General features: G+C 55.6%; 57 protein-coding genes and 2 tRNA genes (1 of these 59 running past the window's edge). 29 read left to right on the top strand and 30 right to left on the bottom strand.

The features are described from left to right. Nucleotides 1-113, top strand: partial view of a hypothetical protein gene (locus VGK23_02145; protein HEY3419336.1) — the 3' end only. Its footprint begins 340 nt before the window's first position; 113 of the gene's 453 nt are visible here — the last part of the coding sequence; its start codon lies beyond the left edge, outside the window; it ends in the stop codon at nucleotides 111-113. On the opposite strand, the gene VGK23_02140 is transcribed toward VGK23_02145, so the two are convergent. From VGK23_02140 to VGK23_02130, 3 genes are read right to left on the bottom strand one after another with little or no spacing between them, the layout of a single operon-like run. Beyond that, nucleotides 108-1325, bottom strand: a complete 1218-nt coding sequence (locus tag VGK23_02140; protein ID HEY3419335.1) for a transglutaminase-like domain-containing protein — start codon at nucleotides 1323-1325, stop codon at nucleotides 108-110. The genes VGK23_02145 and VGK23_02140 overlap by 6 nt on opposite strands. A 26-nt stretch (nucleotides 1326-1351) precedes the next feature. Continuing rightward, entirely contained in the window at nucleotides 1352-2062 is a 711-nt protein-coding gene (locus VGK23_02135; protein ID HEY3419334.1) for a hypothetical protein, read from the bottom strand. A 58-nt stretch (nucleotides 2063-2120) separates the two neighbouring features. Beyond that, nucleotides 2121-4019, bottom strand: a complete 1899-nt coding sequence (locus tag VGK23_02130) for a phosphoadenosine phosphosulfate reductase family protein (protein HEY3419333.1) — start codon at nucleotides 4017-4019, stop codon at nucleotides 2121-2123. A 136-nt stretch (nucleotides 4020-4155) separates the two neighbouring features. Here VGK23_02130 and VGK23_02125 point away from each other — a divergent pair, with 136 nt between their 5' ends. Then, on the top strand, nucleotides 4156-4797 hold the full coding sequence (locus tag VGK23_02125) for a hypothetical protein (protein ID HEY3419332.1): 642 nt from the start codon (nucleotides 4156-4158) through the stop codon (nucleotides 4795-4797). A 32-nt stretch (nucleotides 4798-4829) separates the two neighbouring features. Here the strand turns inward: VGK23_02125 and VGK23_02120 are convergent, their stop codons facing one another. Together VGK23_02120 and VGK23_02115 are read right to left on the bottom strand one after the other, a co-directional pair. Beyond that, nucleotides 4830-6263, bottom strand: a complete 1434-nt coding sequence (locus VGK23_02120; GenBank protein HEY3419331.1) for an FAD-binding oxidoreductase — start codon at nucleotides 6261-6263, stop codon at nucleotides 4830-4832. A 49-nt stretch (nucleotides 6264-6312) separates the two neighbouring features. Continuing rightward, nucleotides 6313-7056, bottom strand: a complete 744-nt coding sequence (locus VGK23_02115; GenBank protein ID HEY3419330.1) for a ribonuclease Z — start codon at nucleotides 7054-7056, stop codon at nucleotides 6313-6315. A 130-nt stretch (nucleotides 7057-7186) separates the two neighbouring features. On the opposite strand from VGK23_02115, the gene VGK23_02110 reads away from it, so the two are divergent. The 3 genes from VGK23_02110 (at nucleotide 7187) to VGK23_02100 (ending at nucleotide 9957) form a co-directional block, all read left to right on the top strand. Then, nucleotides 7187-8026, top strand: a complete 840-nt coding sequence (locus tag VGK23_02110; protein ID HEY3419329.1) for a GNAT family N-acetyltransferase — start codon at nucleotides 7187-7189, stop codon at nucleotides 8024-8026. Nucleotides 8027-8378: 352 nt separating this feature from the next. After that, nucleotides 8379-9062: a RimK-like ATPgrasp N-terminal domain-containing protein gene (locus tag VGK23_02105; protein ID HEY3419328.1), complete on the top strand. Its 684-nt coding sequence runs from the start codon at nucleotides 8379-8381 to the stop codon at nucleotides 9060-9062. Next, the gene (locus VGK23_02100) at nucleotides 9055-9957 is read left to right on the top strand and encodes a RimK family alpha-L-glutamate ligase (GenBank protein ID HEY3419327.1); all 903 of its coding nucleotides are present in this window, start codon (nucleotides 9055-9057) and stop codon (nucleotides 9955-9957) included. Before VGK23_02105 ends, VGK23_02100 begins: the two co-directional genes overlap by 8 nt. 6 nt (nucleotides 9958-9963) lie before the next feature. Here the strand turns inward: VGK23_02100 and VGK23_02095 are convergent, their stop codons facing one another. Then, nucleotides 9964-10497, bottom strand: coding sequence for a GNAT family protein (locus tag VGK23_02095; protein ID HEY3419326.1), 534 nt, complete (start codon nucleotides 10495-10497; stop codon nucleotides 9964-9966). Then, nucleotides 10497-11033: a GNAT family protein gene (locus VGK23_02090; protein HEY3419325.1), complete on the bottom strand. Its 537-nt coding sequence runs from the start codon at nucleotides 11031-11033 to the stop codon at nucleotides 10497-10499. The genes VGK23_02095 and VGK23_02090 overlap by 1 nt, the downstream gene beginning before the upstream one ends. Nucleotides 11034-11156: 123 nt before the next feature. On the opposite strand from VGK23_02090, the gene VGK23_02085 reads away from it, so the two are divergent. Continuing rightward, nucleotides 11157-11798 (top strand): adenylate kinase, encoded by a 642-nt coding sequence (locus VGK23_02085; GenBank protein HEY3419324.1) that lies wholly within the window; start codon nucleotides 11157-11159, stop codon nucleotides 11796-11798. Between the two features lie 52 nt (nucleotides 11799-11850). After that, nucleotides 11851-11923 (top strand) — tRNA-Gln (locus VGK23_02080). Between the two features lie 53 nt (nucleotides 11924-11976). Here the strand turns inward: VGK23_02080 and VGK23_02075 are convergent. Continuing rightward, nucleotides 11977-12555: a PhoU domain-containing protein gene (locus tag VGK23_02075; protein HEY3419323.1), complete on the bottom strand. Its 579-nt coding sequence runs from the start codon at nucleotides 12553-12555 to the stop codon at nucleotides 11977-11979. 1 nt (nucleotide 12556) lies between these two features. Then, nucleotides 12557-13198, bottom strand: a complete 642-nt coding sequence (locus VGK23_02070) for a TrkA C-terminal domain-containing protein (GenBank protein ID HEY3419322.1) — start codon at nucleotides 13196-13198, stop codon at nucleotides 12557-12559. Between the two features lie 269 nt (nucleotides 13199-13467). Between VGK23_02070 and VGK23_02065 the strand changes: the two genes are divergently transcribed. The 3 genes from VGK23_02065 to VGK23_02055 all read left to right on the top strand — a co-directional run bounded on the left by VGK23_02065 (nucleotide 13468) and on the right by VGK23_02055 (nucleotide 16732). Continuing rightward, nucleotides 13468-14712, top strand: coding sequence for a magnesium transporter (locus VGK23_02065; protein HEY3419321.1), 1245 nt, complete (start codon nucleotides 13468-13470; stop codon nucleotides 14710-14712). Between the two features lie 45 nt (nucleotides 14713-14757). Continuing rightward, on the top strand, nucleotides 14758-15924 hold the full coding sequence (locus VGK23_02060) for a formate--phosphoribosylaminoimidazolecarboxamide ligase family protein (GenBank protein ID HEY3419320.1): 1167 nt from the start codon (nucleotides 14758-14760) through the stop codon (nucleotides 15922-15924). Nucleotides 15925-15994: 70 nt separating this feature from the next. After that, nucleotides 15995-16732, top strand: coding sequence for a biotin/lipoate A/B protein ligase family protein (locus VGK23_02055; GenBank protein HEY3419319.1), 738 nt, complete (start codon nucleotides 15995-15997; stop codon nucleotides 16730-16732). Here VGK23_02055 and VGK23_02050 read toward each other — a convergent pair whose 3' ends face one another. From VGK23_02050 to prf1, 3 genes are read right to left on the bottom strand one after another with little or no spacing between them, the layout of a single operon-like run. After that, nucleotides 16733-17224, bottom strand: a complete 492-nt coding sequence (locus VGK23_02050) for a GNAT family N-acetyltransferase (protein HEY3419318.1) — start codon at nucleotides 17222-17224, stop codon at nucleotides 16733-16735. Next, complete coding sequence (gene argS / locus VGK23_02045) at nucleotides 17225-18940, bottom strand: arginine--tRNA ligase (GenBank protein HEY3419317.1); 1716 nt, start codon at nucleotides 18938-18940, stop codon at nucleotides 17225-17227. A gap of 5 nt (nucleotides 18941-18945) precedes the next feature. Then, nucleotides 18946-20190 carry a peptide chain release factor aRF-1 gene (gene prf1 / locus VGK23_02040; GenBank protein ID HEY3419316.1) on the bottom strand — a complete coding sequence of 415 codons (1245 nt, stop codon included), beginning with the start codon at nucleotides 20188-20190 and terminating at the stop codon, nucleotides 18946-18948. Between the two features lie 65 nt (nucleotides 20191-20255). Between prf1 and pyrH the strand changes: the two genes are divergently transcribed. After that, complete coding sequence (pyrH, locus tag VGK23_02035; GenBank protein HEY3419315.1) at nucleotides 20256-20939, top strand: UMP kinase; 684 nt, start codon at nucleotides 20256-20258, stop codon at nucleotides 20937-20939. 41 nt (nucleotides 20940-20980) lie between these two features. Beyond that, entirely contained in the window at nucleotides 20981-21688 is a 708-nt protein-coding gene (locus VGK23_02030; GenBank protein ID HEY3419314.1) for a zinc ribbon domain-containing protein, read from the top strand. A gap of 4 nt (nucleotides 21689-21692) precedes the next feature. On the opposite strand, the gene VGK23_02025 is transcribed toward VGK23_02030, so the two are convergent. Further along, nucleotides 21693-22502, bottom strand: coding sequence for a D-aminoacyl-tRNA deacylase (locus VGK23_02025; protein HEY3419313.1), 810 nt, complete (start codon nucleotides 22500-22502; stop codon nucleotides 21693-21695). 133 nt (nucleotides 22503-22635) lie between these two features. On the opposite strand from VGK23_02025, the gene VGK23_02020 reads away from it, so the two are divergent. After that, nucleotides 22636-23901, top strand: a complete 1266-nt coding sequence (locus tag VGK23_02020) for a tetratricopeptide repeat protein (GenBank protein ID HEY3419312.1) — start codon at nucleotides 22636-22638, stop codon at nucleotides 23899-23901. On the opposite strand, the gene VGK23_02015 is transcribed toward VGK23_02020, so the two are convergent. From VGK23_02015 to VGK23_02000, 4 genes are all read right to left on the bottom strand, one after another. Continuing rightward, nucleotides 23894-25414 carry a phenylalanine--tRNA ligase subunit alpha gene (locus VGK23_02015; GenBank protein HEY3419311.1) on the bottom strand — a complete coding sequence of 507 codons (1521 nt, stop codon included), beginning with the start codon at nucleotides 25412-25414 and terminating at the stop codon, nucleotides 23894-23896. The genes VGK23_02020 and VGK23_02015 overlap by 8 nt on opposite strands. Nucleotides 25415-25453: 39 nt before the next feature. Then, entirely contained in the window at nucleotides 25454-25834 is a 381-nt protein-coding gene (gene tsaA / locus VGK23_02010) for a tRNA (N6-threonylcarbamoyladenosine(37)-N6)-methyltransferase TrmO (GenBank protein HEY3419310.1), read from the bottom strand. Next, nucleotides 25828-26949 carry a tryptophan--tRNA ligase gene (locus VGK23_02005; protein ID HEY3419309.1) on the bottom strand — a complete coding sequence of 374 codons (1122 nt, stop codon included), beginning with the start codon at nucleotides 26947-26949 and terminating at the stop codon, nucleotides 25828-25830. The genes tsaA and VGK23_02005 overlap by 7 nt, the downstream gene beginning before the upstream one ends. A gap of 140 nt (nucleotides 26950-27089) precedes the next feature. Then, nucleotides 27090-28208: a TerC family protein gene (locus tag VGK23_02000; GenBank protein HEY3419308.1), complete on the bottom strand. Its 1119-nt coding sequence runs from the start codon at nucleotides 28206-28208 to the stop codon at nucleotides 27090-27092. Nucleotides 28209-28448: 240 nt separating this feature from the next. Here VGK23_02000 and VGK23_01995 point away from each other — a divergent pair, with 240 nt between their 5' ends. The 4 genes from VGK23_01995 (at nucleotide 28449) to VGK23_01980 (ending at nucleotide 30701) form a co-directional block, all read left to right on the top strand. Then, nucleotides 28449-29237: a ThiF family adenylyltransferase gene (locus tag VGK23_01995; protein ID HEY3419307.1), complete on the top strand. Its 789-nt coding sequence runs from the start codon at nucleotides 28449-28451 to the stop codon at nucleotides 29235-29237. An 89-nt stretch (nucleotides 29238-29326) separates the two neighbouring features. Next, a complete protein-coding gene (locus tag VGK23_01990) occupies nucleotides 29327-29569 on the top strand; it encodes a hypothetical protein (GenBank protein ID HEY3419306.1) in 243 nt (80 codons plus the stop codon). Further along, nucleotides 29569-30072, top strand: coding sequence for a ubiquitin-conjugating enzyme E2 (locus tag VGK23_01985; protein ID HEY3419305.1), 504 nt, complete (start codon nucleotides 29569-29571; stop codon nucleotides 30070-30072). Before VGK23_01990 ends, VGK23_01985 begins: the two co-directional genes overlap by 1 nt. Next, nucleotides 30069-30701, top strand: coding sequence for a hypothetical protein (locus tag VGK23_01980; GenBank protein HEY3419304.1), 633 nt, complete (start codon nucleotides 30069-30071; stop codon nucleotides 30699-30701). Before VGK23_01985 ends, VGK23_01980 begins: the two co-directional genes overlap by 4 nt. A gap of 15 nt (nucleotides 30702-30716) precedes the next feature. Here VGK23_01980 and hxlB read toward each other — a convergent pair whose 3' ends face one another. Together hxlB and VGK23_01970 are read right to left on the bottom strand one after the other, a co-directional pair. Beyond that, nucleotides 30717-31256 carry a 6-phospho-3-hexuloisomerase gene (hxlB, locus tag VGK23_01975; GenBank protein ID HEY3419303.1) on the bottom strand — a complete coding sequence of 180 codons (540 nt, stop codon included), beginning with the start codon at nucleotides 31254-31256 and terminating at the stop codon, nucleotides 30717-30719. Continuing rightward, on the bottom strand, nucleotides 31253-32290 hold the full coding sequence (locus tag VGK23_01970; GenBank protein ID HEY3419302.1) for a TIM barrel protein: 1038 nt from the start codon (nucleotides 32288-32290) through the stop codon (nucleotides 31253-31255). Before VGK23_01970 ends, hxlB begins: the two co-directional genes overlap by 4 nt. Nucleotides 32291-32708: 418 nt before the next feature. On the opposite strand from VGK23_01970, the gene VGK23_01965 reads away from it, so the two are divergent. The 7 genes from VGK23_01965 to VGK23_01935 all read left to right on the top strand — a co-directional run bounded on the left by VGK23_01965 (nucleotide 32709) and on the right by VGK23_01935 (nucleotide 39431). Further along, the gene (locus VGK23_01965; GenBank protein HEY3419301.1) at nucleotides 32709-36755 is read left to right on the top strand and encodes a DUF4011 domain-containing protein; all 4047 of its coding nucleotides are present in this window, start codon (nucleotides 32709-32711) and stop codon (nucleotides 36753-36755) included. A 130-nt stretch (nucleotides 36756-36885) separates the two neighbouring features. Further along, nucleotides 36886-37248, top strand: coding sequence for a 50S ribosomal protein L18e (locus tag VGK23_01960; GenBank protein ID HEY3419300.1), 363 nt, complete (start codon nucleotides 36886-36888; stop codon nucleotides 37246-37248). A gap of 5 nt (nucleotides 37249-37253) precedes the next feature. Beyond that, nucleotides 37254-37670, top strand: a complete 417-nt coding sequence (locus tag VGK23_01955) for a 50S ribosomal protein L13 (protein ID HEY3419299.1) — start codon at nucleotides 37254-37256, stop codon at nucleotides 37668-37670. Nucleotides 37671-37674: 4 nt separating this feature from the next. After that, nucleotides 37675-38076 carry a 30S ribosomal protein S9 gene (locus VGK23_01950; protein ID HEY3419298.1) on the top strand — a complete coding sequence of 134 codons (402 nt, stop codon included), beginning with the start codon at nucleotides 37675-37677 and terminating at the stop codon, nucleotides 38074-38076. 5 nt (nucleotides 38077-38081) lie between these two features. Then, nucleotides 38082-38273, top strand: a complete 192-nt coding sequence (locus tag VGK23_01945) for a DNA-directed RNA polymerase subunit N (protein HEY3419297.1) — start codon at nucleotides 38082-38084, stop codon at nucleotides 38271-38273. Between the two features lie 28 nt (nucleotides 38274-38301). Next, nucleotides 38302-38377: transfer RNA gene (locus tag VGK23_01940), tRNA-Pro, on the top strand. A 283-nt stretch (nucleotides 38378-38660) separates the two neighbouring features. After that, complete coding sequence (locus VGK23_01935) at nucleotides 38661-39431, top strand: PIG-L family deacetylase (GenBank protein HEY3419296.1); 771 nt, start codon at nucleotides 38661-38663, stop codon at nucleotides 39429-39431. A gap of 643 nt (nucleotides 39432-40074) precedes the next feature. Here VGK23_01935 and VGK23_01930 read toward each other — a convergent pair. After that, entirely contained in the window at nucleotides 40075-41028 is a 954-nt protein-coding gene (locus tag VGK23_01930; GenBank protein HEY3419295.1) for an AsnC family transcriptional regulator, read from the bottom strand. Nucleotides 41029-41110: 82 nt separating this feature from the next. After that, a complete protein-coding gene (locus VGK23_01925; protein ID HEY3419294.1) occupies nucleotides 41111-42013 on the bottom strand; it encodes an NAD(P)-dependent oxidoreductase in 903 nt (300 codons plus the stop codon). A 73-nt stretch (nucleotides 42014-42086) separates the two neighbouring features. On the opposite strand from VGK23_01925, the gene VGK23_01920 reads away from it, so the two are divergent. Together VGK23_01920 and VGK23_01915 are read left to right on the top strand one after the other, a co-directional pair. Continuing rightward, a complete protein-coding gene (locus VGK23_01920) occupies nucleotides 42087-43073 on the top strand; it encodes an aldo/keto reductase (protein ID HEY3419293.1) in 987 nt (328 codons plus the stop codon). A gap of 104 nt (nucleotides 43074-43177) precedes the next feature. Next, nucleotides 43178-43534: a PH domain-containing protein gene (locus VGK23_01915; protein ID HEY3419292.1), complete on the top strand. Its 357-nt coding sequence runs from the start codon at nucleotides 43178-43180 to the stop codon at nucleotides 43532-43534. A 67-nt stretch (nucleotides 43535-43601) separates the two neighbouring features. On the opposite strand, the gene VGK23_01910 is transcribed toward VGK23_01915, so the two are convergent. The 3 genes from VGK23_01910 to kdpB are packed head-to-tail and all read right to left on the bottom strand — an operon-like array spanning nucleotide 43602 to nucleotide 50221. Further along, entirely contained in the window at nucleotides 43602-45587 is a 1986-nt protein-coding gene (locus VGK23_01910) for a DUF4118 domain-containing protein (GenBank protein ID HEY3419291.1), read from the bottom strand. Nucleotides 45588-45590: 3 nt separating this feature from the next. Next, nucleotides 45591-48044, bottom strand: coding sequence for a potassium-transporting ATPase subunit KdpA (gene kdpA / locus VGK23_01905; protein ID HEY3419290.1), 2454 nt, complete (start codon nucleotides 48042-48044; stop codon nucleotides 45591-45593). Then, complete coding sequence (gene kdpB, locus VGK23_01900) at nucleotides 48041-50221, bottom strand: potassium-transporting ATPase subunit KdpB (protein HEY3419289.1); 2181 nt, start codon at nucleotides 50219-50221, stop codon at nucleotides 48041-48043. Before kdpB ends, kdpA begins: the two co-directional genes overlap by 4 nt. A 471-nt stretch (nucleotides 50222-50692) precedes the next feature. Between kdpB and VGK23_01895 the strand changes: the two genes are divergently transcribed. Beyond that, on the top strand, nucleotides 50693-51859 hold the full coding sequence (locus VGK23_01895) for a hypothetical protein (GenBank protein HEY3419288.1): 1167 nt from the start codon (nucleotides 50693-50695) through the stop codon (nucleotides 51857-51859). Between the two features lie 75 nt (nucleotides 51860-51934). After that, entirely contained in the window at nucleotides 51935-52864 is a 930-nt protein-coding gene (locus VGK23_01890; protein HEY3419287.1) for an AsnC family transcriptional regulator, read from the top strand. A 106-nt stretch (nucleotides 52865-52970) separates the two neighbouring features. Here VGK23_01890 and VGK23_01885 read toward each other — a convergent pair whose 3' ends face one another. After that, on the bottom strand, nucleotides 52971-53108 hold the full coding sequence (locus VGK23_01885) for a hypothetical protein (protein ID HEY3419286.1): 138 nt from the start codon (nucleotides 53106-53108) through the stop codon (nucleotides 52971-52973). 193 nt (nucleotides 53109-53301) lie between these two features. On the opposite strand from VGK23_01885, the gene VGK23_01880 reads away from it, so the two are divergent. Beyond that, nucleotides 53302-53670, top strand: coding sequence for a hypothetical protein (locus tag VGK23_01880; GenBank protein ID HEY3419285.1), 369 nt, complete (start codon nucleotides 53302-53304; stop codon nucleotides 53668-53670). Here VGK23_01880 and VGK23_01875 read toward each other — a convergent pair. From VGK23_01875 to VGK23_01855, 5 genes are all read right to left on the bottom strand, one after another. Further along, complete coding sequence (locus tag VGK23_01875; protein ID HEY3419284.1) at nucleotides 53664-54086, bottom strand: response regulator; 423 nt, start codon at nucleotides 54084-54086, stop codon at nucleotides 53664-53666. The genes VGK23_01880 and VGK23_01875 overlap by 7 nt on opposite strands. 6 nt (nucleotides 54087-54092) lie before the next feature. After that, nucleotides 54093-55577: an ATP-binding protein gene (locus VGK23_01870; GenBank protein ID HEY3419283.1), complete on the bottom strand. Its 1485-nt coding sequence runs from the start codon at nucleotides 55575-55577 to the stop codon at nucleotides 54093-54095. Nucleotides 55578-55593: 16 nt separating this feature from the next. Beyond that, a complete protein-coding gene (locus VGK23_01865; GenBank protein HEY3419282.1) occupies nucleotides 55594-56037 on the bottom strand; it encodes a response regulator in 444 nt (147 codons plus the stop codon). After that, entirely contained in the window at nucleotides 56034-56906 is an 873-nt protein-coding gene (locus VGK23_01860) for an ATP-binding protein (GenBank protein HEY3419281.1), read from the bottom strand. The genes VGK23_01865 and VGK23_01860 overlap by 4 nt, the downstream gene beginning before the upstream one ends. A 95-nt stretch (nucleotides 56907-57001) precedes the next feature. After that, the coding region (locus tag VGK23_01855; GenBank protein HEY3419280.1) for a PAS domain S-box protein at nucleotides 57002-57431 on the bottom strand (430 nt) is incomplete at its 5' end.

The raw sequence follows: 57431 nt of genomic DNA, 5'->3' as shown, positions 1-57431 counted from the left end.
AGGATGCCCTGGTGAAAGAGGGTTACGACCTGGATCCCGCCAAGATCGCCTCGGTCATGTTGAACGAGGGAATCATATACGAGCCGAGGCCGGGGCGCTTCCGTCCGTTATGATCTGACCGTCGCCAGCATCGACCAGCCACCGCCGTCGACCAGCTGATTGACGGTGACCCTGTTCGGTGATTCGCTGTAGCTTAGCACCGCATAGCTATCTTGGAACGAGGGGCCGGAACTGGATGGATAGGTCAATGGGTCATAGACGCTGTAGAACGTGTAATAGTAGTTCCTTAGGTCCACGGCGTTTCCGTTGTCGGTGTAGTCGCATACGAATGATGACTTCCATACGAGGAAGTTCTTGTTGACCAGATCGATGTTGACGTAGACACCTCCCCCGCTGGCATAAGGAACATAGGTCTGCACCCATGCATGCCCCTCCATCTGGTTGGTTGCTGGGTTGTACAGAGCCCCTAACTGGAGCCATCCGGGGACGCCCGCAGCCCGTATGAGGCCCAGGAATAGGTTGGATTGGTCATCGCAATCCCCTACCTTCGTCTGGAGCGTCTCCAATGAGGTCTTCGGTTCGCCGGCGACCGGAGAGCCGGGATAAGCAATGTTGTTCGTGACCCAGGTATATGTCGATTTGAGAATGGTATAGACGTTGGTCCCGTTGCCGTTTATCTGTTTCGACAACGCCACAATGCTGGGATCGGTGGCCTGTATCTTCCATTCGTCTCCCAGGTAGGCCACCTTGAGGGAAGATGGGATCTGGGAAGCGGTCCCTGAATCGGTCGATGCCAGGGACCATTGTCTGGTTGTTTCCCTGACATGGTACAGGACAGTGATGGTCTCTTGTTGCTGACCCACCAACTGACCACCTTCCCACAAGAGTCCGCTGGCCGATCCGCGCTGTATCACGGATGTCGGGGTCGGATTGGTAGAGAACGATTCAACCAATTGCAGGTTGACCCCTTCCTGCGATATGTTCTGCGGGCGGATGGATCCCACTGTGTAATTGATGAGCGACCCTCCGTTCGCCCCGACCGTAAAGGTCCTCTTGAAAGAGATGTCCGCGTACTCAGGGAACGATTCCTGGAACGGCGATATGAACGATCTCTTAAGGAAATCCTGAGTGGAGGGCATGATCAAAATGACCGCTATGACGATCACGATGACCAGGACCACACCTGCCTTAAGTGCCCCGCGGTTCCTCCTCCTTGGAGGAGGCAATTGACTGGGTCCCGGTTGCGGCGGCGGTGGAGGTCCATAGGTCTGATCGTACTGTTGGGCATACGTCTGCTGGTTCGGATTGGGCCCTGTTTGCTCCACAGCGAGTTCAATGAACCCTGCCGATATTAACGTTTTGAGGCGTGCCTCATTCTTGATAAGGCCTCAGAGACCACGTCCGGGATCATGGTCTTGGAGACATGCCGATAGTACATTGCTAGGAAACCCAGCGCAATGGCGAAGCTGATGAAACCGAGCGGTTTCTCGGCCAAATAGTAGGGGACCATCAGCAGGTTGACCGCCACATGCACCATTATCGCCTGCATCAGGAATGGCCAGGGGTTGCCGCGGGCCGACCCGATGGCGATGGTGGTGGCCGTCGCCCCATGCAAGAGGACCAGCTGGATCGCGAGAAGGACCAGGAACACATAGTCCAACGGACCGCCCTGTCCGTTGAGCGCGGTCAGAGCGAAGAAGGCGGCCCCGAAACCGGTGGTGCTGCCGATGCCCAGGCCCAACGTGACCCCGTAGAACGTGGTGTCCAGTTTCTGCAGGAAGCGCCTCAGGTTCAAGATGACAAACTTGGCCATCTCCTCCAGGAGCGCGAACAGGATGCCGAAGATGATCAGGGAATAGGCGTCACCGGTCACGAATAGGTAATTGATGCTCGCCAGGACCACTCCGATCATGATGCCCACCGCGAACATGAAGAAGACCTTGCGGTCATCGAAGAATGGCCTTTCCACGGCGGGATAGGTGTAGTTCTTCAACGTGTAGAACATCAGCAATATGGCTGGCGCAAAGCCAATGGCGCCGGCGATGAACATGTCGTAATTCATTTACGCTCCGGGGAAGACGCTCAACGATATAATAGCATGTCCGGGAGGTCTCGGATCATCAGACCCTATCCTTTCCCGCCACTAGCTTGTCGTAATAGTGTGCCACCACGCAGGCATCCGTGCACCTGCCGCACTGGTTGCACCGCTCCTCTATGATGATCGGAGAATCCTCGATCCTGATGGCTCGCTGCGGGCAGTTCTTCACGCAGATGTTACATCTGGTGCACATCTGGGCCTTGAGGATCGCCTTCACCCCTGACTCGAAGAGCTTCTGCGCAGCGCTCTCGTTCGCCGCGGTGGCGAGCACCTGCCCGCCGCCGAAGACCTTCACCGTACCTTCCCGGTTCTTTACCAGGGCGATCTCGAACTCCTCCGACAACTTCACCTTCCCTACCGTTTTCAACGTTTCCCCGACCCGGGAGAAGTCACGCTTCTTGGGGAGGATGAGCACCCCCTCGATCGAGTATCCTCCGGTGACGCATGGGCTCACTCCCTTGGTCATCTTGAGCTCCAGCCGGTCGGAGCGGGCCTGTGGCACCTTCAGATTGACCTCGTCGGCCAGCTGCCTCATCTTTGGCGGCAGCACCTTCCAACGCCAGAGCCCGTACCTGACGAAGTCCGGTCCCACCCCGACCCGCCTGGACCATTTGTCCAGATAGGCCTGCCAGTCGCTGTGCAGTTTCGGATGGAGCTCAGAGGTCCTCTTCCATTCGCTCTCCAGGCATGAAGCGCACAGATAGCAGCCGATGCGTTCGAAGTCCTGCTCATAGAGCGGGTTGAAGTCAAGGCCTCTCAGCCATATGTACCCCCAGACGTCCGCCGCCCTCCAATCCTTGATCGGATTGAGGATGGTCTGGTTCGGAACGAAGGGGTTGGATTCGACGAAGTTCATGCGCGACCGGGAGAACGACTCCAGACCGCGGTTCCCTTCGATGGTGATCGTTCCCTTGGGATAGTTCTCCTCGATGGCCGTCGTCACTGGCCCCAGCTTGCAGACCTTGCAGCACCATCGGAAGTCCTTGGCAGGCGGTCCGAAGGTGTCCACCTGCTCCCAGAACGCGTTCCCTGCCGAGGCCTCTATCAGCTGTTCGTTATGCTTGGCCACGAAATTGTGCACGTAATCGACGGTCTCCGGGAATTCCAGGCCGGTGTCGATGAAGATGAGGGTGATCTTGAGCTTGGCCTTTTTGGAGATCCCGTAAGCGGCCAGGGAATCCTTCCCTCCGCTGAACGAAAGGGTGACCGGCAATCCCCTGTTGCCAACGAATGATTTGATGTCGCTGACACCCTTGGATTCCAATCCTTCCAGGAACCTGCGGTTCGCCGCCACGAAGTCCTGTCTTGAGGCTCGCTTCCCGAACGGCTGTTTCTCCACCTTGCCGACGTCCCGTATCAGAATGGCCTTCTCGGCCGTCTTCGCCTCGCCCGAGCCGACCTTTGCCACGGCGCTGCACAGGGTGTTGCCAGAAACGACGATCAGCGGGTCGCCCTCGGAGAACTCACCCTTGATATCCACTATCTCCTGGCCAGACACCTTCTTTCCCTTCAGGTGCCCGGTCAGCTTGGCCACGGTGACGATCCCTTTCTTTGCCACTGGGAGCAATTGCTGCGCACCGTCCATCTTGAGGTCGAAAGCAAACTCCTTTATGCGGACATCGAAACGCATCGTTCCGATTATCCTTCCGTCGACCACTATCTCATCGGACCGGTCCTCTCCAGCCACCTTGTTTAGGAAGATGAGCTTGCTGTCCGTAGGAACGCTGGACCCGAAGTGTTTTCGCAAAATCAATGCGACACCCTCGGCCGCCTTCCCCATGGCTGGCCTCATATCGCCGGGCAATGATACCTCGAACTCCCGGCCCGTGGCGCCGCAGGTATCGCATCCGGTCCCCAGGAGCAACGTGCCGCACTTGTCGCACCAACGGAACAATGCCTTGCCATGAAGAAAATGTGACATTTGGAAACGGCTGCTATTCCGCGCACCCGTACAAAAAGATATCCGTTTTTGTCCCATCGGACTCACCCATCGGGCCAAGACGAAGTTTGCGCCCAAGTTTTAACTAGTCGTCCAGAATTCGTAGGTCCGCGAACCTATGTTTCCCGAGTACAATACGGTCTATATCCCCCAAGGATATGGCAAGATACGTTTCAGCCGCGTAGAGATCACACACATATTGATCGGAGTGGCGGCGCTGACGCTGGCGTTTACAGTGTACCTCTACGCCGGGCTGGCATCATCACTGAGCTTGCCGGTAATAGTGGGAGTATCGGCATTGGTGGTTTTGGCAGGTTTCCTATTTCACGAGCTTGGTCACAAATTCGTGGCCCAACGCTACGGTGCCTGGGCGGAGTTCAGGATGTATCCGCTCGGACTGTTGCTGGCGGTGGTCATGTCGTTCATGGGCGTCCTGTTCGCGGCGCCAGGTGCCGTGTATATCTCCGGCAGGGTGACAAAGAAACAGAATGGCTTGATCAGTCTGGCCGGTCCGATCGTCAATCTGGCCATCGGAGGGATTTTCCTGGCCGCCTGGCTCGTATATCCGTTCGGGAGCACCGGCCTGATCCTGAATTTGGTTGCGATAATGAGCCTCTTCCTGGGAGGGTTCAATCTGATTCCGATCCCACCACTGGATGGTTATAAGATCGCCGTCTGGTCCATTCCAGTCTATGTGACGATGGTGGCGTTGACGGGAGTCTCATTGCTGCTGGTCATGGGATTCATTACTATCGGGTAATTGGACGGACATACGACAGAATGAACAAATGATCAGTCCAGGTCCTTGCACGGATACCGGAGGCGGGTGATGATCCCGCCCTCCCATTGGACCAGTTTGCCCGGGTTGAGGATGTTGTCCGGGTCCAACGCCTTCTTGATGGCCAACATGGTGGAGATTGCGGTCGGCCTCTCCTTCTTCAGGAACGGCGCTTTGGTTATTCCGATTCCGTGCTCCCCGGTTACCGTTCCTCCGAGCGCGATGACCACGTCATAGATCTCGGTGACGGCTTTCTCGGCATGCCTCCACGAATCCTCTGAGCAGGGGTCTACCAGGAGCTTAGTGTGCAGGTTGCCGTCGGCCGCGTGTCCATATGTGCCGACAATGATCCCGTTCTCCGACGATATCCTCTGGAACGCGACCACCGCCTCCGGTATCCGGGATATCGGGACCGCCATGTCGTCCGCCAGTGAGACAGACACTGAATTCTCACCGTATCGGCTAAGCGCGGACATGACCGATTTTCGGGCGTTGGTCCACTTGGCCATCTGCTTCGGATCGCTGGATTGCTGAACGCTGGCGGCGCCTATGTCATGGCATACGTTTTGTACCGCTTCCAGATCCTTCGCGACCACCAGCGGGTCGCCGTCCACCTCGATCATGCACAATGCCTCGCAGTCTGGCAGACCTGCGTTGATCGCTTTGTTGACCGCCCGGATACAGGTCCGGTCCATCAACTCGGTGGCGGAAGGGAGCAACGGCGTCGCGATGAGCTTGGACACGCACTTCCCCGCGGCCTCCAGCGTTTCGAAGGCGGCCACCACCATGGCCGACGACCTCGGTTTCGGTGATACTTTGAGAGTGATCTCGGTGATTATGCCCAGGGTACCCTCGCTGCCCACGAAGAGCCTCTCCAGCTGATAACCGGAAGAGTTCTTCAGCGTCCTGGTGCCAACCTCCATCTCATCGCCGTTGGCCAGAATCACCTTCAATCCTAGCACGTAGTCCCTGGTAGCCCCGTACTTGATCGCCCTCATTCCGGACGCGTTTGTTGCCACCATCCCCCCGATGGTGCATGCCTCCCCGCTGCCTGGAGCCGTAGGGAAGAAGAACTTTTTTGGCGCCAGCGCCTCGTTCAGTTTATCATATACGACGCCTGCTTCGACAACGCAGTAGAGGTCCTCGACCCTGATCTCCTTGATCCGGTTCATTCTGGTCGTTTGGAGGACGATGCCGCCAAAGAGCGGAACGGCGCCCCCGCACAGACCGGTCCCTCCGCCCCGGGCGGTGATTGGGACCTTGTGCTTTGCGGCCACCTTGACTATGGCAGACACCTCTTCGGCCGATCCGGGACGGACCACGACCTCTGGGTCGGCATGATGGATGGACGAGTCGAAACCATAGGTGTAGATGTCCGCGATCCGGGTGGACAGATTATCCGGGCCGATGATGGCGGCCAATTGGTCGAGGATTTCCTTGCTGAGCACGCCCACCAATTGATTATTTGTCTGAAATAGTTGCTGATTATCGGAATGGTCAGACCGTCAATTCCCTGTCGTCCTCACCCACGAAGATGTCCTTGAACTTGGCCTTGAGAGGTTCCACAGCTTCGTAACGTTCCGCTATTGTCTGGTACTGGGCGGCGTCGAAATGGACCAGGGCCAAACGCTTGGCATTAGCGTTCTTGGCCATGTCAACGGCGTCCTCCGGATTCAGGTGAGGCCATACGAAACTGTACTGACCGGGCTTATAGGAGCATTCAGTGATCATCAGGTCAGCCTCCCGGCATAGCTCAATGGCGTTCTCGCAGACGCCGGTGTCCGTGCAGAATGCCAGTACTTTTCCATCCACTTCGAATCGGTAGCCGAAGCAGGGAGTACTGTGGACCAGGTATCGGCATTCGAAACGGATCGGCATCTCATGCCTGCCCTCGGCCACATCCTCCACCTCCACCTTGCATTGAAGGAGATCGAATGGTACGGTGAAAGGAGGGGCTATGATCCGGTTGAGCACCTCTTTGCACCCAGGCTGTCCGAATATCTTGATCCCTTGTTTGAACTTGTATTTGTTAAGCGTGTGAAATCCGGAGATGTGGTCCAGGTGCGGGTGGCTCAAAAAGACATAGATCGGCTTCTCGTCCTGGATGAGTTTATCGATCTTATGGAACCCGTTTCCGGCATCGAGGATGATGTGGCATTCCTCGGTGTCGATGAGCAGGCATGTGGTGAGCCCGGTCGGTGAATCGTACCAGCCGTTGGTGCCAAGGAAACTGACCTTCATCGGAATCGGACCGATATTGCAGGGTCGGATACAATAACCCTTCCGACTGGACATACGATCCTACATTTCGATGGTGCTTTGAATGCCCTTTAAACGATAACGCTATCTGCCGGTAGAATGCTCCCATTTTGTGAGCGTGGAGATCGTCCGATTCACCCAGGAGGACCTGGCCTTCGGAAAGGGACTGACCGATTCGGAAGGATGGAACAGGAACGAGGCGGATTGGAAACGGCTCCTCCGGCTCGAGCCGGACGGTTTCTTCAAGGCCAGGCTGGATGGCCTGGAGGTCGGCATCATTGGCTTCATAAGATACGACCGGCTGGCCTGGATCAACTCGCTTATCGTTCGGAAAGAGTCGAGGGCGAGGCAGATCGGGAAGGAACTGCTGTCCCACTGCCTCGAAGCGGCGGAACGCTCCGGTGCCACCAGCATCAAGCTGGACAGCGTTCCAGGCGTCGAACCGTTCTACGAAAGGTTCGGATTCAGGACAGAGTTCCTCTCGCTCAGGTTCATGGGTAACGTGCACAACATCGAACCTCCGTCGATCGAGGTGTTCACTCCGGGCCTGGAGGAAGTGGTAAAGCTCGATATCGATGAGGTGGGTATTGATCGGGCCCGGATACTGAAGGTGCTATTCGAAGAACCGACGGCGCATGTCTACGCCTGCGGAGAAAGGAACAATATCACCGGATACATCATGTGCAGGCAGGCGCAGGGGAGGGTGGACCTGGGTCCGTGCGTGGTGAAGGATGGAGAACCGGTGCTGGTCGAGCAGTTGCTCCGGGCAACTGTATCGAACATAAGTGCCGAGACGTTCAGATTGTGCGTCCCGGGCAATAATGTGAAGGTGGCTAAGCTTATCAGGGCCTTGGGTTTTGAACAGCATGAAGGAGCGACCCGCATGTCTAGGGGAGAACCGTTCGAAGAGCCGACCTCAATCGTTTCCATGATGTCTCCAGAAAAGGGATAGGCTGGAATGAAGCATCGGATGTTCTGACAAGGATCACCTGGAGATCCACGGAGTTAACATGTGATGCCGTTGTTTTGCGACCCAGCGAGAATTAGGAAAAAGGTTTTAAGCATCTCTCGGACATGAGGGTACCGCAAGAGTGTTTCGAATGGAAGACTCAGGCGAAGAATCGGAAGATGGCGATAGTAGTGATAATCGCGTTCCTGCCTCTCGGCAAAGGGGCGAGGAACAGTGTGGGACCGAGACGCAGTGGTCTGATTTCTGTTTAAATCCAAATATTACATGGATTTTGTGTTGTCATGGACCTGTGTCAGTGGCAACCTCGATGAGCGATATTCTGGTGATGCACTAGATGACCGCGCACGAGAGGAAGGATCGTGTCCTCAAGGAGGATTCGATATTCAAGGTGTCCATGGACGATTCCATGCACGTCGTCAGCGAGAACCATTTCTACAAATCCGAGGCCTACTATACCGCTGTGAGCAGCGAGATGAGCGGCATCAACACCGTTCCCTCGAGCGGCCAGGTGATCGAAGCGTACGTGGTCCCGATCTGCCTGGAGAAGGCAAAGCTCTCCGGGATCGAGGTCAGTGACTGGGAGATATCGTATCAGTATGCCAGCACCCCCTGCGTGATCTATGGTCTAAACTACTTCTCGACCCCGTCGGAGTTCTTCGTCGTCAAGGACGAGGAGACGGCCAAGGACGTCATCAAGCATGTCACGAACAAGGGCAAGTATCCATTCTGCTACCAGAAGCTGCCCCAGGGTGCGAACATGGTGGCCGTGACCTCGGTTTTCGGGAAGACCGTCGAAAACGACGATCCAGAGGTGGCCAGGATGGTATCGGATGTTTATAGGCTGTTCCGGATCCCGCTTTTCAGCGCGATCCTGATCGAGCATGATGGCAAGTATTCACTCTCTTCCATGGGGCCGGTGAGGTATTCCAAGCTCACCAGGCGGGAGAAGCATCTCCTTGGAGAGTACCTGCAGAGCAGGTGGGCCCCGTTCACGGAAGGCGAAAAATTAAATGTCTAATCTAGGTGTTTTTGTTAACAGGCAGACCCTGAGCAATGCAGAGCAGCTGAGCGCACTTTTGAAATGCCGCGACGCGGCCGAGGACATGGGGCACAGCGTGGACTTCATCTTCCCCGAGGAGATCAAGCGCCTGCTGAAGACCGATGGGCTCTTCATCCGCACCAACACCGACCCGATGAACGTGGCGTTCGTGGCCTCGAAGATGGCGAGCCTGCACAACATCCCGGTGGTGGATGACCCTGCCTCCATCCAGATCTGTGCGGACAAGGTCAACATGTACTACCATCTTCTCAAGAACAACGTGAAGATCCCGAAGACCGCCTTCCTGAAGAAGAAGGACATCACGATCGACCATGCCAAAGCGATGTTCGACAGCTGGGGAACGCCGTTGATACTGAAGGAGCCGTCCACTTGCTTCTCCGCCCGTGTAGAGAAGGCCCGGGATCCGGGAGATTTCATGAAGACGGCCAACCGCTTCATGAAGATGTCCGACTGGATCGTGGTACAGAAGTTCGTCTCGAGCAAGTACGACTGGAGGATCGGCGTCCTGGGCGGGGAGCTGCTCTATGCCTGCAAGTACATGATCCCGCCGGAGACGTTCAAGATCCAGGCGGAGGTGAACGGCCATCTGGTGTACTGCACTACGGAAAGTGTGCCTATGGATAAGATCCCGCCCGCGGTACTGGAGGCCGGCCTCAAGGCCGCCAGGGCGATCGGCAACGGACTCTATGGCGTGGACATAAAGGAATGCGAGGACGGGGCGTACGTCATCGAGGTCAATGACAACCCTTCACTGGAATCAGGGGAGGACGGCTGCTATCCGAAGATCTACAGCCGCATCATCGAGTTCCTGCTGGAGAAAGGAGCGCCTGGCATCAAGGATGCTAACAACTGAGAGCGATCAGGGCTTATTCCGCAGCTCGAGCCATTCAGGCTGCAGGACGGACATCAGCACCTCGTCGACATAGGCGCCGTTCTTGTACCGATAGGCACGCATCACCCCTTCGCGACGGAAACCGCATTTCTCATAGGCACGTTGGGCCCGGACGTTGCTCTGATCGCAAATCAGGCATACCCGCATAAGGTTCAACTCATCGAAGCTGAGCCGGAGAAGGGTCCTGACCGCGTCGGTGCCATAGCCTTTGTCCCAGTGCTCCTTTGAGCCAATCATGATGCCGAGCGTCGCCTTCCGGTCCTTCCAGGATATCTTTTCCAGACCGCAGTTGCCGATCACCTCACCTTCCTTGCTCAGGATGGTGAACACCATGGCCTCCCGGTCACGCAGTCCCTCGAACCACGCCTCCTCCTGTTCCATGCCCAGCGGCGGGTCGACCATCAGGTATTGGGTCACCTCCGGGTCGTTGACCCAGCCAAGGAACTTCGGCAAGTTCTCCCGGTCGACCGCCAGGAGCCTTACCTTATCTCCCTCGAGCATCAGTCCACACCTCCGATGCCCCGGACCTTGGAAAGGATAACGGAATCGACATAGGCCCCGTGGCGGAAATGGTCATGCCGGAGCCTGCCTTCCGTTTCGAAACCGGAGGCGAGGTAGAGCCGGATCAACCTGTCGTTGTAAGCCGGAACCCTTACCTCCAACCGATGCAGGTTCATGTTCCTGAAAGCGACGCTGGCGACCAATCCTAGGGACTCGAGAAAGAAACCATCGGTGAAAAGGTCCGGCTCTCCGATCACCAGGAAGACCTTTGCCGATGCGTTCTTAAGGTCTATGCGGGTCAGTTCGGCCAGGCCAGCCGGGACATCGAGGTCCAGGTCCTGCACGATGAAAGGGCGGACGGTCCGCTTTCCGATCTTGTCCTGGGTCAGCTCCATCTCCTCTTCCAGGGAGACGGAAGGCCGAGGTTCCCTGATTCCGAGATCGTCAGTCACTTTGGGATCGTTGAACCATTTGAACAGGATCCAGGCATCGTCGGACTGGAGCGGCCGGATACCGACGTGTTTCCCCTTGATCATGTGTGAGTGACCATCAAGAAATCATAAATAGCTATGGGAAACTGGGATAGCGGCATCCCAACATCTGGCAGGCAGTGTCAAGCTTTCGCATGATTTATTTATTTGAAGTCCGTTCCTACGCCCATGGACCTCAAGATCGTTCTCCTTGGACCGCCGGGCTCTGGAAAGGGCACCCAGACCGAGAGGCTGTGCGCCGAGCTCAAGTTCACAAAGATCTCCACCGGCGACCTGCTGAGGGAAGCGGTCAAGCTCGGAACCCCGTTGGGGGTCAAAGCGAAGTCCTTCATGGAATCCGGCGGATTGGTGCCGGACCAGCTGGTCGGGGACCTGATCAAGGAGAAGCTCACCGGACTGCAGGGAGGCGTCATCCTGGACGGATTCCCGAGGACCGTCGAGCAGGCCAAGATGCTGGACCAGATCATAACCGTGGACATGGCCATAGACCTTGAGGTGGATGAGGAGCTGCTCGTCAAGAGGCTCACCGAAAGGCGCGTCTGCAAGTCATGCAACTCGGTCTTCCACCTGGAGTTCAACCCGCCAAAGGTCGCGGGCAAGTGCGACAAGTGCGGTTCTGAACTTATCCAGAGGAACGACGACTCGGAAAAGGTCGTCAGGGAGAGGCTCCGCGTATACAAAGAAAAGACCCTGCCCCTCACCAGATACTACTATGACAAACAGATCTTGGTGCGTATCGACGGACAAGGAGAGATCGGCGACGTTTACGCGCGCATCCTGAAGGCCTTGAGGTCCCATAAGACGAAATAGTCTGAACGGGAGCAAAAGGTTAAAGACCAAGAACTTTTTACCCACATTTCATAGCCCCGTAGTGTAGCGGTCAATCATGCCGCCCTCTGGAGGCAGCGACGGCAGTTCGAATCTGCCCGGGGCTACTTCATCTCCATCAAGAATAGTCGTTCATTCTGTTGTTCTCATGATCTTCTGATCAAATCGGTTCTATGTGGGCCTCTCCTGCCGCTATCTCCCTGAAGCAGGATTCCCCGTCCTGAGGGCCCCGCACGAAGAGGAGGTCCCCCGCGGACACCCGGGTGGACTTGTCCGGGCCGTAGATGTACTTGCGCCCTCTCTTGATCGCCACCACCCACATGCCGCACTGGTTGGCCAGCTTGGTGTCTCCCAAGGTGGAGCCGGCCAGGTCGGAGTTCTCCAATACGATGGCGCTGCTGATGATGGACTCGCTCTCCTGCAAGGAAAGCGCTATGACCGGATGAGGCTCCACATCGTGCAATACCACGTCGGCGATCTGCCGGGCGGCATCGGATATCTCCTCCACCGACTGTGCCAGCCTGATCACCGCATAGGCCTTGTCCGGATCGGAGTCCTTGACCGCCCTTTCGATGGCCTTCTTTTGGATCTCCATTGCCAGTTCATCGAGCGCCTCCTCCATCTCGAAGACCTCTTCGGCGATGTCGCGGTTGTTGTAGAGCAGGGAAGAGTATGCCAGGTCTATCATCAGCTCAGAGGTGTCCTTGAGCTCCAACAGCATTTCGTCGATCTCGTCCATTTCACTCATCCTCCTCGACCGGATAGACCGGCCATTTCGCTTCACCGGAAACGTGCTTGCGCAGCACCTCCGAACCACTTTCGGTTCCCCTCACTATGATGACATCGCCTGCCTTGAGAACGGTATCTTCTTCGGGATCGTATATCCAGCGTTTCCCGCGCTTGATCGCTATGACCCTCATCCCGGTCTCTGATTCGATGCTCAGGTCAGCGATGCTCCGGGAGACCATGTCCGAGCTATCCGATATGGTGAGCCTGCGGATCTTCTCTTCCGCCTCTCTAAGTACAAAGGAAAGGAACGGTTTCTTGGTCGGATCTACTCCGGACAGCGTGACTATGTCCCCCGCAGCATTCGATATAGATTCGGAGGCGGCGGCCACCTGTAACAACCCCGCGATCTTCACCGCGTCGTTGTATGTCCTCGCCGATAGCATCGCCTTGATCCGGATCTCATAGTTTAGGGTGTGCATCCTTTCCTCGAGATGCGCGACCTCTTCGGCGATCTCTTCCGAATCGAACATGATGGCGGCATATGCCAGATCTACCATCACCTCGGAGATGTCCTTCATCTCGGTGAGGAGCTCACGGACGGTGGTATGGGATATCTCTGTCCGGTCAGGTGTGTGCTCATGATGTTCGGTCATAAGGTGCACACCTCATGTACTCCGTGAATGGTATTTCTTCTATCGTTCACGAGGAGGATGCCGCTGAAACAGCCCAAACACATTGAATTTGATCCCGACCCTTCCGCCCCAGGTCATGGCTAGAGAATCTCTACCTGCCCTGAAAAGCGGACTACCATCAATCCTATTCAGCGATATTTATCTATTGCCCATGCCGAAGTGAGAAAACCATATCACTGGACTCCACCCTTCGAACATCAAATATAGGATGAGTATGCTCATGCAGGGAGATGAATGGGGTGGCATCGGGGGGAAGAATACGCAGTTTCTTCGGACGCAACCGAAGTGTGTTCACCCTCGGATTCATCGGGCTGGTCATCTCATCCATCGGAGACCTGGCGGCTGGAGCGACATTGGGTTTCATGACCGAAACCTTGGCACTGCTCCCCGGTCTGATGATCCTGATCCCACCCGCAATCGGCATGAGGGGTAACATCTTTGGCGCCTTGGGCAGCAGGTTGGGTACCGCCATGCATGTCGGCACGTTCGAACTGTCGATGAAGAGGGGAAGCATGCTGCGCCAGAACCTGAGCGCTTCCCTTCTCCTGACGGTTGTCATGTCCTTGGTGATGGGAGTGATGGCCAAGTCGATCTCTGTTGCTCTAGGAGTAACCAGCATCTCGATCGAGGGATTCGTTTTCATCTCGGTCCTCGGAGGCGCACTGGCCGGCGTGGTCATTGTGCTCATCAACATTCTTGTCGCGTCGATAGGCTATAGACGAGGATGGGACATCGACAATATCTCGGCTCCGATCATCACCGCGGCCGGGGACATAGTCACATTGCCCATGCTGTTCATCGCGGCGCTGATCGTGACCGGAGATTTCGGCTCCTTTCTCTCTTCAAACACGCTGACCTTTTCTCTGATATTCCTGGTGCTGACCGTTTACTTGTCATATCGGGCCTTTATGATGAAGAAGAGCGAGACGAAACGGATCATAATGCAGAGCGTGCCGGTTCTCCTCATATGCATCGTCTTGGACATCGCTGCTGGTCTTACCATCGACAATCAGATAACGGGATTGGTGACATTGCCGGCGTTGCTCATACTCATCCCGCCGTTCTTGGAGGATGCCAACGCGCTGGGAGGGATACTCACCTCCAGGCTCTCCTCGATGCTGCACATGGGTACGATCGAGCCGACGAGGACACCAGGCCGGACTTCCTGGGAGAACTTCGCCATCATCTACATTTTCTCCATATGGGTCTTCACACTGGTAGGAGTGACCTCTCATTTCGTTGCCGAGATCCTCGGGATGGGCTCGCCCGGTCTGCTGGAGATGGTCCTGTTGTCGCTCGCGGCGGGCCTCATAACGGTAACAGTGCTGAACTTCATCTCCTATTATGTGGCCATCTACACCTACCGGTTTGCTCTTGACCCGGACGACCACAGCATCCCCCTGACATCCTCCGCCATCGATGCGGTCGGGGCGATCTCCCTGATGGTGATGATCATCCTGTTGAACCTAGCCTGAGCAGCGACAAGTTTTAATTCCATTCAGCATACCCGTTTGACGGAAGTGACCGATTTGATAGACCGGCAGCAAGTCCTCGGCAAACTGGAATCCTACGACCTCAAGAACGCCAAGATCGGCGTCCTGGCATCCCACTCTGCATTGGACGTGTGCGATGGAGCGGTGGAGGAAGGGTTCCGCACGCTGGCGGTATGTGAGGAAGGAAGGGACCAGACCTATACCAAGTACTTCAAGGCCTACCGTAACCGGGATGGGACCGTCCGCCGGGGCATGGTGGATGAAGTCATCATGGTGAAGAAATTCAAGGATACCATATCGAAGGCGGTCATGGACCAGCTTGTCGCCAATAACGCCCTGTTCGTGCCGAACCGGTCATTCACCTCATACTGCAGCCTGGACGCGGTGGAGAACGATTTCGCGGTGCCCATGGTCGGTTCCAGGAACCTATTACGGAGCGAGGACCGGGGCGGCCCCCAGGATTACTATTGGCTCTTGAACGAGGCGGGCATGCCTTCGCCGAAGAAGGTGTCCAAACCGGAGGACATCAACGCCCTCACGATCGTCAAGCTGCATCACGCCAAGAAGAAGCTGGAGCGAGGATTCTTCACCGCCTCGTCGTATGACGAATACCGTTCCAAGGCGGACAAACTGATCGCCCAGGGGGTCATCGAGGAAGAGAACCTTGCCGGGGCGCGCATGGAGGAGTACATAATCGGTCCGGTCTTCAACCTGGATTTCTTCTACTCCCCGCTGGAGGAGGAGGGCTCAAAGATCGAACTGATAGGCGTCGATTGGCGTTTCGAGAGCTCACTGGACGGCCATGTCCGGCTGCCGGCGGCCCAGCAGCTGGCGCTCAATGACAAACAGAGCATACCGGAATACACCGTCTGCGGCCACAACTCCGCCACCCTGAGGGAATCGCTCCTGGAGAACGCGTTCGACCTGGCGGAGAAATACGTCAAGGCCTGCAAGGAGCACTTCAAGCCCGGGATCATCGGTCCGTTCTGCCTCCAGACCTGCGTCGACAAGGACCTCAAATTCTATATCTATGACGTTGCCCCAAGGATCGGCGGAGGGACCAACGTGCACATGGCGGTCGGTCATGCCTACGGCAACTCGATGTGGCGCACCAACATGTCCACCGGAAGGAGGCTGGCCATGGAAGTAAGGCACGCGATCGAACAGGAACGGGTGGATGAGATAGTCACCTGAGCCCGAACCAAGGAACGAACATTAAGGCGCTGGGCAAATCTTTTATCTATCATCCTACGGTCTGTCGAGCGTGGAATGGCGCGCCGTCGACCTGGGAACAATGAGTCCCGCCCTCACCGCAGCAACGGACGAGGCGATCCTTACATTCCGTTCCGGCGGGCATGTCGGGAACACCCTCAGCTTCTATTCGCGTGACCGCCCCACCGTTTCACTGGGATATTTTGAGAAGGCGGCAGAGTGCATAGACCTCGATCTATGCCGGGAGTTGGGCATCGAGGTCGTCAGACGCCTGTCCGGAGGGAGCGCGATCTTCACCGATCCCGGCCAGATAATATACACAGCGACCGTCGGGGCAGATTTGATACCGGAAAATCCGAAGGAGTCCTATCCGCTTATCTGCGGAGGCGTGGTCAACGCCCTCCAAAGCCTGGGCATCGAGGCCGAACATAAACCGCTCAACGACGTCGTGGTGAAAGGCCGGAAGATCTCAGGCAGCGCCCAGACCAGAAAGGCAGGCGTAGTGCTCCAGCACGGTACGGTCATAGTGGATTCGGACCTGGACCTGATGATGCGCGTCATCCGTCAGAGACCGGGCAAGCCGCGCAGCGTCGATGGGATGACCTCGGTCACGAAGGAGCTAGGCCGTAAGGTCGACATCGGTGAGGTGAAGGTGGCGCTCGTCACCGGGTTCGAAAAGGCGTTCGGTGCAAAGATCGCACCTGGAGCGCTGTCATGCGACGAACGGGAACTTGCCAAGAGGCTCTCTGAAGAGAAATACGGGAAAGAGGTTTTCACCTTCCAGCGGTGATCATTCGAACGATTCGAGGTCCAGGAACGCAAGCTTCCTGCCATCGATGAAGAAGCCTACCTTCTTGTGCAGCAATATTGCGCTCTGGCTATCCTGTAGGATGACGCTTTGGACGGCCTTGGCCCCCTTCTTCTTGCCATCCCCGGAGACCTTCCGCAGGAGCTTGTAGCCGATGCCCTTCCGCCTCTGCATGGGATGTACCATCAAGCTCTCGATCCAGACCACCTTCTCCACGTTGAAGACGTGCTGTACCATCTGGGCGAAGACGAAGCCGACGATCTGCTTGTCCTCGATGGCGACGTAGCTCAGGCCGGCGTCCTTGTAATAGTCGAAGGAACCCTTGGCGGACGCACCGAGCTGGTCTATGAGCTCCTGCGGGAGGGTGTCCCAGTTCTTCTTAAGAGCTGATTCAAGGTACTCTCTGACGCAGAACAACTCCAGCGCCCTCACGTGCCCTCTGTCCTCTTCTTTCAGTGCCCTGATCTCCACCATTTACATCTCCTCCGGCGCTACGAGGCCCAGGTTGACGAGCGTGTTCTTTAGCACCCACATCGAGCATTCCACCAGGCACAGCCTGGCATCCTGGAGCTCTCCGGACTTGAGCACCGGAACAGCGCCATAGAACTGATTGAACGCCGCCGCGACCTCATGTCCATACGCGGGTAGCAGATGGACTCGCCTTTTCTCCCCTGCCTCCCTGACAACCGAGGGGTATAACGATAATACACGGATAAGCTTTCTCTCATATGGGTCGATGAGCTTTCTCGGGTCCGCCTCCCGGTCGTAGGACTCCACCTTGCGCAGGATGCTGCACGCCCTCGCGTGGGCATACTGAACGAACGGGGCGCTGTTCCCCTCGAAGTTGAGCGCCTCCTCCCACTTGAAGACCAGTTGCTTCTCCGCCTGCACCCTCAGGATGTTGTAGCGTATCGCGCCGGTCCCGATGTCCTTGGCGATCTGCCTCATCTTCTCCTCGGAGAGGTCCCGGCGTCTTACCTTCACTTCCTCGTACGCCCGGTCGACCGCTTCGTCTATGAGGTCGTCCAGATAGACGACCACCCCTTTCCTGGTGGACATGCGTCCCTCGGGCAGCGACACGAACGAGTAGAACACGCATTCCGGAACGCAGGTCCTCCCCAATATCTTGAGCGCCGCCGCCAGCTGCTGCTGGCCCAGCTTCTGGTCCTCGCCCAGCACGTTGATGAGCACGTCCGCCCTGGTGAACTTGTTCAGGTGATAGGCGATGTCCCTGGTGGTGTACAGCGTGGTCCCGTCCGCCCGGGTGAAGAAGAACTTGGTGCTCTTGCCGTGGATGCCGAACGTCTCCAGGTCAAGATAGTAGGCACCGTTCTCCTCCCTGCAGAAGGAGGTCTTCTTGAGCAGCTCGACCACCTCCTTGGCGCTGCCGTCCAGGATGAACTGTGATTCCCAGGCATAGTTGTCGATCTCCACGCCGACCAGTGACAGCGAGGAGCGGATCCCGTTGAGCATCCTCTCGGTGGTGTCGCGCACCTGCTTGATGACCAGCTGATCGCCCAGCTCGAACCGCCTGAGCATCCCGGAGATCTGCTCCTGCACGTCCGCCTCGGCCTCCATCCTCTGGTTGGCCTTCTGGTAATAACCAACCAGACGGTGGTCGTCCTTGTTCCTTTCGGATTCCGGGACCTCGGCATCGGGCACGTTGTGCACGCCCCATGTCAAAAGGACCACCTGTTTGCCCACGTCGTTCACCAGATACTCGGTGGTCACATCATAACCGCAGGTCCTCAGGCAGCGGGCCAGTGTGTCACCGATGAGCGGGTTGCGGGCACGTCCCACGTGCAACGGCCCGGTCGGGTTGACCGATGTGTGCTCGAGCAGGACCCTGGCATCCTTGGACGAGCCCATTCCATAATGGGTCTTCGTCGAGATGATCCCCCTGACCGTTGTCAGGGCCAGGAACTCCTCGTTGATCTTGAAGTTGAGATATCCCCGGTCAGCCCACGCCTTTGAGATGGTGGGCATCGGGGGCAGTTTCGATACGATCTCGTTCGCGATATCCACGGGATTCCTGCGCATGGCCTTGGCCATCGGGAAGCAGGGGATGGCCAGATCGGCCTTCTCCGGGTCCGGCACCTCCACTTCGAACTGGACCTTTGCACCGATCGCGTCGAGGACCGAATCGACCGCCCACGTTACCTCTTCTCTGAACTGACCCATCGCATCCATCGAGATCACCCGGTCGAGTAACGCAGCAGGGCGGCGATCCCGCCGAACGCCTTCAGCAGCATTTCCCCTTCCTCAGAGTCGGCGGAGATAAGCTCCACCTTGGTTCCCATCGCCTCCGCCTGTTCGAACAGGTCATCCACAATGTCCACGTTCTTGGCCACGTTGGCGTTGGCATTGCATTTGGGGCACGGAACGATGCTGGGGACCTCGGAGACCGTGATCTCTGACGTGGTGCCGCAGGACGGGCACTCGAGCGTCAGCCGGCGCTTCCTGATGCCTTCCGAAAGGAGAAGCACCTCGACCGCGCCGATCTTGATCGCCGCACGCACCTGGTCCTCACCATACGTCGCCAGCGAACCTTCGTTCTTCCGGATCTCCTCGAGAAGCCGGAGTATCAGCCGCTTCTCGCGCATCAGGTCCATGTCCTGCAGGCGGTCCTTGGCCTTGTCCACCAGTTCCTTGAGCCCGTACTCGTCGGTATAGCCAATGTCGAATGTATCGACCACCCTCTTCTGCAGCTCGTGGTGCAGATAGCCTTCGGTGGCGAAGTAATCCTTCGTGGGGCCGGGGCCTCCGATGAGGATGCCTTGGAGGCCTTCCAGGTTGTAGAACGACTCGGTGGCGATGTCCGCCACCTTCTTGTAGAACTCGTTGGCGGAGATCTCGATCAGACGCTCGAACCTTTGCGCCGACTGACCTCCCATTCGGTGCTTGGACGGGACCAGCGAAGCAAAGTTACGGATGACCGTGATCTTCTTGCCTCGCAGCAGCCCCAATGTCGCCTCGCTCCGGTCGATGACGATCAAACCGTAGACCTTCTTCTCCAGAAGCATGTCGGAGAGAGGCTCGAGATAGAAGTCGGAGTCGCATCGGTAAAGGAACGTGGTAATGGGCTCTGGCGGCTCCAGGACATACTGCACCATCCTGGTCTGGTCGCCGCTGGCGGCGATCTCGCCGACGAAGAAGATGACCCCGTTCGCCGGCGGGGCCTTGAAGTACTTGAGCCTCGCCAGAATGGATTGGATGGCTCCCTGGACGTTCTTCCTGGTCCCCTGGGACTTGATGTTCGATGACTGTGAGAACTCCTCTCGCAGGTATGCGGCTACGTCGGATATCTGCTTGTTCGGCGGAACGTAAACAGAGATCAGCTCGGTGCCCCTTCCCTTGAGGGTCCTTATCTCTTCCAACGCCCTTTTGAAGTCATACTTCTGGCGATCGGAGAGCTGCTCCCCTTGAATATCGACTTGCATTTCTATGACAACCTATGGTTTTTTCTAGCAGTAACAATTACCCACATAAAGCTGTTGGTGCCCACATGGATACTGTCGTTGTTTCGTTGGGCGGCTCTGTTCTGATCCCCGATGAGGAGGATGCCGATCACCTGTCCAACCTTTCCAGCTTATTGAAGGATATGTCATCCGAGTACCGTTTGTTCCTGGTCTGCGGTGGGGGAAAGGTGGCCCGCTATTACATCACCACCGGCCGTGACATCGGAGCCAGCGAGAAAGAGCTGGACGAGCTCGGCATCATGACCACCCGGATAAACGCCAAACTGGTCTCGCTGTCGCTGGGGGAACAGGCGATCGATACCGTACCGGTAACGATCAAAGATGCGGAGAAGGCTTCGGAGAAGGGCAAGATAGTGGTAATGGGCGGAACGGTCCCGGGCCACACGACCGATGCCGTGAGCGCGATGCTGGCAGAGAGGGTCGGAGCGGCAAGGATCGTCAACGGCACATCGGTCGACGCGGCGTTCACCGCCGACCCGAAAAAGGTCAAGGATGCGAAACGTCTGCACACCATCACCCACGCGGAACTGAACCAGCTGGTCAGCCATGGGATGCATCGTGCCGGACCCTCGCACGTCTTCGATCCGCTGGGCGCTTCCATCGCCGCCCGGAAGAACATACCGATCTACATCATCAACGGCCGGAACATGGACGAGATGAGGGCGGCCGTCCAGGGCAAGAAGATCAAGGGAACGCTCGTCAGTGATTAGTGGCATAACATTATTGGCCTGGATGCATATGCATCCCTGATATGAAGCTAGGTGGGGGCTCCGATTCCAAGGGGAGGAAGCTTGAGAAGAGGATCGAGAAGGCCAAGCGTCCGCACTCGACCTACCAGGACGCCCTGTTGGTGGGCGTCGCCTTCTGCATTTTCGCCGGTGCGCTGTTCGCCCTCTCGGCAGCGGTCAGCTGGGCCGACATCAAGATGTCCGGCTCAACCGTCGATCACCGATACTTCGTGGACCTGGTCCAGCTCTCGGGCAACTTCGGTCTGCTATGGATCCTGCCGTTCGGCGGCATCGCTCTGGCGGTATCCTCGGTAGCCCAGCTCTCCCGCATCATCGTGGAAGGCAGATGGAAACGGGAGGTCGCGGCGGTCACGCTGGCGCTGGCGCTCACAACCTCGGTGATCTCCATCATATCGGTCTTCTGGCTCCAGGACCTGATCATAAGGCCGGCCGGGAACGACGGGACGTATGGACCGGGAGTGTTCCTCTGCGTCTTCGGGGCGGTGCTGGCCATCGCCGGTTCACTGACGCTCTTCGCCGACGTCATGAGGGATGAGGAAAAGGCCGAACTCCCGGAACGGTGGGCCAAAAGCAGGGAGTCGAAAGAAGAGAAAGAGTACGTCCTGCCCCCGGAAAGATCGAAGGGCAAGGGGATGAAATGCCCCAAGTGCGGCGCCCAGGTCAAATCCAATTGGGATGAGTGCCCGATCTGCGGGGCAGAACTGGACTGATGCGTCAGAGGTCTTCCAGGTCGGCGCTTTCGACCACCTTCAGACCGCAGGACTCGGCGATCTCCTTGATGTGGTTGGCCTTCGCCTTGGGCATGGATTTCTTGTGGATGTAGGCCAAAGTCGCCGAACTGGCATTGGCAGCGGCCACGACCGTTTCTTTGAACTTCTCTTCGGTCATGCCCTCCATGGCGTAGTTCGGGAACAGATGGCCGAACGATATCTTCTTCGACAACGCGATCTCGGTGAACCTGGGGGCGTAATGACCGCCGCCGATCCCGATCGCGATCGGATGTTCCTGCACGTCAACCTCCAACAGCGTCTTGGCAATGACCTGGGCGGCGCGTTGGTTCTCCCAATTGGTCTTGTCGCTGCCGATCTCGATGAAAAGGGTCGGCTTCTTCAGCATGGGACCGTGATGAGTGGTCTCGAAAGAGACCTGGAAAGGCAGGTCAACAGCGTTGACCTTTAGGCCGCGCAGAAGCGATGTCATAAGGCGCGGGGCGGAGCGGACCAAAGTGCCCTTCTTGCCACCGAACTCGGCATTGCCGTAGTTGCCTATCGGATGAACCGTGAGCGTGGGTATCTTGGACTCAGAACGGTGCTTGGACAGGAAAACGACCTCGTCGACCTTGACGCCCAGCCTGTCGGTGAAGTGCTGGTCTATGTCGTCCGCGAAGAGATGTTTGTCCCTGATGGTGATCATCGCGGTATCGCCTATGCACTTGACGAGGCTTCCCTCATACTCTCCCCTGACCTCGAAATCACCTTTCTCGAGCAGCCTGTCCCTTATGTTTACGCTTGCAACGTCTTCCAAGCTGCACACAAAAAGCCTCATGAGGAGACCTCAAACGTTCCACTGAGAATAATCTTTCTTCTTAGCGAGAGGTTAGTCTGATTGTAATAATCAGCAACATAGTCTGAAATAGCATTTTTGGAATCCGATTAACATGCCGAGCCCTGTCACCATCGGCGAGAGGATAATCCTCCATCTTGCTCAGTACTCAAAATTCAAGGACGACTTCGATGCGCCCGTAGACGTAAGCCAGGACGGCATCGCCGAAGCCCTGCGCATCTCGAGGGCGCACGCCGCCATCGAACTGAAGAAACTGAAGGAATCGGCCCTCGTGGACGAAAGGATAGCCCACATCCGCCGGGGCAGCACCAAGAGGAAGGTATACTATCTCAACAAGCCCGGCGAGGACAAGGCGAACAGCCTGAGAGCCTATGCAGACAGGGAGGGCATACAGATCAAGCCCCTTCTGGACCTGAAAAAGTGCCAAGGCCCCGAACTATGGGAGTCCCTGGACCCCAGCTTCCGTCCATTGCTTGCCCAGGCCTGCGTGTTCAGAGCGCCTTTCAAACGATCGGCCCTGCCCACGATCACCATATCCTTATTGCCAGAGGATAAGAGCGGCATGGTGGACATCCCGGAAGCGCTTCGGAACTCGATACCCGGATTGGCTTCGAGACCGGAGCTTAGGCAATACCACAGCTTTGCCGCCGACTATTGGCTGAAGGAAGGTAACAACCGGGAAAGGCTTTATCACTTGGTCCATTCCGGCCGGGTCAAGGAAGCGGAAATGATGGTGGCCTCGAAGGGACCGGAATTGCTGGCCAACCCGGATAAGGACCTGTACGATCTGCTTTCCGCCATAACGGCTCCGGCGGAACGGTACGCCTCCCGGGTCTATTTCGCCCAGGGTGAGGCGGCGCGTGGGTCGTTGCAGTTCGACAAGGCGCTGGCCTCGGCGGATAGACTCATGAGCATGACGAACGAGGCCGACAGAAGGGTGGGCATGTGCCTCAAGGCCCGGACGCTCATGGACCGAGGTGACCTGGAGGAGAGCATAGCCTCATACCTGTCGGCAAGGTCGATCGCTCCTCTGACGGACACGCAACTGGAATGCGATTACGCCGAGGCGCTGACCAGGCTGAGGAGGTTCGAGGAGGCCCGGCAGTGTCTGGAGAAGATGATGGCCAGCGGCCTCAAGGGAATGGACCCGGAGAGCCTGGAACTGGTATATTACCAACTGGGAAGCGTTCTGTTCCGATCGGGAAACGGCCACGAGGCGATCCGCTACCTGAGCAAGGCGTTGGGATTGGCCAGACCGGGGGACAAGAGCCGCATCTACCGGTGCATGTCCGAGGCATACCTGTCCATCGGGATGGAAGAGAAGTCCGTCGAGTATGGCAAGAAGGCCAGGCTCAAATGATCGGGCTCTGCCTCAGCGTGTCCATGTCAGTAGCGTACAGTTCCCTGATATCCTTCAGACCATAGCGCAGCATCGCCAAACGCTCGAATCCCAAACCCCAGGCCAGAACGGGGTGGTGTATGCCGAGAGGGGCGGTGACCTCAGGGCGGAAGACCCCGGCCCCGCCGAGCTCCATCCAGGTCCCGTTATAGTAGATGTCGACCTCGAGCGACGGCTCTGTGTACGGGAACGGCCCCGGTCGGACACGGACGGTATCGAATCCCATCCGGTGATAGAAATCCTTCAGCACGGCCACCAGCATGTCGAAGCTGGCATCCTCCTCCATGATGATGCCTTCGATCTGCACGAACTCGGGCAGATGGGTCATGTCGATCGATTCGTTGCGGAATATGCGGCTGATCGAGAACAGCTTGGCCGGCGGTTCCGGATGCTTTGCCAGGTACCGGACCGAGTTGACGGTGGTGTGCGTCCTCAGCAGTGCCCTCTCCGCCTCGTTCCGGGACCACTTGTAGCGCCATCCGAGAGAACCGGTGTCCCCGCCGTTCTCATGCATCTGCTTGACCTTCTCGACCACCATCTCCTCGTCCAGGTCCAGCCTGGCCGGGTTCTTCAGGTAGAAAGTGTCCTGCAGGTCGCGGGCCGGGTGGTCCTGCGGCGTGAACAGCGCGTCCATGTTCCAGAAGGCCGGCTGAACGTACTCATCATCGATCTCGGTGAAGCCCATCTCGATGAAGATCCGGCGCACCTCGTCGGCAATGCGCGTCAGCGGGTGCTTCTTGGCCGGGTAGACGGCCGAGGCGAACGTGCGTATGTCGTACTTCCGGAACTGGACCTCCCTCCATTTGCCAGACTGGATCATCTCCGGGGTGAGCTGGGCGACCTCCTGGGTGAGCTCGATCCCCAGCGAAATGACCTCCCTGCCCGCTTCTGCCATGATCAGCTCCCGGGAGATGATCAGCTTTTCAGAGATGATGTCCTGGCGGGACTTGAGCTGGGCGATGATGTTCTTGTCCGCCTCATCTTCGAAGAGGTCCCGTTCCACTAGTATCTTCAGGAAGGTCTCGTCAGCCATATCGCCGTTGACGTGCTTCCTTCCCTGCTCCGTCAATGTGATGGTCGGCTGGCCCGACGACTTGTCGATGTTGGCCAGGCCCTTTCGTTTCAGCCATCCCACCGCCAGTGAGGAAACCTCAGGCGTTATGTTGGCCTCCAGCTCCTTCAAGGAGGCGGACCCGTTCACCGTGGCTAGATAGTTCAGCGCGCGGCGTTCCGGCAGTCCGACGGCGTTGATGTCCTTCGCCTTCAGCGAATAGCATTTCCTGGCGCTCTCCTTGACCGTCACCAGACCCTTGGCCTGGAGCCAGGACGAGGCGTTCATGACCTCTACCAGCTGCTCGAACTGACCGGCCTCGAAGATCCTTTCCGGCGACGCATTGCCGTTCAGCTGGTTCAGCGTGAGCAGCACCCGCTTCTCCTGGTAGCTCAGGCCTTCGAGGATCTCCTTGGCGTTCATATGCGAGAGGAAAAAACTCCTCTCTATTTGACAGTTTGTCTATCGCGGACCTCGATCGGCCGGCTTGATGTCGATGACGGGCGTCCCGTTGAACGCGTCCAGGCCTTTGACGGTGAGGATGTTGCCCATGATCGCGATCAATTGCACCCTGGTCACGCCGATCGGGTTCGGGCGGTCCGGGCTGCGCGAGGCGAACACCCCGACCAGAGGATCACTAGGATTGCCTTTGGGGTGGAGCTTCATCCGTGCTGGCCTGCTCCGGTCGAACCAGAAGATCACGTCGATCTCCTTCGACTCCTCAATGCGGTAAAGCCCTTCGACCAGATCCTCTTCTATGACTATCTCTGAAACGACATCGGTGAAGTCCATGCTGGACTCGATGTCGTTGCGCACGTATCCGATAGGTTCGATGTTCAACATGGTGCCTTCATCATGAATTCTTCGATCTTGTCCCTGGCCTCCTCGCGCTTCTGCTGGTGCACCTCGAGGAACTTGACTATCTTGTCGGCCAGCATCATCTTGCACTCCCCGCACAGGATCTCGCCCTTACGGCATTTCTCCGACAGGTCGTCCATGGCCCTGTCGTCCTTTTCGAACAGATAGTACTGGTATTTGAAAACGGAGCATACCTCTGGCTTGCCGCCGGTCTTGCGCTGCTCCTCGACCGATACCGCACCACCGGTGAACGCCGAGCCGACCTTCTTCCTGATCGCCTTGGCGCTGTCCGTGGTGTAGATCGTCGAGTTCGGCTGGGAAGAGGACATCTTGTCGCTGCCGGTAAGCCCGGGGAACATCTTGTTGTGGATGAGCGCTGGCTTGTTGTATCCGAGGAGGGGCGCCACATCGCGGGCGACGCGGAAGTGCGGGTCCTGGTCTATGCCACAGGGGATCAGGCAGGGCGTGCTCTTACCATACAGCTCGTTCTCGATGAAGCAGGGCGCCGCCTGCATGCTGGTGTAGTAGATGGAGCCGATGTTGGTGCTGTTATCGAAGCCGAAGACCGCCTTGGCGGTGGAGAACGTGACCCGCTTGGCCACCTTCAATGCCAGCGGGTATAGGGTCTTGATGACCTCGGTGTCCACCATGATCTTGGTCTTGGTGACGTCGAATCCGAGGGCGATGACGTCGAGCGCGTTCTCGTAGGCCATCTTCCTGGTGTCCTCCAGATGGAGGGTCTCGTTGAACAGGTACTTTTCGTCGTCGGTCATCTGGAAGTACAGGTTGGAGCCGAACGTGTCCTGCAGGTACTTGGTGAACAGCCAGGGCATGAGATGGCCCAGGTGGGTGTGGCCGGACGGGCCCCTGCCGGTGTAGAGGAAGAACTTGTTCCCCTTGTCGTACTCGTTCAGGATCCATTCCAGGTCCCGCTGCGAGTAGACGATGCCGCGCTTCAGCATCGGATGCAGTTCGCCATACTTGGAGAGGCGTGCCAGCATCTCGTCGTCTATGCGCTTCGTGCCGAAGCGGACGACCAGCTCGTCGTAGTCGATGTCGCCTGTCACTTCCCAGGGCGTGACCTTGAAATCCTTTTCCATTTGCACACCAGCGGGGCGGAGAACGGGGACGGAGGTAAAAAGGATTGCGAACAGTCAAGAATAAAAAAAGACAAGACTTTATGCTATTGGCGGTCGAGACTGCCATTAAAATTGAGGGAGGATTGCCCATAAAATCGTGATCATTCGTCCTTGTGGTACTTCTCCTCGGTATCCCTGAGCTCCTTCAGGGACGGGCAGGTTGCACCGTTTACTTCCGCTCCCTCCGCTGCGCAGGATCCCTCGCCCTCTTCTGCCTCGGATCTCTCAAGTTGCTTCAAGGCGGCGCAGGGCTCGCACGTCTCCTCTGCAGCCGCCTTGCTTTTCGCGGTGCGTTTGTTCTTCATGATCGAGGCGATGATCGCGACAACGAGGATCGCGACTATGACGGCCAGCGATCCCAGCACCGGGATGTGCACGTAGTCGGCCAGGAGCATCTTCGCCCCGACGAAGGACAGGATGCCGGCGAGCGCGTACTTCAGGTAGCAGAAGAGGCTCATGATGTGCGACAACGAGAAGTACAATGACCTCAGGCCGAGGATGGCGAACGCGTTGGAGCTGAACACGATGAACGTGGTGGTGGTGATCCCCAGGATGGCCGGTATCGAATCCACCGCGAACACGATATCGGTGGTCTCGACCACGATGAGAGCGATGAACAGCGGGGTGGCCCACATGATCTTCCTGGTCCCCTTGGAGTTGGGCCTCCTGACAAAGAACTTGTCCCCTTCGTAGTTCTTGGTCACGTGCATGAACCTGCGGAAGAACTTCACCATGGGGTTGTGCTCTGGCTCGACCGACTCCTTCTCCTTCTTGACCACCATCTTGATCCCGGTGTAGATCAGGAAGGCCCCGAAGATGTAGAGGACGAACGAGAACGACTCGACCAGGGTGACACCGACCACTATGAACGCTAGTCTGAACACCAATGCGCCCAGTATGCCCCAGAACAGGACCTTGTGCTGGTCCTTCGAGGGTACGCAGAACGAGCTAAGGATCAGGATGATGACGAACAGGTTGTCGACGCTGAGCATCAGCTCCATCAGGTAACCAGTGGTGAATTCGAGGCCGCTGGTCGACCCCATCGATATGTATATCCAGATGTTGAACACGACCGCCGCAGAGATGAAGAAGGCGGCCTGCAGGAGGGCTTCCTTCGGCTTGATGACGTGGGCCTTGCGGTTGAAGACCCCCAGGTCCAGTGCCAAAAGTCCGAAGATGCTGACTAGAAATATGATCCATTCCGTGCTGATGTCGGTCAAACGGCTCGCCCATCCTATGGATATTCACGGCTTGGTGACTTGATATCCAATAGCTAAATGAGGCAAAATGTCTATGCGTATTTAGGTTATTCGAACTGGTTCAACCATTTGTCGAACACTGATAAATGCTACCAGATTTCACCCGACCGTCACCGGTCCTCGGAGCATTGAACGCTCAACATCCTTTTCCGTAATCATGCCTTACCATTTTATCTAGCCATTCGTTCAATCGACGTGACAATGCAGGACCTGAGACCGGGGATGTTCGACCAGGACCGCCTGGAGCGCTCCCGAAGGATCACCTGGCTGGACATGGACCGGATAGCGGCCATGAGGTGTCTGGTCGTGGGGGCCGGGGCATTGGGCAACGAGGCGGTCAAGGACCTGGTGCTCTCTGGGTTCAAACACATCGAACTGGTCGACATGGACCATGTGGTCAGGTCCAACCTCAACCGCTGTGTCTTCTTCCGGGAAGGGGATGCGGAAAGGAAACTGATGAAAGCAGAGATCGTCGCGACCAGGGCAGCTGAGCTGGACCCCTCCGCCACCATCGTCCCGTCGATCGCCCGGGTGGAGACCTATGATGTGGACCGGTTCCGGTCCTTCGACCTGGTGTTCGGATGTTTGGACAACATCGCCGCTAGACTGCATGTCAACTCCCATTCATACCTGGCCCGTGTGCCTTACATCGACGGCGGAACGAACGGTTTCCGGGGAAAGGTTCAGGTGGTGCTCCCGCCGCTGACTCCGTGCCTCCAGTGTGCCATGAACCGCTCCCATTACCGGGTGATGGAAAAGAGGTTCAGCTGCACCGGGTCGGATGTCAGTTACTTCGAGCCGAAGATGCCCGCCGAGATCACCACGACAAGCGTGGTGGCGGCCATCCAAGTCAGAGAAGCCTTGAAATTGACGAGCGGCAGACCGGAGAAATGCATCAAGAACGTGGTTTTCTATGACGGACTGAATGGTACGGACGAACAGCTTGAGATCGACATAGACCCGGCCTGTCCGATGCATCAAGATCCGTGATTGGTCCCAACGGACGTCGTTCTCAGATATGATTACTCTAGTGCCAAGCTATTTTATATCTGAAAACGTCCGAGATTCCGGTGCAAATCATGGGTGTCAGGGTCATAATCAAGAATGCTGAGACCGGTTCGAACGTAGCGATGGACCTGGAGCCGACCAATTCGGTGCAGGAGATCATCGACAGCATCGCCATGTACTGGGAAAAGGATGCTGGCGCTTACGTCATCCGAAAGGGAAAGAAGCTGCTCAAGGGAGAACAAATGATCGGAGACCTGGGTTTCGTAGAGAATGACGAAATAGAACTGATCCCTGATCCCGAGGGCGGTATCTGATGCCCTTGCCCAAGGACATCCTGATCTCCCGACTCCGCAATGAACTTACCCAATGCTCGAAATACCTGAAAACGACAATGGACACGACCGATGGGAAACTGGAACACTATCCCGTCGAGTTAGACATCGAACTTCACAACACGCCTGGTCCAGTTCGTGAGAACGGCAAGATCATCAACCGGTACAATCACAGGTTCCGTATCATAATCTCATCCAATTATCCCTTTGAGAAACCGGCCGTCATCTGGAAGACTCCTATCTTTCACCCCAACATCATGGCCCCGGAGGACGGGGGCCACGTATGCACAAAGCTGCTTAGCGAATGGAGCTTCAATTCCACCATGCTTACCTTCGTCAAGGGCATCGAGTCATTGCTCATTGCTCCCAACGGCGAAAGCCCCTTCGGTACCTCGAGCTGCACGGAGGCAGCGGCCTTCTTCAACAATGGGACCAGGACCCTGCCGATCGTCACGACCACCCTTCCCAAGGTGGTGAGGAGGTGACCAAGCCTAAGATCATCGGCAGCAACGAGAGGACGGTCATGGATAAGGCGCCCCCGGAGAAGGAACGGATGGCGCCGCACAAGTGGCTGTCGAACGCGTCGCTCGAACGGTACAAAGAGGCGGAACCGGGAGGGTTCGACCTCTACATCTCAAAGCTGGCCGAGGAAAAGATGAGGAATCATGCTATCAGCCGGCTGTCCCCCCGCATGGAGGTGATGGGGTTTCTTCTTGGAACCATATACCGTTATGGAGAAAAGGAGTATGTCCTCGTCAGGGATGTGGTGACGACCGACCTCGATGCCTCGATGGTATCGGTCAAGTTCGACCGGCAGGGATTCGAGAAGCTGTTCGACTCGCTGGACGACAGCGGTTTCGACTACATCATCGTTGGCTGGTACCACTCGCATCCGGGACACGGCTGCTTCCTTTCGCAGACCGACATAGACACGCAGGTCTCGATGTTCAATCGGCCGTTCCACAGCGCCCTGGTCATCGATCCAGTGAACATGGAGATAGAGAACTTCAAGGTGGAGAACGGAAGGTCATTGCATCGGCCGTTCGCCATCTACTGGGATGAGTTCCAGAATCCTTATTACGGGGAGAGCGTGCGGAAGCGGCTCCTCAAATGATAGACCGGTCGTGGATCACACCCAGATGGCGTGCCTCTTCCTCATTGACGATTCGGTCTGGGAAAGGCGTTGCATCAGCACCGGGACCAATGAATCGAGAAGTATGGATGTGGAGACCTCAAAGATCGTTCCCAGGGGCGCCAGCCTCTTTCTCTGCTCATCCTTGTTCTGGGTTATCTCCAGCACCACGTCTGAAATGGAACCGAGCTTGGAATGGGAGGAGGATGTCACCGATACGATCCTGGAGCCGATGCGCCCGACGATATTGGCCGTCTGCACCGCCGACATGGTCTCGCCGGTGTTCGAGATCAGGATGACCAGGTCGTCCTGCTCCACGATCGGAGTGGTCATGTCACCGACGAAATGGACGTCCATGCCCAGCTGCACCAGGCGGACCGCGAAGGACTTGCCCACGAGACCGGACCTGCCGACCCCGTAGATGAATATCTTCTTCGACGAAAGGATCATGTCGATGACCTCGGCCACCTTCGTGTGGTCGACCTTGTCCAGCGCCTCCTGGACCTCTTTAAGTATGTAGGCTGAGGCTTCCTTCAATCGTAATCATCTTCCAGGTCGTCTTCGTCGGTCTCGACCCGGGGGGAGCGACCCTTGGCGTCCTTGACATGCTTGGGGGCCTTCTCAGCCTTCTCCGGCTTTTCCCCCTTCTCGGACTTCTCCGGTTTCTTGACCTTGGTCTCCTTTGAGACCTTCTTCGTCAGAATACGCTCGTAGATGACCTTCATGTACATGGCGTCGTGCTCGAGCAGCGGAGAGCTGGAGATGATGGTACATTCCGGGTTCTCCTCCACCAGGAATTCGGCGAGCGGTTCGAACCGGAGATCGCCCTTCTTGATCGGGGTGACCCGCTTCTCGTTGCCCGCCTCATGCTCCACGCCAGAGAAATGAGTGTAATAGTGTCCCTTCACTTGGGACCTGACCTTATCGAACAGTTCGCTGAAGTCCTGAGGCTCTCTGAGGGTGCCGTTCTGCCTGGCATGGACGTGGGCGAAGTTGATGACCGGGACGATCCCGTCGACGCTGTCGCACAGGTCCATGAGCTCCTCCACGGAACCGAACACTTCCTGCCTTCCGGAGGTCTCGAAACCGAGGATCGGCTTTATCTCGTTCTTCTCCCACCACTCCATGATCGTGGTCACGTTGCCGGTGATGGTCTCCACGGCCTCCTTCTTTGACATGTTGCCGTACAGGCCCAGGTGGGATATGACCATGTTCCCTTTCATCTGGTTGGTGAGCATTCCCGCCCAGCGTATGCTGTCGATGCTCTTCTGGGTGAGCTCGTTGTCGCTCGTTAGGTCCATGTAATAGGGAGTGTGCATGGACAATTGGACGTCTAGCTCCGCCCCCATATGCCCGAGGGTGATGAGCTCCTGGAAATTCTGGACCAGACCGGAGGCCAGCGTGATTAGTGTATCGTCAGCCTTGATCTTCTCATCCAGGTCGGCGATTATGGTGTCCTTCTTGCCCTTGTGCCGGACGATCTCGACCACGACATCGCTGGCAATTTCCAGCGGGGTCATGCCGACCTCTTCGTCGTCGGGATTCCTTTCCACAACGTTTACTCTGACCATCTGGACTTCCATGGCATTGAGACCGAGGTTGTGCACATCCTCGATGCCATCTTTGAGAGTCCTACCTTTACATGAAAGCGGAATTCCAGCTGGACCAAACCGTATCAAATTCTCCCCCCGATAAGCATCACCGTATGACGAACTTCATATTTAATCACTATTCATTCTGGTGGGTATACGCGTGCCTAGTTTTTCGATTAGGTTGGATGCTTATATGGCTTTGTGTCTGACAATTATACTCTGGAGCATCATCTGTTAATAATAGGTGTTTTATCAAGGTCAAATCTCTGCCCGGCATTATCAATCCGGCAGCCATATATATCCGTGGTATAGGATAGCACGGAGATATTTCTAAGGCCTCTATGTCAGACCGAATCCCTTATGACAGTTCCGCACCATCATACCTGAAGGTGTAGATGTGACCGAGAATGGCAATTCATTGGTGGCCAAAAAAATGGACCACTGGAGGTCGCGGCTCATCGATCTGAGCCTTCGGAACCGCCTGTTGAACTTCAAGCTCACAAAATCCTCGACCGTTCAGTTCATAGAACCATCGATGGAGGCACTCTTTGATTTCATTGCCAAGAAGAACAAGCCCATGGCGGTCATCTGCCCCGAGATCAGGGACGACATGGACGCTTCGGAGGAGGGCGCGAGGGAGTGCTTGCTGAGGGACCGGCTGCATGTGCTCCCAGGACAGGTTCTGCCTTCGACGCTTAACCCGAACACCGAGAAAGTTCTCTACACCACTCGCCTCAAGGCGAGGACCTTCATGCAGGAACAGGGGGTCAATGTGTTATACGTCACCTTCGGCATCCTCCGTTGGAAGGAAAAGGAAGGGGATGACCGGCTGATCTCCTCCCCGCTCGTGCTCGTTCCAGTGCAGCTGGGCAAGAAACCGTTCAAACCTTATATGCTGGTCCGTTTCGGGGACGAGGCGGTGCTGAATCCTTCCTTGGTCCTGAAGATGAGCACGGACCAGGGCATCGACCTACCCGCCATTCCGGACGATGTGGACGATTTCGATATCGAAGCCTATCTTAAGCTGGTCGAGCAGTCGGTTGCCAAAAAGGCCGGCTGGAGCGTAGCCAGGGAATCTTACCTGGGCATATTCTCGTTCACCAAACTGGCCATGTACGAGGACCTGAAGACCAACGAGGACGTGGCCACAGCCCACCCGATAGTACGGGCCTTGGCCGGCGATCCCAGCCTTCTGCCGCCGACACCCAAGGACCTGCCCACCGCCGAAAGCCTGGACGAGCTGGTGAAGCCCATCGATTCCCATTTGGTGCTGGACGCCGATTCCAGCCAGGGAGAGGCCATCGAGGCCATCCGCCGGGGTGCGAACCTGGTCCTCCAGGGGCCGCCTGGGACCGGGAAGAGCCAGACCATCGCCAACGTGATCGCGGAATGCATGTGGGCGGGCAAGACGGTCCTGTTCGTCAGCGAAAAGATGGCCGCGCTGGAAGTTGTCAAGAAGCGTCTGGATATATGCCGTCTGGGCGACTTTTGCCTAGAACTGCACAGCAACACGCCCAACAAGGGCGATGTGATCATCTCGCTAGGACGGCCATTGGACGGCAACGAGAGGGTCAAGGAACCGGACCTGACCGACCTTGAGAGGGTGGCATCGACCAGGGACCGGCTGAACGCATACGTGCATTTCCTGCACATGAAGATGGGAGCAATGGGGCTCACGCCTTTCAATGCCTATGGGCGCCTGGCGGAGCTCTATGAAGTGCCTGATCTGCCCTTCAAGATGAACGACCCCTTTGATCTGGAACGGAAACAGGTGGACGCAATGGAGTCGAGCCTGGAACGACTGGCCGGAAGGAAGGACGTTCTCTCCGTTCGAGCCACACACCCCTGGCACGACGTCGAACCGCTGTCCATGGACATGGGCAAACAGCAGGAGTTCCTGCATTCGCTGGAAACGCTGGTCAGCGCCATCGATGACACTTTGCCGAAAATGACCAGACTGGCCGAAAGGGCCCATATCGGCGTCCCGAGGTCACTGAACGAATGCAGGCGCACTATAAACATGGCCAGCATGATCGTCTCCACTCCATTCCCATTGAAGAACTGGATGGAGCCCCGGCTAATCGATGACCTGATCAACAAGGCGGAGAGCGAAAGGACCGCCTTCCGCTCCATGGAATCCTCCAGAAAACATCTCCTGGGCAAGTATGATAACGAGTTCCTTGAACATGACGAGGCGCATTTCAGCCGGAAGTTCGAAGAGGTGTACGATAGCCCGTTGAGATCGATGAGCTCCGACTACCGCACAGATATGAAGGTCCTCTCCATGCATCTCCTTAGCCAGCACAAGCTGGAATACGAGGAGGCGCTGAACGACATCAAGGAGCTCAAGACATTCCAGGATTCGCGAAGAATGCTCAATTCATCGGTCGCCGATGACTACAAGACCTTCGGCAAGTACTTTGACGGGCCGGGTACGGATTGGGAAGCGCTCATTTCCTCACTGCGATGGACGAAGGAGCTGATGCAGAGGGCGGGAGCCGACCTTAATGAGGGGCTTGTAGAGCTGGTGTGTGCGAATCCCGAAGGGATAGAGGAGATCAGCAAGAGCCTGGACAAGTCCATATCATCATTGGACGCCCTCATATCCGCCTGCCAGGTGCCTGGCCAATACCTTCGTGGCAATCAGCTCGGGATCGGTGACGGTCCGCTGGAATCGGCGCCGATGACCGATGTACGGAACTTCGTCTCGGCACATCTGGACGCCCGGGACCGGCTCAGGGAGTGGGTGGAGCTCAGGGATGCCGAGGAACAGGTGAGCGCCAATGGACTGGGCTCAATGCTGGACCTTGTTGTGAGGGATTCAGCGGACGCGGCCAAGCTGGTGCCGATGTTCCGCAAACGGTTCTTCACCCTGTGGATCGACTCCTGCCGCAGACGCGTCCCCCTGTTGGCCGGTTTCAACAGCGCCGAGCATGCTGCGCTCATCGAGGAATTCCGCAAGCTGGATCAGACTCAGTTGCTGCTTGCGCGGAAGAGATTGGCGTTCGAGCTGAGGCAGCGCGTGGAAAAGATGAAGACCGCAGACCCGGCGAGCCCGGTACGGATGCAGGAGTCCATGCTGCGGAAGGAGATGGCCAAGAAATCGAAGCAGATGGCCGTTCGGAAGCTGCTGTCGGACATACCCGATCTCCTGCCACTGCTCAAACCCTGCGTTATGATGTCGCCGCTCTCCGCCTGCCAGTTCGTCGACCCCAGGAAGGTGCACTTCGATGTGGTGATCTTCGATGAGGCGTCGCAGATCTGTCCTGAGGATGCCGTCGGCAGCGTGATGCGCGGGAAACAGCTGGTGGTCGTCGGGGATAGCAAGCAGTTGCCCCCGACCCGATTCTTCGAGAAGATAGAGGGCGACGACGACACCGAGGTCCAGGACCTGGAAAGCATACTGGACGAGTGTGCGACCATCGGCCTGCCCCAGAAGATGCTGCTCTGGCACTACCGATCCCGGAACGAATCGCTGATCGCCTTCTCCAACGCCTACTATTATGATAACCGTCTTTACACATTCCCGTCGGCAGACCTCCCGGGCCCCACCAGCGGCATCGAGTTCGTGCATGTGCCGGAAGGCGTCTACGATAGGGGCGGCAAGCGGGAGAACAAGATGGAGGCGAAGAAGGTCGCCGACCTGGTCTTCGAACAGTTCAAGGCCCATCCGGAGATGTCCCTGGGGGTCGTGGCGTTCAGTGAGGAGCAGCAGCTGGCCATCCTCGAGGTCGTCGAGTACATGAAGAAGCTGAGACCGGAGTTCCAGCAGTACTTCGACGAAGGCCAGGAGGAATCATTCTTCGTCAAGAACCTGGAGAACGTCCAAGGTGACGAGAGGGACGTCATGTTCTTCAGCGTCGGATACGGAAAAGACCAGGACGGTAAGCTGGTCATGAACTTCGGACCGTTGAACATGGAGGGAGGGCATCGGCGGCTGAATGTTGCCATCACCCGGGCCCGGCGGCACGTCAAGCTGATATCGTCGATGCAGCCCGAGGAGATCGATCCCAGCTCTTCATCCAAGGGCGTCCTGCTCCTGCGCCGATACATGGAATTCGCCCGGAGCCGGGGGGAAAGGGGTGCGCTGGGCTGTGACACCCGTCATGAAGATGAAGGAGAGAGGCCTCTGGAGGACTCGATCTTCAACGCGCTGACCAAGATGGGGCTTACCCTGCACCGCAGCGTGGGATGCTCCGGCTACCGGCTGGACATGGCCGTGATGGACCCAGAGAAGAACCAAAAGCATATACTGGGGATCGAATGTGACGGCCTCAACTACGCCTCCGGACGGACGGCCCGGGACCGGGAACGTTTGCGGGGCGAGGTCCTGCAGGGCCTGGGCTGGAACATGCACCGGGTCTGGTCGAGGGACTGGGTGGAGGACAGGAACCGAGAACTGCGCAAGATAGAGGCGCTGGTCGAACGCTATCGCTCCCGGTAACGGCCGTTGGATGGCGGATTCTGCGACTGGCAGGACCGATGATGGACCCTGCCTCCCTGAGTCCCTCTGGCAAAACTATTTAAAAGCCTTCTTATTATGTGCCCCTTACCAATGTCGGGAGAGTCAGAAATTGACATTTAACAAAAAGACTGATCCGAACCTATTGGTGCTCATCGACTCGCTTAAGACCGAGACGAGGACCAATGGTGCGGAGATCTGGCGAGACATTGCTCTAAGACTGGAGAAGTCCAAACAGAATTGGGCCGAGGTCAATCTGAGCAAGCTTGAACGAAACGCCGCCGAGAACGACGTCATCGTCGTACCGGGTAAGGTGTTGGGATCTGGCAGCCTGAGCAAGAAGCTCACCGTTGCAGCGTACGATTTCTCCGAGTCCGCGAAGAAGAAGATCGCGGAGGCCGGCGGGAAGCACTTGACCATCCCCGAGATGGTAAAGGACCACCCGGACGGCGCCGGAATAAGGATAATGAGGTGAACTAGATGATCGTTATCGATGCAACTGGACACGTCGCCGGAAGACTCGCCACCGCAGTGGCCAAGAAGCTTCTCCAGGGCGAGACCGTTATTGTCGTCAATGCCGAGAAGGCGATCGTCAGCGGAGACCGCTGGACGGTCCTTGAGCATTACGAGGTCAAGAGGTACAAGGGAGACGTCCGCAGCGGACCGTTCTTCCCCCGCCGCGCAGACCTCATCCTGAAGCGCACCGTAAGGGGCATGCTTCCGTACGATCACACCTGTGGAAGGGATGCCTACCACCGGTTGAAGTGCTATGTGGGCGTACCGAAGGAGTTTGCAGACATCAAGGCCGAGAAGGTCGAGGCCGCAATGCGCCTAACCTCTAACAGGTTCGTTACGATCAGCGAGATCGCCGGTCATATGGGTTCGAAGGTGAAGTGATACTATGGCTGAGGTTATTAACACCAGTGGAAAGAGGAAGACGGCGGTCGCACGGGCGGTTATTGCCGAGGGATCGGGAAAGATCCGCGTCAACAGTGTCCCGATCGAGGCGTACGTTCCGGAACTGGCCAAGCTCAAGATCATGGAACCGGTCACCCTGGCTCCAGAAATGTTCTCGAAGGTCGACATCACTGTCAGCGTACAAGGCGGCGGCGTTATGGGACAGGCGGAGGCCACAAGGACCGCAATCGCTAAAGCTTTGATCGAGTTCTTTAAGGATGAGACGCTCGAGAAGGCGTTCAAGCAGTACGACCGTTCGCTGCTCATCAGCGACATCAGGCGTAAACTGCCGAAGAAGCCGCTCGGACGTGGCGCCAGGAAGAAGAGACAGAAATCGTACAGGTGAGCGGAATGATCATACCAGTAAGATGCTTCACATGCGGGAAAGTCATCGCGAGTTCCTACCAGACCTACATCAAGAGGGTCCAGCTAGGAGAGGATCCCAAGGAGGTCCTGGACGATCTCGGATTAAAGCGCTACTGCTGCCGCCGTATGATAATCGCCCATTCGGACCTGGTCGAAGAGATCATTCCGCTTGGCTAAACCCCTTTCATCAACCCCTTTATCCACTGGGTCTGTGGGGTAGCTTGGAATCCTTCTAGCTTGGGGTGCTAGTGACTCCGGTTCAAATCCGGACAGACCCACCACTTATTTCCTTCTGAATTCTGAGTTGACCTTCCATTCCGGGAATGCTCATTCTTGAGCCCACCAGATATCAAAAGGCCAGCTATATCGGAATCCGACTAAAGGGTTCCCTTTTTTTCAGATCGAGGTTTAAAATTGGGTATTTCTGATCGAGCATTTCGGCTGTTTTGCCGATCGATTGTTAACAAGTGTTGAAGAATCCGGATTATCTACATATTCGATAGAGAGCCAGAGGGAAGTCTGGAATGAGGTCCGATTCCTCGGGAGATGATTAAATCTATGACCATGGCAAGACACGCTACAATGTTCCGTCCGGCATCAGAGCACTTGACCGGTCTCATTAAGAGCGCTGGGTCAAGCGAACCTTTGATCAGGGACCCGGACGTGAACTCAAACTCTCGGGTACTGGTCATAGCACCGCATCATTTTGACGAGATAATTGGATGCGGAGGAACGATGTGCAAGATGGCGAAAAAGGGCGCCCACATCAAGGTGTTGTTCCTGACGGATTCCTCCTATTGTGATATTGTCGGCCCTGGATGTGGTCTTGTCCCCATGGAGCCTATGGAGGTCAAGGAATCGCTCGCCTCGTTGAGATGCTACGAATCGGAGCGGCTCGACCTGCCGTGCATGGGGATACGCCCCGATATCGAAAGCAGGCGCGCTCTGCTGAAGGTTATCGAATATTACTCTCCCGATCACCTGTTCATCCCATCTCTCCGGGATGTGCATCCTGACAACAAGATGACCGGGTTGTTGGCTGCCCGCACACTGAAGGATTACACCGGCTGTCTCACTCTGTATTCCTATGAGGTGTGGGGCGGCCTCTTTCCCAACACCATGGTGGAGATAACAGACGTCATAGACGACAAGATCGCCGCCATAAGGGTTCGGAAGAGACGGTCGAAAATGGTGGACGAGGAGAACCGGATCAAAGAGACCAACTGTTTCCGTCTGTCGACCATGCAGGATGATCGCTATGGAGAACCCTTCCTAAGGCAGGGAAAAAAGGATTTCCTGGACATGACTAGATTTCTCCCCGCTCACCGCGCATGATTATTTCAGATATGTGGGCGGCTCAAGCAGACCGGAATGGAAGCGCGAGGATGCCTGGGGGCGCTCTATCGCCCTATGCCGGTCAATGAATCGCGGGCATTGGAAATCGTGGGATTCACTTGGGTTTGATCGAGATCGTTCACCGATCGATCACTGGATAGGTTCAGGAATCTACATTTTATTGGTACCGGTTAACTATGAGGAAATATGAGTTCTGTACATGACCCATTTTTCTATCGGTTACCTAACATACCCTAAAGTTGCACGAACATGTAGTTGTTATTGGGGTTAGGCCTGGAATCAAAGGATTCTGAAGAAGATGACTTGAGGCCGTACTCAAGGACCTTCTCGATCATAGGCTGCAACCTTCATCAACGGAACAGGATAAAGGAAGATCGTTCGCTGGAGGTCAAATGGCAGGAATCAGGAATTCGAGCGAGCTAAGAGGCTACGCTTCTTCCGAGTGGAAGGCGGATGTCGGCTTTCTAGCCAGAGAATTCGAGATCCAACGGGAAAACGAAATATCAAAAAGGTCTGCTCAACCGGGCGGGTTGAACGAGACCTCCACCAAGCCCAGGATCCAATTCGTCAGTTGGATATTTGGAAGGCACAATGCTCCGAGGCATTGATTAGTTCAATTGGCTCAGTTCCCCTTCCCTTTTCCTTTTTGTTTTGGATCTTCGATCATGCGATCCCTCCATATGTCAAAGTAGTAGACCTTCTGGATAAGGTCCGAGGAGACCGAGTCGACCTCCTTCAAGGCCCGGATGTCCTCGACGATCCTGCTCATCTCGATCACGGACTCGGTCTGCATCTCGAAGAAAAGCAGGTCTCTGGCATTGCTCACCACTACTGAAGAGTCCACGTAGAACTGAGGGTCATCGCGGATCTTCTTCAGTATCGATGGCCGGGATCCTGCCTTCTTCAGCTTTACGATGACGAAAAAAACGAGCGTGCCCAGACCTTCTAAGGTGGACATGGTGCGGAACTCGATGAGATTATTGGAGATCATTCGGGCGAGGCGCTTTCTCACCGTCTTGGGAGACAGATCGATTTCCTTCGCAACGGTGATGATTGGTTTTCTGGCGTTGTAGTGCAATGACCGGATGATCTTGAGATCCACTTCAGAAAGGGAGGAGATGTCACCGCCCCTGATGTCTTCGATTACCGGTGGACAGGTGGAGATGATCGATCCACAGCCGAATATGATTATCTGCGGATCCGATATCCTGCAGACCTCTTGAGCGACCCTAATGACATCATCCAGTTCCAGAAAGCGTTGCAGATGGGCCATCAGATAGATGCTGTTCAGGCTGCCCAATGACGTCGTGTGGATGGATCCTTGCTTTTCGATCTTGGAGAGCGTTTCTGAATCCACCTTTCCGGCCATCTGCCCATATACCATGGACCGGACCCCGTTCATGGCCTCAAGATTGACAAGGGTACGATATCCCAGGATGCGTTTTGTAGATTCCAATATCGTCAGGCGCCTCTGCAGGGCTGGGATCGAGAGATGCAACTGCTCGGCAAGCTGCCTGTACGTGGCTCGTGGATTCCTTTCCAACATTACAAGCATTTGGCGATCGAGCTTATCCATCATTAATTATACAAATTCCATCGTATATATTCATGACCATGGATGTATTGGCCAACAGGACTCGAGATGGTCAAACCGTCTATCAGCCAAGCCCGTTCCTTCTTTGGATTGTTTCGGCTATTATACTGAAGTCCTTCTGACCGTTACCGTCTTGGATCGCCTCGGAATATTGTTTTATTGCCAATTCGGTGAAAGGGAGCACCGCCCCGGTCCTCTTCACCTGCTCGTTCACCAATCCAAGGTCCTTGAACAGGTTGTCCAGTGAGAAAGCAGGTTCGAAATCTTTGGCCACGATCTTTGGTCCTTTACCTTCGGTGAAATAGTTCCTATGGGGCGTCTTGTTGATCGTGTCTACGAACGTTTTAGCGTCGAGACCCATTTTTCCTGCCAATGTCAATGATTCTGAAAACGACTCGGCCACAAGCCCGAGATAGAGATTTATGGCCAGCTTCATCCTGTGACCATTGCCGTCCTTCCCCAGATAGATCACATTCTTGCCTATCTCATCAAGGAACCCTTCAGCGTCTCGATAGACATCCTCGTCGCCGCCCACCAATACGATCAGGTTGCCTGAAAGAGCCGCATCCTTGCTTCCCACAACTGGGGTATCAAGCCTTTTTATCCCTGCCTGCTTGGCCGCATCTGCATGCACGGACGAGGCGGCCGGGTCTATTGTGCTCAGATCTATCCACAGACTGTTTTTCCTTAACCCAGCGAGAAACCCGTCCTCGCCTTGACACACGGCATCGATCGCCGATTGGTCCGTGAGGGATGTCATGAGAATGTCCGAGAACGTGGCCAACTCCTTCGGGGTGGAATGGAACACGGCTCCCCTATCGATCAGCGGTTGGGCTTTCTCCCTGGTCCGATTGTATACGTGAACCTGATAACCTCTGTCCAGGAGATTGGAGGCGAAGGAGCTTCCCATTATCCCCATTCCTATGATGCCGATGCGTGAGCCCTTGCCGAAAGTGGAAATAGCCATCAAATATCCCTTAAGGGATGATTTTGAGACCCTCCTATTTACGCTTATCCAGTCTAGGGAGCGGACAAACGGCTTGAGGCCCAGGAACGAAAAGATTATCCGCAACACCTTGGCAATAGAATGCAATGGAGATCTTTCGATGGACACCACTGGAGGAGGCGTACCGACAAGAATGCTTGGTAACACAGGCGAGATGGTATCGATTATCGGTCTGGGGGGCTATCATCTTGGGAGACCGAACGTCAGCGAGGACGAGAGCGTTCGCATCATCCGCACAGCGATAGAGAGTGGGATCACCTTCCTTGATAACAGTTGGGACTACAATGAAGGCAAGAGCGAGTCGCGCATGGGGAAAGCCCTAAAAGGCGGCTACCGTGACAAAGCCTTCCTGATGACCAAGGTCGACGGTCGTGACCGTAACTCGGCCATGACGCAGCTGAACGAATCCATGGTAAGACTGGATACGGACATGATCGATCTGTTACAATTCCATGAGATCATTTACGAGAACGATCCGGAACGCATCTTTGGCGAAGGAGGGGCCCTGGAGGCGGCATTGGAGGCCAGGGACGAAGGCAAGATCCGCTATATTGGATTCACGGGACATAAAAGCCCGGATATTCACAGGAAAATGCTCGAGACCGCTGCCCGGAACCATTTCCGGTTCGACACGGTGCAGATGCCGCTGAATGTCATGGACGCACACTTCCAGAGCTTCGAGAAGAAGGTCCTGCCGATACTGACCAGGGAGAAGATCGGGGTCTTGGGGATGAAATCGATGGGCGACCATATCCTCCTGGAGAGCGGGGCGGCGTCTCCCATGGAATGTCTGCATTATGCCCTGAACCTGCCGACCAGCGTCGTCATAACTGGTTGTGATTCGATGAAGATATTGGAACAGGCGCTCACCGCGGCCAGGACTTTCCAGCCATTGACGAGGGCTGAGGTCGACGCTCTCCTCGCCAGGACGGCCGAGCCGGCCGCTCACGGCAAATTCGAACAATACAAAACAACCCACAACTTCGATAGCACCCTCTACAATCCTAAATGGCTCGGATAGATCACAGGAATGCGGTCCGATCGCGAATTGACAGCCCTTCTGCAAGACGCAGTTGCAATACTACTATAATCTTAGATACCAGTAGAGTGGCAACCGAGCAGTGGATGAAGATGGAATTACCAGCCGATATGCAGAATTTGATAGGGCCAGAGGAAAGGATCGAACTATACGTCGATGGTGAGAAATATCCGGAGATCACCAGCGATACCGTAGCCCTAACAAACGAAAGGGTCATCCTCCGACGTCACAACCTAGAGGGAACGGGGGCTGCCATCACTGCCTACAGCTACCGTGAGATCACCGGGGTCGGCATGGAAAAGGGGTTCATGAGGTCGATCATAAGGCTCAGGATCAAGACCGCCGAAGAAACGATGGATGCGATCAGGTTGCCCACAAAACAGGCCGAGCAGGCGATCGGTATCCTCAAGAACAAGGTATGCGGGATCACATCACCTTTCTGACCTCAGGGCGAGGACTCGGTCAAGAACGAGACCTGCCTATCCAAGAGGCCTCGTTCATTGATACCGATTACGGCCCCTTTGTTTTACACACCTGGTCCCATAGTTGCCCCCGCTCCAGAGCGATTGCCGCCTGGCTGGCAAAAGACTGCAATAATCTTTCCTGTTCCATTTTAATTAATTCCTCATGAATATCTGACATGATCCCCATCACTCCAATAACGCCGTTGACGGTCCTCAAAGGATAGTACCTAAGAAGGGCTGTGGATAGTGTATCGGTATCCTTTCCAGCAGTCGATCCGGCCTTGAAAGTCCACTCGGCAGCGGTCATGTCCTTCTCGTCGAGGTTCAAGCCCTCACTGATGTATGCCACCCTAAGTTTACCATTCGACGGGATTAGAAAAGCGGACTTACAATGACAGGCCCTCGATACATGGGAGGCGACAACTTCCAAAATATCATTGGTCTCCTTTGAAGAAGCAAGGTCAAGGCTCAGGGCATACATGGTGGCAGTATATTCTTCTCTTCTCTGAGTGGCCATGGCGAAATCCCTGGCACGGACGACCAGGAAGCTGATGACCACGCCGACGAAAAGGAACGCACCGAACGTGATGAGATATTCTGAATCAGATACTCGAAAGGTCAATGTCGGTGGGACGAAAAAGAAATCAAAGGCTACGACGCTCATTGCCGCAGTGAATATCGCTGGTCGTAAGCCCCAGCTGACAGCTGCCACTACCACACCAATGAGAAAGAACATGACCACGTTGGTTGGGGAGATGAATGTTTTGATGAGGGTGCAGAATATGGAAATGACAAGCACGAGCCATAAGCTATACCAGTAGGGTTTGCGTTTGAATATGGGCGTTTGAAGGCCATCTTCCTTTTCCTGATCCCCTGAATATGGCTTCAGTTCACTGATTATAAGCAGATCGATGGCCCCGCTCATTCGGACGATCTGATCTGCGACAGAGCCGAAGATCCGTTCTCTCCAGCGGGCATGGACAGGATGTCCCACAATGATCCTCGTTACGTTATTCTTTTTCGCGTATCGAACCACCTCATCAGAGATTGAGATGGCAAAACTAGTCACTGTCTTAGCACCCAGCGACGAAGCGAGTTCTATCCCTCTCAGAGCCTCATGCCTGGCCTTCCGGGACAATCGATTGTGCGCAGGGGTCTCAACATATATGGCGATCCATTCTGCCTTGAGCTCATCCGCCAGTCGCTTTCCCGTGCGCACCACTCGGTCATTAAGGGTCTGACTGTTACCTATACAGATAAGAAGCCGCTCACCTACCGGCCAAGGACCTGGGATCGAACGGGTCTGCATATAGGCCAACATCTGTTCGTCAACATGCTCAGCCGCGCGCCGCAGCGTCATCTCTCGCAAAGCAATGAGGTTACCTTCGTTGAAGAAATTATCCAGAGCCACTCCTACCTGCTCGGGGACATAGACCTTACCCTCTTTGAACCGCTGTATCAATTCTTTGGGGGGAAGGTCCACGATCTTGATCTCGTTGGCCTGGTCTAGGACAGAATCTGGAATCGTCTCCCTTACCTGTATCCCGGATATCTGCTCGACCGCGTCGTTCAAACTTTCCAGATGTTGAATGTTAAGCGTAGTGAAGACATCTATGCCCGCATCCAGAAATTCCTGTACGTCCTTATGGCGCTTCGCATGCCTTGAGCCAGGAGCATTGGTGTGAGCGAGTTCATCCACGAGCACGAGCTGAGGATCACGAATGAGCACGGCGTCCAGATCCATTTCCCGAATCTTGATGCCGTGATATTCGAGCTCTAAAAGTGGGATGGACTCAAGACCGGCAAGTAGTTCTTCGGTCTCCCTCCTGCCGTGGGATTCAACGCAGGCTACCACAACGTCGATTCCCGCCTCCTTCTGACGCTGGGCCTCCTCGAGCATCGTGTACGTCTTCCCTACGCCAGCGGAGTAGCCCAGGAACACCTTCAACTTTCCCCTTGACTGTTTGCGCTCCTCTGCCTCCACCTGCTTGAGCAGCTCGTCTGGATTGGGCCTCCCATCGTTCTCCGCCATGTTTCATCCCCCCCATATGAGGTACTCGACGATCGGTCCAAGCACCAGGGTCAGGAAGAAGCTTAGTGCACCTATCAAGGCGACGACGCCTATCAGCCATGAGATGAACAATGGGGTGTGGGTGGGTAATGTGCCTGAGCTCACCGGAACGATCTTCTTCTCGGCCAGCGCACCTGCCAAGGCCAATGTCAGTATTGCCACGGGGTAACGTCCAATGAGCATCGCTAGCCCCAGGGATATGTTATAGAACAGACTATTGGCCGACAAACCAGCGAAAGCACTACCGTTATTGCCGGCCGCAGAACTGAACGCGTACAGGATCTCGGTGAAGCCATGAGGTCCGGGATTTAGGACTCCCGCCCGCCCCTCGGGTATCATGACGGCGATGGCCGCACCGGTCAATATCGTGACTATCGGTATCAGGATGATGATGGTGCACATCTTCATCTCGTAGGGGCCGATCTTCTTGCCCAAGTAGTCGGGCATACGGCCAATCATGAGGCCGGCTATGAACACGGCGATGAGGACGAAAACGAGCATCCCGTAGAGGCCAGAGCCCACGCCTCCGAACACCACCTCCCCGAACTGGATTAGGAAGAGCGGAACCATGCCTCCTAACGACGAAAATGAATCGTGCATCGAATTGACCGCACCGCAACCGGTGGCTGTCGTCGATACGGCAAATAAGGCTGAGGACACCACACCGAACCTCACCTCCTTGCCCTCCATGTTACCGCCCGGCTGAATCCCGGTGAAGGTCTGGGAGACCCCCAGCTTTGTCAAAGCGGGATTGCCGGTCGATTCTGCCCATATACAAAGGCCGAGGAAGACCGTAAATATCACCGCCATGGCGACCAGGATCGCCATGCCTTGCCTTCTGTCCTTAACCATGTTGCCGAAGACAAGGACGAGGGAAATTGGGACAAGAAGAAGTCCGATCACCTCCATCAAGTTGGAGAAAGGCGTCGGATTTTCGAATGGATGCGCTGAATTGGTGTTGAAGAACCCACCTCCGTTGGTGCCCAGCATTTTGATCGCTTCTTGGGAGGCGACCGGCCCGATGGGTATGGTCTGCGTTGTCACCATGTTACCGCCATAATCGGTCACAGGTTGAACCAGGTGCCCAACTATCGGACCGTTGAGCGTCTGAGGGACGCCTTGAGATACCAGGATCAGGGCGAGGATCAGAGACAGGGGTAGGAGAATGAGCGTCGCCCGGGTTATGTCCACCCAGAAGTTGCCGAGAGTCTTAGTCGACCTGCGGCGAATACCACGGATCAATGCCATCAGAATTGCGACCGCCATAGCCGCGGAAAGGAAGTTCTGGACCGTTAGCCCGATCATTTGGGTGAAGTAGCTCATCGTCGTCTCGCCCGAATATGACTGCCAATTGGTGTTGGTGACGAAACTGACTGCAGTGTTGAACGCCAGATCAGGCGATACGGGGCCAAGGTTCTGAGGATTGAGAGGCAAATACTGCTGGCTCATTATTACGAGGAACAGGAAAAGAAACCCGATGAGATTGAAGATGACCATAGCCAGGGCATATTCCTTCCAACCCATCTCACGTCCATCCATTTTGGCGGGCCGATAGATGTATGATTCCAGCTTGCCTATGGTTCTGATAATGACGCCGGGTTTTTCCTCATAGACTACAGTTATCAGCTTGCTAGTCCAGTACGTCATTGTGACGAGCAGGACAACGAAGATGGCAATGAAAGCCCAGCTGACCGGTGTCATTCCCAAGACCCGATCATCAGTGGTGTGAACGCTGGGAGAAGGGGCCGATTGATCATATGTTCCTCCGCCCCCCTTGGCTTGAAGCACGTCAAGGGCCAAATTGAGTTCAAGGACGTTGACCGTTTTCTCGCCCAAGATACCGATCTGCCTATCTTGCGTATTGGTATCGATAAGACCCTGAACGACGCTTTGGTTCATGTTTCTGGTCATGGCGACCCGGTTAAGTTGGTAGAAGGCGCTGGCGACGCTTATGTCTGGATCCAATCCGCTGCCGGATGCCGTAACCAAGTCTGATGGTATAGGAAGAGTGTTGTTAGGATCGGCGATATGCAATGCGTCGATCCGATCCTGAACCATCTGGTCCAGCGATGGATTGTTGGGACCGTAGTTTGTTCCGCTCGATAAACTGGCATTATAAGAGAAGCCGGTTGTCGCCGATAGTCTCCCCCAGAAATACTTGGTATCGTTGAACGGCTGGCCAATGAGGCCAGACCCTACGACTGTACCGTTCACCTCGATCTGGCTTCCGTTGGCCTGGTGGGGGAAGACCATCTGTGCAATGCCAGTCACCAGTAGAGGATAGGCTATGCCGGTGATCAGCATCAAGATTATGAATATAACGATGGCCGGTTGGAGATGTCGCTTGGTCATGGCGATCAGGGAATGCAGTCTTGCCATGAAGGGCTCGATGCCTCTCGATGCGCCCGGGTTGGTCAATTACCTACCCCCAATGCGAACAGGACGATATCGATAAGTTTGATGCCGACGAAAGGCACGAGAAGTCCGCCCACTCCATAGATCAGGAGGTTGTTGCGAAGCGCTTCGGATGCCGTCAATGGCCTATACTTGACCCCCCGCAAGGCGAGCGGGATCAGCATTACTATGATTATGGCATTGAATATGACCGCGGAAAGAATGGCTGCATGCAAACCCATCACGTTCAAGGCGCTCAATGCCGGATAGGTCGCGGCGAAGGCCGCGGGAACGATGGCGAAGTACTTTGAAACGTCATTGGTGATGCTGAATGTGGTGAGGGCACCTCGGGTCATAAGAAGTTGCTTACCGGTCTCTACGATCTCGATCAATTTCGTAGGATCGCTGTCCAGATCGATCATGTTCGCCGCCTCCCTGGCCGGCTGGGTGCCGCTGTTCATTGCCACCGCCACATCGGCCTGGGCCAACGCAGGGGCGTCGTTGGTGCCATCCCCGGTCATGGCAACCAACCGCCCTTCCGCCTGATACTCTCTGATCAATTTCAGTTTGTTCTCTGGTGTCGCTTCGGCCAGATAATCATCCACTCCCGCCTCGGCGGCGATGGCGGCAGCAGTGAGCTTGTTGTCCCCAGTGATCATAACCGTCTTTATGCCCATTCGGCGGAGCTGGGCAAACCTTTCCTTCATGCCTGGTTTTACAACGTCCTTGAGATGGATCACGCCCACGGCGACCGAGTCACAGGCAATTACCAGTGGTGTTCCACCGGACCGGGCAATCTTGTCTACCTCTTCTTTGAGTTGAGGAGGAAATTGATTACCAGATGTCTTTACCAGATTGGCTATGGCATCTGAGGCCCCCTTGCGTATGGAAAGATCACTGGTGTCCACGCCGCTTAGGCGAGTGTGGGCAGAGAATGGGATGAACTGCATCTGGGATTTCTTTTCTGCATCGGCAACATCGGCCTCTTTGATGCCGTATTTGTTTGACACCAGTGTCACTATGCTGCGACCTTCCGGTGTCTCGTCCGCTATGGAGGCGAGTAGGGCCAGTTCGGCAACTCGCTCTGTCGTTTGCCCCTTAACAGGTATGATATGCACGGCCTGCCGATTGCCATAGGTGATGGTCCCGGTCTTGTCCAGGAGCAGAACATCAACATCACCCGCCGCCTCGATCGCCTGGCCAGACGAAGCGATTACGTTCTTGCCAATGAGCCGGTCCATACCAGCAATCCCAATGGCACTCAGCAGTCCACTGATGGTCGTCGGAGCAAGACATACCAGCAGGGCGATCAACACGGTCAGCGAGATCGGACTACCCTGTCCCGAGACATAGACACTATAGATCGAGAATGGTAACAGGGTCGTGCAGACCACTATGAAAATGACAGTGAGGCCGATGAGCAATGTGTTCAAGGCGATCTCGTTGGGGGTCTTCTGCCGCTTTGCCCCTTCGATCAACGATATCATCTTGTCGATGAACCCTTCCCCCGGTTCCGATACCGACCTCACCACGAGCCAGTCCGATAGGACACGGGTTCCGCCAGTGACCGAACTTCTATCGCCACCTGATTCGCGGATAACCGGCGCACTTTCTCCGGTGATCGCACTTTCGTCGATGGAGGCTACACCTTCAACGATCTCGCCGTCGATAGGAATGATGTCGCCAGCAGTAACAAGGAACAGGTCACCCTTTCTGAGTTCGTTGGAAGGATGTTGGGAGTATTCATTCTCTGATGGCCTCTGTCCTTTGGTCACCAAATAGCTGCCACTGATCTTCTTAGCGGATATGGTTGTGCGCATTTTCCGAAGAGAATCCGCCTGGGCCTTGCCTCTGCCCTCCGCCAAAGCCTCGGAGTAGTTCGCAAAAATGACCGTGAACCAAAGCCATACGGATATCAGACCAATGAAAGGAGCTGAAGCGTCACCGTTGCCGATTAGTGCCTGGACGAATAGGATGGATGTGATGGTGCTACCAATCTCGACCACGAACATGACTGGGTTCTTGATCGTATGACGCGGATCAAGCTTCACTATCGCTTGCCATATGGCCCATTTGATGATGCGTTTCCTTTCCTCATTGCTTATGGCCTTCCTACGTTTCTCTTTCTTTTCCGGACGATGACCTTCTTCATCTGTCGTCGTTGCCCATTTCCCATCTTGAGGGCCAGATTTTGAACTCATAGTCCATGCCTCCGTTTTGGAGTACAACAGCCTGATTAGCCATTTGTATTACACTGAGCTGAATTGCACTACATAAGCTGTTTGTATGTTCGGAGATGACGACAAATGTACAATCATGATCGATATCCAAAATGAATGATAGGCACCGATCAATGTTGAAAATTCCGGCATCGGTGCACTCCATGCCTCTGATCAGAATTGACACCTCCATTCCTCAATTAAGCCTCGAACCTGGAAGGTTAAATATCTATGGAGAAAATGAGATTTTTGGTTCTTGATCGATCGGATGATCCGTCATAGCGATTTGATGAGATGCGTCTGGCGAATTCCATTGATGCCAATGTTATTATCCGATGAATGACCAAGCTATTGCACTCGACCGTAAGCTCAAGAATCGTCGATGGTCAACGAGGTATGGTCCCAACGAAATGGGACTTTCAAATAAGTACGGATCCGATTAGTGGTGAATGCATGGAAAATCCTGAGGCCTTTGAGTATGTGGAAGAGATCATGACTGATTATGCTCGATCAACTGGCCTGGAACCAAGCAACCCACATCCAAAAAGATATCTCTGGACCGACGCGTTCGCCGTGTGTAACTATCTGGAACTCTACAGACAGACGTCAGATGGAGCCTTTATGGAACTCGCTTTACATCTGGTCGATCAAGTCCATCACACGCTTGGGCGGCATCGTGATGATGATGACCGGAAGGGATGGATCAGCGGTTTAGGAGAAGAGGAAGGAGAGTTCCACCCCACCGCAGGCGGTTTGCGGATAGGGAAGAAATTGAAGGAACGGAAGCCCGAAGACCCGATCAATGAGCGTCTGGAGTGGGAGCAGGATGGCCAGTACTATCACTACTTGACAAAATGGATGCATGCGCTCAACCGTGTCTATCGAGTGACCTCCGATCCGAAGTATTCGACCTGGGCCATCGAGCTGGCGAAGAAGGCAAGCTCAGCGTTCTGCTACTCGCCGCTATCTGGGGGCCGAAAGAGGATGTATTGGAAGATGAGCATCGATCTGAGCTATCCGTTGGTCACATCCATGGGCCAGCACGATCCTCTCGATGGATATGTAACATACAACGAGCTTCAGATGACCGCGCCGGAAAAGAAGGGAGAATATCCTGGCCTGGCGAAGGAAATCGAGGATATGGCGAATATTCTGGGACCCGAGAGAATGACTACGAATGATCCATTAGGCATGGGCGGACTTCTCATCGATGCTTCCCGGATCTCGCAGATCGTCGCGCTGGGCGGTAGAATGAAAGAAGGTCTGCTCGAAGATGTCATCGATGCTGCTTTGGTAAGCGTCGGATATTTCGCCATAGAAACGGATCTGGAGATGGATGCTGAGAGCAGGCTCGCTTTCCGTGAGCTTGGGCTTTCAATAGGAATGAAAGTTCTGCCCAGAATGAGGAGTTCATTGGCCCATGACGCGGACAGGCACCCCTCGGCCGATCTGCTCCAAAAAGTGATCGATCTCGAAAGGTTCTCGTTCATCGGAGTCAAGATCGACCGGTTCTGGACTTCCCCGAAGAACCAAAACGCGAGCACTTGGTCGGAACATAGGGAGATCAACATGGTCATGTTAGCAACCAGCCTGGCTCCGCAAACTTTCCTTTCCATATGATATTCCCGGGACGATTGTGCTGCCTTGGATCGACCGGCAGCAAATGCTTAAGGACGCCCACATGATTGATGCTGTATGGACGAGACAGACCTGGCCCTCTGCCGAAGCCTTCTCATGAACTCGCGCATGTCCTACTCCGAGTTGGGGAAGAACATGGGCCTTACCCCGCAGGCGGTCCACCGGAGGGTCCAAGCCCTCATCGATGCTGAGAACATAACCGGAACCGGTACATTCCTGACCCTGAAGGCACAAGGCCGGATGTGGGTGGTGATATTCGGATGGTCCAGAGCCCCCTCGATGGACGAGGTAGCCACTGCCCTGAAGCGGGAAAATGACGTGGCGGTCTTTTTCATTGCCAGCGGCAATTATGTCTATATCCACGGTGGCGTGAGGGACACCAACGATATGTCATCGTTCGTCACCAAGGTCCAGAGGTTGGCTCAGATCCACGACGCTCAGGTGGGCATCCTCCCATCGCCACCGTCGACCACAAAGGATGCATTGTCCAGACTGGACCTGAGGCTGGTCAAGTCGCTTCAAAATGACGCTCGACGATCCATCTCCGAGGTGGCAGATGAGGTTGGTGTTTCCGTCAAGACCGCCAAGAAGAGGCTGGACCGACTGATCGGAGAGGACCTAGTGCAATTCTCCATACACTGGAGTCCAGATACCCAAGGCGACACCATAACGAACATCCACCTTATTATCAAGGAAGATGTGGAAAGAGATAAGGTCGCTTTCCTGCTCATCAAGAAACTGTCCGCCGGAGTGATCCGGACCTATTCGTTCAGCAACCTTCCGAACCAACTTATCGTGATGCTTTGGACCAGGAACGTGAAGGAGATGCAGAAGGACTGCCGTGACCTGGAGGAAGAAGGTTTTTTCCACTCCGTGGTTCCGAACATCCTCCGAGATATCTACTATTATGACGAGCACCGGCATGCCATACTCGACATGTTGCTCAAGAATGCAACCCCATCCGAACGGGACCGCAATGGCCAATGAGGAGAGTGCCCAATTTCCCCCACTCTGATCAATGAGGCTCCGAACCGACGCGGTCGATGGACAACCGTGATGGACCCCGACGAATTGCTTACTCGCGAAATGTTTCCTACCTTCTCCGGGGATTGATATTCTGGGTCTTTGGGCGTTTGTCGAAGTTCTTCTTCTTGTCCTTGGTCCTCTTCTCCTTGACCTGCTTTAACACAACGACCGGCGCGCCCGTGGCTATCAGCTCTAGATCCGACATAGCAAAACTCCGTCAACAATGATTCACGACAAAAATATAAAACCCTATCGTGTCTTGCATATCCTAACTAGGAAATATGTAATACTTTTCGCCCGGTAAGGCAACCCATCCCTTAGTGGCGGTGAAGGACTCAGCAACTCATACCAATACAATAAAAAACGTTGTATACCGGCCGCTCCAAGAAATGATGCTGATGGCTATCATCGATCTACCGAACATCGTCCGGCAACGCCTATCGGACATCAACAAGCGGAACCATTCCATGAGAGCGGAGGAGATATATTTCGAAGGAGAAACGGGCCTGTGGTGCCTTGTCACGATAACCGCTGACAGCGGCAGGACCGTCGAATACGACTTCATCGAGAGCGAAGAAAGCTGGAAAAGGACCGACGTGGCGGTGGAGTATGCCCAAGCGGCCATGGAGCAGGTAAAAGTATTGGTCATCGTCCCGGACCAAGCCCTGGCTGACGTGCTCGAACTGGTAAGGGACTATGGAGCGGATGGCGTATCGGCAACCGATTATGGGGCCATGGAGCTCGTTCCCTTGCCCCTTGCCTATTGAGTTGATGGATGTGCTAAAGAGGCCAACAGGCCCTTTATCTCATCGGTGACCGACTCGAATTCATCCATCGACATAGGTTTGGTGAGGAAGGCATCCGCCTTCAGTTCCAGAGCCCTGACCCGATCCTCTGGCATGAGCGAACCGGTCAGGACCGCCACCATCGTCCGCGAGTTACCCTTTATCTCCCTTATCTTCCTGAGAACCTCGATGCCGTCGACCTTTGGTATCTTGAGGTCGAGGAGTATAAGATTCTTCGATCCGGGTCCTCCCTTTGCCAGCTCGCAGATGATCGCGATCGCCTTTTCGCCATCACTGGCCGAAAGGATCTCCACGACGTGTCCAGTTTCTTTCAGCATCTCTTCCGCTATGCGCAGGTCGGCGGGATTATCCTCAACGATCAGGACCTTGACCATCATCGATGCTCAGCTCCTCTTCGGTATGGTGAAAAAGAACGTGCTCCCCGTGCCTTCGACGGACTCGACCCATATCTTCCCTTCATGCCTTTCCACGATCTTCTTCGCTATGGCAAGGCCGATGCCGGTCCCCTCGTATTCCTCCTTCGTATGCAGGCGCTGAAAGACATCGAATATCTTGACCATGTAGGCTGGGTTAATCCCGATACCGTTGTCCTTTACTGAGATCGTCCAAGACGACGGGTCATTTACCGCGGAAATGTGCACCACCGGGTCCCGTGGACCATGGAACTTGATGGCGTTCCCGACCAGGTTCGATAAAAGCTGCTTCATCTGAACATCATCGGCGATAATGGTCGGCAGTCTGTCCACCTCTATCCTGGCCCTATGCATCTCGATGGAGGGGCATAGGTCCGTTAGGACGTCGGTCACTACATTGTTCATGTCCACCTCATAGAACCCTCGGACCTTGGTCTCCAGCCTGGAATATTCCAGCAGGTCCTTGATCAGCTCCCTCATCCGGACCGAACCCTGGATCGCGAACCTGATGTATTCCTGGGCCTCATCAGCCATGTCACGCTCATACCTGCGCTGCAACAGTCCAAGGTATGTGGAGACCATCCGTAGGGGCTCTTGAAGGTCATGTGAGGCCACATAGGCGAATTGCCGCAGTTCGGCGTTCGTGCTCGCCAGGTCATCAGCCCGCTGCTTCAGTTGAGCCTCCAGGTTCTTTCGGTCGGTGATATCCTGCAGCAGATTGGCAAACTGTCCCTTCCCCGGGGAGAAGGTCGATATCCGCAGATGCTTTCCTATCTTCGTATCGAATATCTCGAAGGAATCCGGTCTGCCTGATTCCGATACATTGGCAAAAGTCTTCAGGAACGGTAGGTTCTTTGTTCCGAAGATGTCAGAGGCCAGCCGCCCCACTGCATTTGGCCTTGAGATACCAGTGATCTTTTCATATGCTGGATTGACATCTATTATCCGATAGTCCACCGGATCGCCTGTATCATCGAAGACCATCTCGTTCAAGCAGATCCCTTCGCTGCTCGAGGAGAACAGCGACTCGAACTTCTGGGTGCTCTTGATTAGGTCATCCTCAGCCCGCTTGCATTCGGCCAGGCGGTCCGCCTCCTGAAGCGCCCGATGGATCGCCGGCATGAGCCGGCCGATATGCTGCTTGAGCACATAGTCCGTTGCCCCGGCCTTCAGCGTATCGATGGCAACCTCCTCGCCGATCGCGCCGGAAACGATGATCGCCGGCATTATCGGATACCTTTCCCGGGCGATCCTAAGCGCGCTTATCCCATCGAATCCCGGAAGGGAATAATCCAACAGAAGTATGTCAGGCCGTTGCTCGAGGGCGTTCTGAAAACCCACCTTGTCGTGGGCCCAAATGACTGTGAAATCATACATCTGGTCGCGGAGCTCTCGCTTGGTCAGCTCAAAGTCCGATTCGTTGTCCTCGAGGATCACGACCTTCACTCGTATCATCACAACTACCTCAGATTCAATCTTCTGGTGACTTGTTAAGCAACAACCAGTACATTCCCAGGTTGGCAACGGCCTTGGCGAACTCGTCGAAGTTGATCGGCTTTGTCACATAACTGTTGACACCCAGCTCATAGGCCTCCTTTATGTCCCGCTCTTCCTTGGACGAGGTCATGATCACGACCGGTATGTTCTTGGTCCTCTGATCCGACTTTATCTTGCGCAGGACCTCTATCCCGTTGACCTTGGGCAGCTTGAGGTCCAACAGGATCACCTTGGGCTGACCATCCTCATCTTCAGGATGTTCGTCATTCAGGTTCAAGAATTCCAGTGCCTCCTCTCCGTCCTTTAGCAGGACCAGGTTGTTCGTTAGCTTGACCTTCTTCAGGACACGGATTATCAGCTCCGCGTCATTCGGGTCATCCTCTATCACCAATATCTCTACCGCTCTCTTGTCCTTCATGTCAATCCCCTGGATGGCAATGTGAAGTAGAATGTGGCGCCTGCGTCGACCGTCCCTTGGACCCACACCTTCCCGCCATGCCGCAAGATGATCCTCTGCACAAGCGCCAATCCCACGCCGGTGCCTTCGAACTCCTTGACGGAATGCAGCCTTTGGAACACTCCAAAAAGTTTGCCGACATATTTCATGTCGAACCCGACCCCATTGTCTTTCACGTAATAGGCGCCCGACTCTGGATCGAAACCCACTTCGATCATGGACTCCTCTCGGGTCTTCGTGAACTTGATGGCGTTCGAAACTAGGTTAACCAGTACCTGCCTTACCATCGCCTCATCCCCCCTTGCGTTTGGCAATCTCTTCAGATCGAATCCGATCTTGCGATCCGGTTCCGAGGCAGCAAGCTCATCGAACACAGCCCCGAACATCCTCTCCATGTCGATGACCGAATCAGTCATCTGCTGTCTGCCCAGCCGTGAGAACGTAAGCAAATCGTCTATGAGCTGGCCCATGCGGTGGGCGTTGTCCTGTATGAGCATGAGGTACCTCTGTCCCTCATGGTCGATCTGGGGAGCATAGTCCTCTAGTACCGCCTGGGAGAAACCGCTGATGGCACGGAGGGGTGCGCGGAGGTCATGGGAAATGGAATAAGAGAACGCCTCGAGCTCCCGGTTTGCCGCTTCCAGCTTCGTCTTGGCAAGCTCTGTCTTGATCCGCTCCTCCTCGATGTCCTCCAGCATGTTTAGCAGAGCAGCCTGGATGGGCCCCGATCTCTGACGCTCCTCCTCGACATCCTCCAAGAGGTTCATGGTGGCCCGTTGGAGCATTTTGAGCTTCTGTCGCTCCTGATCGAAATCTTCTAGGATGTTCAAGGTCGCACGGTGCGTTTCCTCAAGTGAATCATATCTTTTTAGAATGTTTTCTACATCCTCTGGTCTTGGTCCCGATTCCACCATGATTTCTCTTCCTAGACGGTTCCCTTTCCCAGGCCGTCGATCTCCTTCTTCAGCTCCTCGATCTCCTTTTTCAGCTCGACCATCTTGAGTTCTCGGCCGACCGTGAGCTTCTGGAACTTCTCCAGCTCGGCGAGCCGGTCGAGCTCGCGGCGACGTTGTTCGGCCAGTTCGGCCTCTGCCCTTTTTCTCGCGGTCACATCCCTGGCGGCGGCAAAGACGCCGATAACGTTCCCATTGACATCCTTGAAGACGCTGGCATTATAGAGTACGTCGATATGCCTTCCCTCTCGGTGCCTGATTGTCAGCGGATAATCGGTGACATAGCCCTTCGCGAAGACCTGCTGGTATCCTTCTCTGGCCTTCTCCGGTTCGGTAAAGTAGTTTGAGAAGTCCGTGCCGATCAGATTATCGCGCGAAACGCCAGTGACCTTGATGGTCGCC

Source organism: Methanomassiliicoccales archaeon (assembly GCA_036504055.1).
In the GTDB taxonomy this organism is placed as follows: Archaea; Thermoplasmatota; Thermoplasmata; order Methanomassiliicoccales; family UBA472; genus DASXVU01.
This window is presented reverse-complemented; position numbering and strand designations above follow the sequence as displayed.

Excerpts from the sequence above, each read along its gene's own strand:
- VGK23_01970 (HEY3419302.1), bottom strand. The coding sequence starts at position 32,290 with ATGGTCAGAGTAAACGTTGTGGAAAGGAATCCCGACGACGAAGAGGTC.
- VGK23_02090 (HEY3419325.1), bottom strand. The coding sequence starts at position 11,033 with ATGATCAAGGGGAAACACGTCGGTATCCGGCCGCTCCAGTCCGACGAT.
- VGK23_02030 (HEY3419314.1), top strand. The coding sequence starts at position 20,981 with ATGAAGCTAGGTGGGGGCTCCGATTCCAAGGGGAGGAAGCTTGAGAAG.
- VGK23_02065 (HEY3419321.1), top strand. The coding sequence starts at position 13,468 with ATGAATGGGGTGGCATCGGGGGGAAGAATACGCAGTTTCTTCGGACGC.
- prf1 (HEY3419316.1), bottom strand. The coding sequence starts at position 20,190 with ATGCAAGTCGATATTCAAGGGGAGCAGCTCTCCGATCGCCAGAAGTAT.
- VGK23_01990 (HEY3419306.1), top strand. The coding sequence starts at position 29,327 with ATGGGTGTCAGGGTCATAATCAAGAATGCTGAGACCGGTTCGAACGTA.
- VGK23_01935 (HEY3419296.1), top strand. The coding sequence starts at position 38,661 with ATGGCAAGACACGCTACAATGTTCCGTCCGGCATCAGAGCACTTGACC.
- VGK23_02100 (HEY3419327.1), top strand. The coding sequence starts at position 9,055 with ATGTCTAATCTAGGTGTTTTTGTTAACAGGCAGACCCTGAGCAATGCA.
- VGK23_02020 (HEY3419312.1), top strand. The coding sequence starts at position 22,636 with ATGCCGAGCCCTGTCACCATCGGCGAGAGGATAATCCTCCATCTTGCT.
- VGK23_01890 (HEY3419287.1), top strand. The coding sequence starts at position 51,935 with ATGGACGAGACAGACCTGGCCCTCTGCCGAAGCCTTCTCATGAACTCG.
- VGK23_01865 (HEY3419282.1), bottom strand. The coding sequence starts at position 56,037 with ATGAAGGACAAGAGAGCGGTAGAGATATTGGTGATAGAGGATGACCCG.
- VGK23_01950 (HEY3419298.1), top strand. The coding sequence starts at position 37,675 with ATGGCTGAGGTTATTAACACCAGTGGAAAGAGGAAGACGGCGGTCGCA.
- VGK23_02105 (HEY3419328.1), top strand. The coding sequence starts at position 8,379 with ATGACCGCGCACGAGAGGAAGGATCGTGTCCTCAAGGAGGATTCGATA.
- VGK23_01910 (HEY3419291.1), bottom strand. The coding sequence starts at position 45,587 with ATGGCGGAGAACGATGGGAGGCCCAATCCAGACGAGCTGCTCAAGCAG.
- VGK23_02070 (HEY3419322.1), bottom strand. The coding sequence starts at position 13,198 with ATGACCGAACATCATGAGCACACACCTGACCGGACAGAGATATCCCAT.
- VGK23_01870 (HEY3419283.1), bottom strand. The coding sequence starts at position 55,577 with ATGATACGAGTGAAGGTCGTGATCCTCGAGGACAACGAATCGGACTTT.
- VGK23_01995 (HEY3419307.1), top strand. The coding sequence starts at position 28,449 with ATGCAGGACCTGAGACCGGGGATGTTCGACCAGGACCGCCTGGAGCGC.
- VGK23_02115 (HEY3419330.1), bottom strand. The coding sequence starts at position 7,056 with ATGAAGGTCAGTTTCCTTGGCACCAACGGCTGGTACGATTCACCGACC.
- VGK23_01945 (HEY3419297.1), top strand. The coding sequence starts at position 38,082 with ATGATCATACCAGTAAGATGCTTCACATGCGGGAAAGTCATCGCGAGT.
- VGK23_02135 (HEY3419334.1), bottom strand. The coding sequence starts at position 2,062 with ATGAATTACGACATGTTCATCGCCGGCGCCATTGGCTTTGCGCCAGCC.
- tsaA (HEY3419310.1), bottom strand. The coding sequence starts at position 25,834 with ATGTTGAACATCGAACCTATCGGATACGTGCGCAACGACATCGAGTCC.
- VGK23_01915 (HEY3419292.1), top strand. The coding sequence starts at position 43,178 with ATGAAGATGGAATTACCAGCCGATATGCAGAATTTGATAGGGCCAGAG.
- VGK23_02130 (HEY3419333.1), bottom strand. The coding sequence starts at position 4,019 with ATGTCACATTTTCTTCATGGCAAGGCATTGTTCCGTTGGTGCGACAAG.
- VGK23_01925 (HEY3419294.1), bottom strand. The coding sequence starts at position 42,013 with ATGGCTATTTCCACTTTCGGCAAGGGCTCACGCATCGGCATCATAGGA.
- pyrH (HEY3419315.1), top strand. The coding sequence starts at position 20,256 with ATGGATACTGTCGTTGTTTCGTTGGGCGGCTCTGTTCTGATCCCCGAT.
- VGK23_02050 (HEY3419318.1), bottom strand. The coding sequence starts at position 17,224 with ATGGTGGAGATCAGGGCACTGAAAGAAGAGGACAGAGGGCACGTGAGG.
- VGK23_01880 (HEY3419285.1), top strand. The coding sequence starts at position 53,302 with ATGGCTATCATCGATCTACCGAACATCGTCCGGCAACGCCTATCGGAC.
- VGK23_01895 (HEY3419288.1), top strand. The coding sequence starts at position 50,693 with ATGGAAAATCCTGAGGCCTTTGAGTATGTGGAAGAGATCATGACTGAT.
- VGK23_01885 (HEY3419286.1), bottom strand. The coding sequence starts at position 53,108 with ATGTCGGATCTAGAGCTGATAGCCACGGGCGCGCCGGTCGTTGTGTTA.
- VGK23_02095 (HEY3419326.1), bottom strand. The coding sequence starts at position 10,497 with ATGCTCGAGGGAGATAAGGTAAGGCTCCTGGCGGTCGACCGGGAGAAC.
- VGK23_02005 (HEY3419309.1), bottom strand. The coding sequence starts at position 26,949 with ATGGAAAAGGATTTCAAGGTCACGCCCTGGGAAGTGACAGGCGACATC.
- VGK23_01985 (HEY3419305.1), top strand. The coding sequence starts at position 29,569 with ATGCCCTTGCCCAAGGACATCCTGATCTCCCGACTCCGCAATGAACTT.
- VGK23_01930 (HEY3419295.1), bottom strand. The coding sequence starts at position 41,028 with ATGGATAAGCTCGATCGCCAAATGCTTGTAATGTTGGAAAGGAATCCA.
- argS (HEY3419317.1), bottom strand. The coding sequence starts at position 18,940 with ATGGATGCGATGGGTCAGTTCAGAGAAGAGGTAACGTGGGCGGTCGAT.
- VGK23_02125 (HEY3419332.1), top strand. The coding sequence starts at position 4,156 with ATGTTTCCCGAGTACAATACGGTCTATATCCCCCAAGGATATGGCAAG.
- kdpB (HEY3419289.1), bottom strand. The coding sequence starts at position 50,221 with ATGAGTTCAAAATCTGGCCCTCAAGATGGGAAATGGGCAACGACGACA.
- VGK23_02015 (HEY3419311.1), bottom strand. The coding sequence starts at position 25,414 with ATGAACGCCAAGGAGATCCTCGAAGGCCTGAGCTACCAGGAGAAGCGG.
- VGK23_02075 (HEY3419323.1), bottom strand. The coding sequence starts at position 12,555 with ATGGACGAGATCGACGAAATGCTGTTGGAGCTCAAGGACACCTCTGAG.
- VGK23_02085 (HEY3419324.1), top strand. The coding sequence starts at position 11,157 with ATGGACCTCAAGATCGTTCTCCTTGGACCGCCGGGCTCTGGAAAGGGC.
- VGK23_01955 (HEY3419299.1), top strand. The coding sequence starts at position 37,254 with ATGATCGTTATCGATGCAACTGGACACGTCGCCGGAAGACTCGCCACC.
- VGK23_01875 (HEY3419284.1), bottom strand. The coding sequence starts at position 54,086 with ATGATGGTCAAGGTCCTGATCGTTGAGGATAATCCCGCCGACCTGCGC.